The sequence below is a fragment of the Streptomyces sp. CNS606 genome (genome assembly GCF_000426325.1).
Genome location: NZ_KE384521.1, coordinates 663263 through 720933, shown reverse-complemented (window position 1 = coordinate 720933; position 57671 = coordinate 663263). Strand labels below are relative to the sequence as shown.

The 57671-nt window shown below is 74.7% G+C and carries 47 protein-coding genes (1 of these 47 cut by a window edge); 19 read left to right on the top strand and 28 right to left on the bottom strand.

What is annotated here, in order from left to right:
- Both afsK and K304_RS0124000 read right to left on the bottom strand, forming a co-directional pair.
- On the bottom strand, positions 1–2411 hold the 5' portion of the coding sequence (afsK, locus tag K304_RS0124005; protein WP_027765790.1) for a protein serine/threonine kinase AfsK. The gene continues 175 nt to the left of window position 1, outside the view; 2411 of the gene's 2586 nt are visible here — the first part of the coding sequence; it begins with the start codon at positions 2409–2411; the stop codon falls past the left edge of the window.
- Positions 2412–2580: 169 nt separating this feature from the next.
- The gene (locus K304_RS0124000; RefSeq protein WP_027765789.1) at positions 2581–3372 is read right to left on the bottom strand and encodes a VOC family protein; all 792 of its coding nucleotides are present in this window, start codon (positions 3370–3372) and stop codon (positions 2581–2583) included.
- A 197-nt stretch (positions 3373–3569) separates the two neighbouring features.
- On the opposite strand from K304_RS0124000, the gene K304_RS0123995 reads away from it, so the two are divergent.
- Positions 3570–4217 carry a TetR/AcrR family transcriptional regulator gene (locus tag K304_RS0123995; protein ID WP_027765788.1) on the top strand — a complete coding sequence of 216 codons (648 nt, stop codon included), beginning with the start codon at positions 3570–3572 and terminating at the stop codon, positions 4215–4217.
- A 285-nt stretch (positions 4218–4502) separates the two neighbouring features.
- Here K304_RS0123995 and K304_RS0123990 read toward each other — a convergent pair whose 3' ends face one another.
- Positions 4503–5708, bottom strand: a complete 1206-nt coding sequence (locus K304_RS0123990) for a S8 family peptidase (protein ID WP_486591788.1) — start codon at positions 5706–5708, stop codon at positions 4503–4505.
- A gap of 355 nt (positions 5709–6063) precedes the next feature.
- Here K304_RS0123990 and K304_RS0123985 point away from each other — a divergent pair, with 355 nt between their 5' ends.
- Positions 6064–7239 (top strand): flavin-containing monooxygenase, encoded by a 1176-nt coding sequence (locus tag K304_RS0123985; protein WP_027765786.1) that lies wholly within the window; start codon positions 6064–6066, stop codon positions 7237–7239.
- 308 nt (positions 7240–7547) lie between these two features.
- Here the strand turns inward: K304_RS0123985 and K304_RS0123980 are convergent, their stop codons facing one another.
- Positions 7548–8822 carry an amino acid permease gene (locus K304_RS0123980; protein ID WP_037791545.1) on the bottom strand — a complete coding sequence of 425 codons (1275 nt, stop codon included), beginning with the start codon at positions 8820–8822 and terminating at the stop codon, positions 7548–7550.
- A gap of 304 nt (positions 8823–9126) precedes the next feature.
- On the opposite strand from K304_RS0123980, the gene K304_RS0123975 reads away from it, so the two are divergent.
- Positions 9127–9876 carry a MerR family transcriptional regulator gene (locus tag K304_RS0123975; protein ID WP_027765784.1) on the top strand — a complete coding sequence of 250 codons (750 nt, stop codon included), beginning with the start codon at positions 9127–9129 and terminating at the stop codon, positions 9874–9876.
- Between the two features lie 22 nt (positions 9877–9898).
- Here the strand turns inward: K304_RS0123975 and K304_RS0123970 are convergent, their stop codons facing one another.
- On the bottom strand, positions 9899–10675 hold the full coding sequence (locus K304_RS0123970; protein WP_027765783.1) for an NAD(P)H-dependent oxidoreductase: 777 nt from the start codon (positions 10673–10675) through the stop codon (positions 9899–9901).
- A 125-nt stretch (positions 10676–10800) separates the two neighbouring features.
- Here K304_RS0123970 and K304_RS30995 point away from each other — a divergent pair, with 125 nt between their 5' ends.
- Positions 10801–11868: a helix-turn-helix domain-containing protein gene (locus K304_RS30995; RefSeq protein ID WP_051308763.1), complete on the top strand. Its 1068-nt coding sequence runs from the start codon at positions 10801–10803 to the stop codon at positions 11866–11868.
- Between the two features lie 157 nt (positions 11869–12025).
- Here K304_RS30995 and K304_RS30990 read toward each other — a convergent pair whose 3' ends face one another.
- Positions 12026–13426 (bottom strand): MFS transporter, encoded by a 1401-nt coding sequence (locus K304_RS30990; RefSeq protein ID WP_051308762.1) that lies wholly within the window; start codon positions 13424–13426, stop codon positions 12026–12028.
- 44 nt (positions 13427–13470) lie between these two features.
- Between K304_RS30990 and K304_RS0123955 the strand changes: the two genes are divergently transcribed.
- Positions 13471–14493: a helix-turn-helix domain-containing protein gene (locus K304_RS0123955; RefSeq protein ID WP_037791544.1), complete on the top strand. Its 1023-nt coding sequence runs from the start codon at positions 13471–13473 to the stop codon at positions 14491–14493.
- Here K304_RS0123955 and K304_RS30985 read toward each other — a convergent pair.
- Both K304_RS30985 and K304_RS0123945 read right to left on the bottom strand, forming a co-directional pair.
- Positions 14446–15066: an ATP-binding protein gene (locus tag K304_RS30985; protein ID WP_199779664.1), complete on the bottom strand. Its 621-nt coding sequence runs from the start codon at positions 15064–15066 to the stop codon at positions 14446–14448. The two genes, K304_RS0123955 and K304_RS30985, sit on opposite strands and share 48 nt — an antisense overlap.
- 296 nt (positions 15067–15362) lie before the next feature.
- Positions 15363–15746, bottom strand: a complete 384-nt coding sequence (locus K304_RS0123945) for an STAS domain-containing protein (RefSeq protein ID WP_027765781.1) — start codon at positions 15744–15746, stop codon at positions 15363–15365.
- A 373-nt stretch (positions 15747–16119) separates the two neighbouring features.
- On the opposite strand from K304_RS0123945, the gene K304_RS0123940 reads away from it, so the two are divergent.
- Both K304_RS0123940 and K304_RS0123935 read left to right on the top strand, forming a co-directional pair.
- Positions 16120–16698 carry a sigma-70 family RNA polymerase sigma factor gene (locus K304_RS0123940; RefSeq protein ID WP_027765780.1) on the top strand — a complete coding sequence of 193 codons (579 nt, stop codon included), beginning with the start codon at positions 16120–16122 and terminating at the stop codon, positions 16696–16698.
- Complete coding sequence (locus K304_RS0123935; protein WP_027765779.1) at positions 16695–18056, top strand: zf-HC2 domain-containing protein; 1362 nt, start codon at positions 16695–16697, stop codon at positions 18054–18056. Before K304_RS0123940 ends, K304_RS0123935 begins: the two co-directional genes overlap by 4 nt.
- Positions 18057–18101: 45 nt before the next feature.
- Here K304_RS0123935 and purU read toward each other — a convergent pair whose 3' ends face one another.
- Together purU and K304_RS0123925 are read right to left on the bottom strand one after the other, a co-directional pair.
- Positions 18102–18965: a formyltetrahydrofolate deformylase gene (gene purU, locus K304_RS0123930; RefSeq protein ID WP_027765778.1), complete on the bottom strand. Its 864-nt coding sequence runs from the start codon at positions 18963–18965 to the stop codon at positions 18102–18104.
- A gap of 118 nt (positions 18966–19083) precedes the next feature.
- On the bottom strand, positions 19084–19590 hold the full coding sequence (locus K304_RS0123925) for an SCO4402 family protein (protein WP_078529610.1): 507 nt from the start codon (positions 19588–19590) through the stop codon (positions 19084–19086).
- A 123-nt stretch (positions 19591–19713) separates the two neighbouring features.
- Between K304_RS0123925 and K304_RS30980 the strand changes: the two genes are divergently transcribed.
- Complete coding sequence (locus K304_RS30980; protein ID WP_078529608.1) at positions 19714–21072, top strand: ABC transporter substrate-binding protein; 1359 nt, start codon at positions 19714–19716, stop codon at positions 21070–21072.
- Between the two features lie 54 nt (positions 21073–21126).
- On the opposite strand, the gene K304_RS0123915 is transcribed toward K304_RS30980, so the two are convergent.
- Positions 21127–22797, bottom strand: coding sequence for a hypothetical protein (locus tag K304_RS0123915; RefSeq protein ID WP_051308761.1), 1671 nt, complete (start codon positions 22795–22797; stop codon positions 21127–21129).
- A 159-nt stretch (positions 22798–22956) separates the two neighbouring features.
- Complete coding sequence (locus tag K304_RS0123910) at positions 22957–24351, bottom strand: NsdA family TPR-like regulatory protein (RefSeq protein ID WP_027765775.1); 1395 nt, start codon at positions 24349–24351, stop codon at positions 22957–22959.
- A 454-nt stretch (positions 24352–24805) separates the two neighbouring features.
- On the opposite strand from K304_RS0123910, the gene K304_RS30975 reads away from it, so the two are divergent.
- From K304_RS30975 to K304_RS0123895, 3 genes are all read left to right on the top strand, one after another.
- A complete protein-coding gene (locus tag K304_RS30975) occupies positions 24806–25423 on the top strand; it encodes a bifunctional DNA primase/polymerase (RefSeq protein WP_051308817.1) in 618 nt (205 codons plus the stop codon).
- A gap of 580 nt (positions 25424–26003) precedes the next feature.
- Positions 26004–26867 carry an ABC transporter ATP-binding protein gene (locus K304_RS30970; protein WP_051308816.1) on the top strand — a complete coding sequence of 288 codons (864 nt, stop codon included), beginning with the start codon at positions 26004–26006 and terminating at the stop codon, positions 26865–26867.
- Positions 26864–28504 carry a hypothetical protein gene (locus tag K304_RS0123895; RefSeq protein ID WP_027765774.1) on the top strand — a complete coding sequence of 547 codons (1641 nt, stop codon included), beginning with the start codon at positions 26864–26866 and terminating at the stop codon, positions 28502–28504. Before K304_RS30970 ends, K304_RS0123895 begins: the two co-directional genes overlap by 4 nt.
- Before the next feature lie 272 nt (positions 28505–28776).
- On the opposite strand, the gene K304_RS0123890 is transcribed toward K304_RS0123895, so the two are convergent.
- Together K304_RS0123890 and K304_RS0123885 are read right to left on the bottom strand one after the other, a co-directional pair.
- Entirely contained in the window at positions 28777–29673 is an 897-nt protein-coding gene (locus tag K304_RS0123890; protein ID WP_037791857.1) for an alpha/beta fold hydrolase, read from the bottom strand.
- A 529-nt stretch (positions 29674–30202) separates the two neighbouring features.
- A complete protein-coding gene (locus K304_RS0123885; protein ID WP_027765772.1) occupies positions 30203–30898 on the bottom strand; it encodes an iron-dependent transcriptional repressor DtxR in 696 nt (231 codons plus the stop codon).
- Between the two features lie 184 nt (positions 30899–31082).
- Here K304_RS0123885 and K304_RS0123880 point away from each other — a divergent pair, with 184 nt between their 5' ends.
- On the top strand, positions 31083–31841 hold the full coding sequence (locus tag K304_RS0123880; RefSeq protein WP_027765771.1) for an SIS domain-containing protein: 759 nt from the start codon (positions 31083–31085) through the stop codon (positions 31839–31841).
- A gap of 111 nt (positions 31842–31952) precedes the next feature.
- On the opposite strand, the gene K304_RS30965 is transcribed toward K304_RS0123880, so the two are convergent.
- Entirely contained in the window at positions 31953–33491 is a 1539-nt protein-coding gene (locus K304_RS30965; RefSeq protein ID WP_078529606.1) for a PAS domain-containing protein, read from the bottom strand.
- Between the two features lie 441 nt (positions 33492–33932).
- The gene (gene pdxH / locus K304_RS0123870; protein ID WP_027765770.1) at positions 33933–34556 is read right to left on the bottom strand and encodes a pyridoxamine 5'-phosphate oxidase; all 624 of its coding nucleotides are present in this window, start codon (positions 34554–34556) and stop codon (positions 33933–33935) included.
- 636 nt (positions 34557–35192) lie between these two features.
- Between pdxH and K304_RS0123865 the strand changes: the two genes are divergently transcribed.
- On the top strand, positions 35193–36293 hold the full coding sequence (locus tag K304_RS0123865; protein ID WP_027765769.1) for a citrate synthase 2: 1101 nt from the start codon (positions 35193–35195) through the stop codon (positions 36291–36293).
- Positions 36294–36368: 75 nt separating this feature from the next.
- On the opposite strand, the gene K304_RS0123860 is transcribed toward K304_RS0123865, so the two are convergent.
- The 8 genes from K304_RS0123860 to K304_RS0123825 form a co-directional block, all read right to left on the bottom strand.
- Positions 36369–36965, bottom strand: coding sequence for a TetR/AcrR family transcriptional regulator (locus K304_RS0123860; protein WP_027765768.1), 597 nt, complete (start codon positions 36963–36965; stop codon positions 36369–36371).
- Positions 36953–37735 carry an enoyl-CoA hydratase family protein gene (locus tag K304_RS0123855; protein WP_027765767.1) on the bottom strand — a complete coding sequence of 261 codons (783 nt, stop codon included), beginning with the start codon at positions 37733–37735 and terminating at the stop codon, positions 36953–36955. Before K304_RS0123855 ends, K304_RS0123860 begins: the two co-directional genes overlap by 13 nt.
- Positions 37736–37790: 55 nt before the next feature.
- Positions 37791–38972 (bottom strand): acyl-CoA dehydrogenase family protein, encoded by a 1182-nt coding sequence (locus K304_RS0123850; RefSeq protein WP_027765766.1) that lies wholly within the window; start codon positions 38970–38972, stop codon positions 37791–37793.
- 25 nt (positions 38973–38997) lie between these two features.
- On the bottom strand, positions 38998–41109 hold the full coding sequence (locus K304_RS0123845; RefSeq protein WP_027765765.1) for an ATP-binding protein: 2112 nt from the start codon (positions 41107–41109) through the stop codon (positions 38998–39000).
- 6 nt (positions 41110–41115) lie between these two features.
- Positions 41116–42720 carry a carboxyl transferase domain-containing protein gene (locus K304_RS0123840; RefSeq protein ID WP_027765764.1) on the bottom strand — a complete coding sequence of 535 codons (1605 nt, stop codon included), beginning with the start codon at positions 42718–42720 and terminating at the stop codon, positions 41116–41118.
- The gene (locus K304_RS0123835; RefSeq protein ID WP_027765763.1) at positions 42717–44426 is read right to left on the bottom strand and encodes an acyclic terpene utilization AtuA family protein; all 1710 of its coding nucleotides are present in this window, start codon (positions 44424–44426) and stop codon (positions 42717–42719) included. The genes K304_RS0123840 and K304_RS0123835 overlap by 4 nt, the downstream gene beginning before the upstream one ends.
- Positions 44427–44488: 62 nt before the next feature.
- Complete coding sequence (locus K304_RS0123830; protein WP_027765762.1) at positions 44489–45298, bottom strand: TIGR03084 family metal-binding protein; 810 nt, start codon at positions 45296–45298, stop codon at positions 44489–44491.
- Positions 45299–45590: 292 nt separating this feature from the next.
- Positions 45591–48479 carry an FAD-binding and (Fe-S)-binding domain-containing protein gene (locus K304_RS0123825; protein ID WP_078529602.1) on the bottom strand — a complete coding sequence of 963 codons (2889 nt, stop codon included), beginning with the start codon at positions 48477–48479 and terminating at the stop codon, positions 45591–45593.
- Between the two features lie 139 nt (positions 48480–48618).
- On the opposite strand from K304_RS0123825, the gene K304_RS30960 reads away from it, so the two are divergent.
- Positions 48619–49176: a GNAT family N-acetyltransferase gene (locus tag K304_RS30960; RefSeq protein ID WP_078529600.1), complete on the top strand. Its 558-nt coding sequence runs from the start codon at positions 48619–48621 to the stop codon at positions 49174–49176.
- A gap of 299 nt (positions 49177–49475) precedes the next feature.
- Here the strand turns inward: K304_RS30960 and K304_RS0123815 are convergent, their stop codons facing one another.
- On the bottom strand, positions 49476–49982 hold the full coding sequence (locus tag K304_RS0123815) for a tetratricopeptide repeat protein (RefSeq protein WP_027765760.1): 507 nt from the start codon (positions 49980–49982) through the stop codon (positions 49476–49478).
- 92 nt (positions 49983–50074) lie between these two features.
- Between K304_RS0123815 and K304_RS0123810 the strand changes: the two genes are divergently transcribed.
- Positions 50075–50590 carry a GNAT family N-acetyltransferase gene (locus K304_RS0123810; protein WP_027765759.1) on the top strand — a complete coding sequence of 172 codons (516 nt, stop codon included), beginning with the start codon at positions 50075–50077 and terminating at the stop codon, positions 50588–50590.
- Between the two features lie 86 nt (positions 50591–50676).
- The gene (gene serC / locus K304_RS0123805) at positions 50677–51795 is read left to right on the top strand and encodes a phosphoserine transaminase (RefSeq protein ID WP_027765758.1); all 1119 of its coding nucleotides are present in this window, start codon (positions 50677–50679) and stop codon (positions 51793–51795) included.
- 91 nt (positions 51796–51886) lie between these two features.
- On the opposite strand, the gene K304_RS0123800 is transcribed toward serC, so the two are convergent.
- Positions 51887–52747 carry an ABC transporter permease gene (locus tag K304_RS0123800; RefSeq protein WP_027765757.1) on the bottom strand — a complete coding sequence of 287 codons (861 nt, stop codon included), beginning with the start codon at positions 52745–52747 and terminating at the stop codon, positions 51887–51889.
- Positions 52744–53799 carry a daunorubicin resistance protein DrrA family ABC transporter ATP-binding protein gene (locus K304_RS30955; protein ID WP_037791533.1) on the bottom strand — a complete coding sequence of 352 codons (1056 nt, stop codon included), beginning with the start codon at positions 53797–53799 and terminating at the stop codon, positions 52744–52746. Before K304_RS30955 ends, K304_RS0123800 begins: the two co-directional genes overlap by 4 nt.
- A gap of 94 nt (positions 53800–53893) precedes the next feature.
- Between K304_RS30955 and K304_RS30950 the strand changes: the two genes are divergently transcribed.
- Positions 53894–54667: a TetR/AcrR family transcriptional regulator gene (locus K304_RS30950; protein WP_486591787.1), complete on the top strand. Its 774-nt coding sequence runs from the start codon at positions 53894–53896 to the stop codon at positions 54665–54667.
- A gap of 13 nt (positions 54668–54680) precedes the next feature.
- Here K304_RS30950 and K304_RS0123785 read toward each other — a convergent pair whose 3' ends face one another.
- Positions 54681–55709 carry a hypothetical protein gene (locus tag K304_RS0123785; protein ID WP_486591786.1) on the bottom strand — a complete coding sequence of 343 codons (1029 nt, stop codon included), beginning with the start codon at positions 55707–55709 and terminating at the stop codon, positions 54681–54683.
- Between the two features lie 140 nt (positions 55710–55849).
- Here K304_RS0123785 and K304_RS30945 point away from each other — a divergent pair, with 140 nt between their 5' ends.
- Positions 55850–56557, top strand: coding sequence for a GDSL-type esterase/lipase family protein (locus tag K304_RS30945; RefSeq protein WP_051308814.1), 708 nt, complete (start codon positions 55850–55852; stop codon positions 56555–56557).
- Between the two features lie 42 nt (positions 56558–56599).
- The gene (locus K304_RS0123775) at positions 56600–57595 is read left to right on the top strand and encodes an aldo/keto reductase (RefSeq protein ID WP_027765755.1); all 996 of its coding nucleotides are present in this window, start codon (positions 56600–56602) and stop codon (positions 57593–57595) included.
- Positions 57596–57671: the final 76 nt, after the last annotated feature.

Here is a 57671-nt window from a genome sequence, read left to right as displayed (position 1 = left end):
CAGCAGTCCGCCGAGCCGAAGTGCACGCGTCCCGCCGCGACGACCGGCGCCCCGACGACGTCGCCCCCGGCGGCGAACCGCCAGCGGGGCGTGCCGCTGACCGCGTCGAGCGTGTAGAGCGCGCCCCCGCTGCCGAGGTGGACCAGGCCGTCGGCGACCACCACCGGTTCCGTGGAGTGCCGGGCCTCGGTGGCGATGCGCCAGCGGTCGTGCCCGTTCGCGGCGTCGATCGCGTACACCGTGCCGAGGTAGTCGACGAGGTAGACGCCCCCGCCGGTGACGGCGGGTCCGGGCACGAACGCGGGCGGGCAGAGGAACGCCGCCGGCGCGTCGAACCGCCACCGCTCCCGCCCCGACGCGGCGTCGAGCGCGAAGACGCGGGAACCGGCGCAGACGTAGACCGTGCCGTCCTCGGCCGGGGTGAGCCGCACCGGCACGCCCCCGGTCGCCGAGGCGTCGCCGACCGGGTACGACCAGCGTTCCCCGCCGCTGCGCGCGTCCAGTGCGTAGAGCCGGCCGTCGCCCGAGGTGAAGACGGTGCCGCCGTGTACGAGGGGCCCGGCCTCGCGTGTCTCGAAGTCGGCCTGGGCGCCGGTGAGGTCCCAGAGCTTCTCGCCGGTGGCGGCCTCCCATGCCTGCACGCCGCCGCCACGGGTGCCGGTCACCACCGTGCCGCGGTCGACGGACAGGGAGTACACCCAGCCGTCGGTCGCCAGCCGCCACCGCTCGGAGCCGTCCCGGGCGTCGAGCGCGTAGAGGCTGGGGCCGTCCGAGGCGTGCACGCGACCGGCGGAGACCGCCATGGACCAGGCGACCTCGCGGGTCTTGAACTGGCGGCGCCCGGTGGCGACGTCCAGGGCGTGCACCTCGAAGGAGGTGACGTACAGCAGGTCGTCGGCGACCGCGGGAGAGCCCCACAGGTCGTTGGACATGCGGAAGCGCCAGGGACGCCAGCCCGGCTGGCCGGGGGCGGCACCGTCCGGCGAACCCTGCGGAACGGGCGGCGCCTGCGGCGGCGGGGGCGGGGCCCCCGGTCCGGCCGCGGCCGAGGCCGTCCCGCCGGGCGGGCGCACCCAGCCGGTGCCGGGCATGCCGGAGTCCGCGACCTGCGGCTGGTCGTCGCGCCGAGGACCGGGGCCGATGGGGACCTGGGCCCCGGGGAGCCGTACGGGTGAGCCTTCGCCGGGTGGCGAGGCGACGACGGGGGGCGAGGCGACGGACGCCGCGTACGCGGCGTCGGGGCCGGCCGCGGAGGGCCCGCCGGGGCCCGCGGGCACCGCCCCGGTGCCGTAGGCGCCGGCGTGCGGCCGGTATCCGCCCTCGGCCTGCGGGTAGGCGCCGGGCGCCGCGTGCGAGGGCATCGGCGGCATGGCGGCCAGGTCGGGACCGCCGGCCGGTGCGGCACCGGGGCCGTGCACCCCGTTCGGGCCGTGCCCGCCCGCTCCGTGCCCACCGCCGGGTCCGCCGGGCCTGCCGGGGCCGCCGCCGAGGGCCTGCGCGGCGACCCGGGCGGCCCGGGCGCCCCGCTTGCGTTCGATGAGGGCGACGGCGCCGGCGGGCAGCCAGGCCGAGGCGGTACCGCTGTCGTCGCTGCCCGAGGAGAAGAGGTGCGGCGCGAGCTGGGCCTGGAGGTCGGCGGGGCTGGGCCGCTCCTCGGCCGCCATCCGCATGCAGGCGTCGATCAGCGGACGCAGTTCGTCCGGCATGCCTTCCAGGTCGGGGCCCTCACGCAGCAGCATGAAGACGGTCTCCACCGGGTTCGCGCCGTGGAAGGGGGCGTGCCCGGTGGCGGCGAAGACCAGGGTGGAGGCGAGGGAGAAGATGTCGCTGGCGCCGGTGACGCTGCGAGAGTCGCGGGCCTGTTCGGGTGACATGTACGCCGGGGTGCCGACGGCGACGTTGGTCATCGTCAGCCGCGTGTTGGACACCCCGGAGGCGATACCGAAGTCGATCACCCTCGGGCCGTCCTCGACCACCAGCACATTGGAGGGCTTCAGGTCGCGGTGGACCAGCCCGGCGCCGTGGATGGACTGCAGCGCCTCGGCGATGCCCGCGGCCAGCCAGCGCACGGCCTGAGCGGGCAGCGGGCCGCACTCGTTGACGATCTCCTCGAGCGAGGGCGCGGGCACGAAGGCCGTGGCCAGCCACGGCACGGCGGCGCGCGGGTCGGCGTCCACGACCGCCGCGGTGTAGAAGCCGCTGACGGCACGGGCCGCCTCCACCTCACGGGTGAACCGCACCCGGAAGAGCTGGTCCTCGGCGAGCTCCGTGCGCACCGTCTTGATCGCCACCCGGCGGCCGGAGGCGGAGCGGGCGAGATACACCAGCCCCATCCCCCCTGAGCCGAGACGGCCGAGCACCTCGAACGGCCCGATCCGTCGCGGATCGTGCTGCGTCAGCTGCTCCACCACGTGCCTGCCACCTCCCCGTTGGGGCGTTCGCTTCGTCACCGCCCCCGTGCAGCATCTCACCGCCCCGCAGGACGAAAGTGTCCGTCGGGACCGATTGTTCCTGGCGCGGCCTGCGGTTGCGAACCCGGGGGCGGCCCGGCCGTGTCGTTACTCCCCGGTCAGCTCTCTCTCAATGCCCCTCTTCCGGGGCGATCACGGCGAAATAGGCACCCTGGTCGTCCACGAGCACCGCGTACCGGCCGAAGGGCGTGGTGGCCGGCTCCCGCACCGTGCGCCCGCCGAGGCGGTTGGTCGTCCGGACCGCCTCGTCGCAGTCGCCCACCGCGAAGTAGAGGAGGAAGTGCGCCGGCAGGTGCTCCGGGGCGTCGGCGGCGATCAGGGCGCGGCCACCCACCGCGTGCTCCGGGTCGGCCGGCTCGCCGCGCGGCGCCCACATGACGAAGTCCTCCCCCAGCGTCTCGCTGAGGTCGCCGGTCCCGAAGCCGAAGACGGCCGCGTAGAAGGCGTCGACGGCCTCCTTGTCGGCGGCTCTGGTGTACACCTCCGCCCAGGCGTACGCACCAGGCTCCCCGGGGGCCTCGAAGCCGGTCATCGTGCCCGGCTGCCAGAGCTGGAAGACGGCGCCGCCCGGGTCTGCCGCCACCGCCGTGTACCCCGCCCCGCCCAGCGGGAACGGCTCCATGATGACCTGCCCGCCCGCCTCCCGGACCCTCCCGGCGGCAGCCGCGATGTCCGGGGTACTCAGATGCACGTTCCAGTCGGTGGGCATCCGGCCGTCGGGCTTCGCGACCAGACCGGCGACGGCCTTCCCGCCCAGCGTCGCCGTCGTGTACGCCTCCCGCTCGCGGTCCGGCTCCCCGAAGGACCAGCCCAGCAGCTCACCGTAGAACCTTCTGCCCGCCGCGACGTCGGGCAGCATGGCGACCGCCCAGCAGGGCGCGCCCTCCGCGAATCCGGCCATCGTCGCTCCACCTCCCAGCTGCCCGCGCCACCGTGCGTGCGCGGCCGTGCACCTCGTGTGTACGACAGAAACGCTAGCGGGCGGCACCGACACTCGCAGTTCGTGCGGGCCCGCCACGGCACGGCGCTGAAAACGGGTCCCAGACCCGTTTGCACCGCCCGAATCGCGCGCCCTTCACCCGTCGGTAAGCTGACGGCATGACAGGACAGGTACGAACCGTCGACGGCAGGGTCGCCGGCCGGAGGGGCCAGGCGACGCGGCAGAAGCTGCTCGACCGCCTCGGCGAGATGCTGAACTCGTCGCCGTACCGCGACGTCAAGGTGATCGACGTCGCGCGGAAGGCGGGTACGTCCCCCGCGACCTTCTACCAGTACTTCCCGGACGTCGAGGGCGCCGTTCTGGAACTCGCGGACGCGGTGGCCAAGGAGGGAGCGAACCTCGGCGAGATCGTCGAGGGCCGTTCCTGGGCCGGGAAGTCCGGGCGCGGAACGGCGGAGGAGCTGGTCGACGGCTTCCTCGCCTTCTGGCGCCGCAACGACGCGCTGCTGCGTGTCGTCGATCTCGGCGCAGCCGAGGGGGACAAACGTTTCTCCCGCATCCGCACACGGCTTCTCAACGGCGTGACCGCGTCCCTGACGGACGCCGTCAAGGATCTCCAGGCGCGCGGCCGGGTCGACGAGGAAGTGGTGCCGGCGGCCATGGCCGGCGCGCTGGTCACCCTCCTCGCCTCGGTGGCGGGTCACCAGAAGGTGTTCCAGACCTGGAGTGTGAAGCAGGCCGACGTCCGGCCCACGCTCGTGGAGCTGGTGCACCTCGGTGTGACCGGACGCAAGCCCGCCAGGTAGCCGCCGACGCCGTCGGCCCCACGGCCGCGCCCGGCCCGGCCCGGGGCGGCGAGCCCGGGCGGCCGGGTGCCGGACGCGTGCGGCGGCTCCTGTCCCCGCCGCATCCTCACGCGGCATCCGCGACGGCGCCTCCCCGCAGGCCGCCGTCGCGCCCGCACCCGTGACGGCGCAGCGCCCCGCCACGGCATGGACACGGCCCGGGCCCCCTCGATCTCCGAGGGGACCCGGGCCGTGTCCATGCGTGTCCTCGGCGGGGCGGGCGTGCCCACCGCGCCGCGCCGGTCGTCAGAACCGGGTGTACAGCAGACGGTTCGGCGAGCCGCTGCCCGCGTCCGTGACGCGGCCCTTCGTCGAACCGTCCAGCAGCGCCTCGGTGACCTCGTCGGGCGTGGCCGACGGGTGCTCGGCGAGGTAGAGCGCGGCGGCGCCGGTCACGTGCGGGGCTGCCATCGAGGTGCCGCTCCACACCGCCGTACCGTCCGGGTCGTCGTGATCGGCGGACTCGATGAGGTGGCCGGGGGCGAAGAGGTCCACGCAGTCGCCGTAGTTCGAGTTCCCCCACCGCGCGTCGGTGGCGGTCGTCGCCGCCACGGTGAGCACGTCCGGCTCCCGCGCCGGGGACTGCAGGCAGGCTTCGCGGTCGTCGTTGCCGGCCGAGACCGCGACGGTCACACCCGCCTCGACCATGCCGCGGACCGCGTCGTCCTTGGTGTCGCTGGCGCTGCCGCCGATGCTCACGTTGGCGACCGCGGGGAGCTGCGCGTTGGCGGCGACCCAGTCGTAGCCGGCCAGCACGTCGGCGGTGGTGCCGCGGTTCTCGCAGTTCAGCACCCGCACCGCGACGATCTTCACTTCCTTGGCCACTCCGTACACCGCGCCGCCGACGGTGCCCGCGACGTGCGTCCCGTGGCCGTGGCAGTCCTGCGCGACGGCGTCGTCCTCGACGAAGTCCCAGCCGTTCGAGGCCCGTCCGGTGAAGGCCGGGTAGCCCACGCTGACGCCCGAGTCGACGACGTACGCGCGCACGTTCCCGCCACCGGTGATGTGAGCGTACTGGTCGTTCAGCGGCAGGTCCCGCTGGTCGACGCGGTCCAGACCCCAGGTCGCGTTGATCTGCGTCATGTCGTCGCCGCGCTCGACGCCGTTCTGCTCGACGTAGGCGACGGACGGGAGGGCCGCGAGACGACGCGCCTCGGCCTCGTCCGCCCGCACCGAGAAGCCCTTGAACGCGGTGCTGTAGGTGCGCTCGACCGCGGCACCCAGCGCCTCGGTCTCCTCCAGCAGGTTCTCCGCGAGGCCGCGCACCGACTCGGTGGACCTCAGCAGCGAGGCGTCCGGAGCAGCCTTGCCGGACTCCTTCATCACCACGATGTACTCGCCCTCGATGGCGCCGGGGGCGTCGGCCCCGCGCACCTGGCCGAGCCCGCCGCCGGGCGGCCCGTCCGTCGGCTCCAGCGCGCCCGCGAGGGCGCCCGTGCCGCCGAGCAGCATCAGCGCGGCTGCTCCGACGAGGACTATCCGAGACTTCCTGTTGGTTCTCTTCTTGTGCTGCAACGGAGCGAGCCCTTTCGGTCGGGCGTGCGGTGACTGCTCCGTTCTAGCCGTACACATGTGGGACTAACGGTACATGTCCGCTATGGAACGCGGACGGCGACCCGAAGTTACGCGATCGTTACCATTGTCCGAGCTTCACGCCCTCCCCACGTCAGACCCGAACTCTCCCCTCCTGTGACGGCGCTGATCACCCGTCACATCTCCCTGACCAGCAGCTTTCGCCAGGCTGCAAGGGAGGACGGGAGGCCGTCCGGGGTGGCCTCGGCGGCACACTACGCTCATCGGCATGCACATGTCCGGACAAGCCCACCCCGTCCACGTCGTCGGCGCAGGACCCGGCGGCCTGGCGACCGCCGCGGCGCTCCAGCGGCGCGGCATACGCACCGTCGTGCTGGAGAAGTCCCCCTCGGTGGGCGCCTCCTGGCGCTCCCACTACGACCGGCTGCGCCTCCACACCACGCGGCGCTGGTCCGCGCTGCCCGGACTGCCCATCCCCCGCTCGTACGGCCGCTGGGTCGCCCGCGACGACCTCGTGCGGTACCTCGAGGCGTACGCCGACCATCACCGGATCGAACTCGCGGCCGGCGTCGAGGTCGACCGCATCGACCGCGACGGCGACGGGGACGGGGACGGCGCGAACGGCGGCGGGGACGGCGCCACCTGGACGCTGCACGCCAACGGCGGGCGCAAGCTCTCCGCCGCCGCCGTCGTCGTGGCCACCGGCTACAACCACACGGCCCGGCTCCCCGAGTGGCCCGGCCGCCAGTCCTTCACCGGCGAACTCCTGCACGCCTCCCGCTACCGCAACGCCGCGCCGTACGCGGGGCAGGACGTGCTGGTCGTGGGCGTCGGCAACACCGGCGCCGAGATAGCCGTCGACCTCGTCGAGGGCGGCGCGGCCCGGGTACGCCTCGCCGTGCGCACCCCGCCGCACATCGTCCGGCGTTCCACACTCGGCTGGCCGGCGCAGGCGAACGGCGTCCTCTGCCGCCGCCTCCCGACCGGCATGGTCGACGCGATGGCCGCCCGCATGGCGCGCCTCGCCCTCCCCGACCTCGAGCCGTACGGTCTGCCCCGCCCCGAAGCCGGCCTCTACACGCGGGCCCGGGAGGGCGCGATCCCCGTCCAGGACGTCGGCCTCATCAAGGCGATACGCAAGCGGCGCGTCGAAGTCGTCGCCGCCGTGGAGTCGTTCGACGCCGGCAAGGTCACCCTGACCGACGGCGCCTCGCTCACGCCCGACGTCGTCGTCGCCGCCACCGGCTACACCCGCGGCCTCACCCCGCTGGTCGGCCACCTCGGCGTACTCGACGCCACCGGCCGCCCCCTCGCCCACGGCGCCCACACCCACCCCGACGCCCCCGGCCTCTTCTTCACCGGCTACACCAACCCGCTCAGCGGCATGCTCCGCGAACTCTCCCGCGACGCCGACCGCATCGCCCGCGCCATCGCCCGCCGAGCGGCCTGACCCCCGGTCGGCCCTGACCCCGGCCGCCGACCCCCTCAGGCCCCGCGGCGGCCGCCACCTCCGTGCCCCGGAAGCACGGGTCGAGGAGCAGGGCCTCCACGTCGCGGCCGAGGGCGGACCTCGCCGGTTCAGGGGGCGGCTTGTGTCCCGGTGCAGTTCGAGGCTGGACATGTCGGTGGTGTGACCCGGCTGGGTGAGGAATCGGCCCGCACTGCTCGCGGCGCGTGTGTGCGGACCTGCTCTTGCCTCTTCGGAGAGCCAGCCGTTGGTCGCTTTCGCGGTACAGCGGATGGGCGAGGAGGGAGACGTCAGTGGCGGGAGTTCTTGGTCCCGGCTGTTCGCAGGCCGTAGATGACGGCTCCGAGGATGAGGACTGCGGCGCCGGAGATGACGGCACTCAGGGGCAGGGCGAAAGCAAGGATTGCGCAGCCGGTGAGGCCGATGAGGGGAATGAGGCGGCGGGGGCTGCCTTCCTCGGGGGTCAGGGTCCAGGCGGAGGCGTTGGCCACGGCGTAGTAGGCCAGGACTCCGAAGGAGGAGAAGCCGATGGCGCCGCGTACGTCGGTCGTCGCGACGAGCAGGGCGACGAGGGCACCGACGGCGATTTCGGCGTGGTGCGGAATGCCGAAGCGGGGGTGGACGGCGGACAACGTGTGGGGCAGGTGCCCGTCACGGGACATGGCCAGCGTGGTCCGGGAGACGCCGAGGATCAGCGCGAGCAGGGAGCCGAGCGCGGCGACAGCGGCACCGGCCCGGACGACGGGCACGAGCCAGTCGGCGCCGGCGGCCTGGGCGGCGTCGGACAGCGGGGCGGTGGCGCCTGCCAGCCCGGCCGGGCCGAGCACCGCGAGGGTGGCGGTGGCGACGAGGGCATAGACGGCGAGGGTGATGCCGAGCGCGAGCGGAATGGCGCGCGGGACGGTGTGGGCGGGGTCGCGGACTTCTTCGCCGAGGGTGGCGATACGCGCGTATCCGGCGAAGGCGAAGAACAGCAGTCCAGCGGCCTGGAGCACCCCGCCGACGCCGGCGTGGGCGCCGACCTCCAGCCGCGTGGTGTCCGCGGGGTTGGAGGTCAGGGCGGTGACGACTGCGGTGAGGAGCACGGCCAGGACGAGCGAGACGGTGATGCGGGCAAGGAGGGCGGACTTCTGCACGCCGACGTAGTTCACCGCGGTCAGTGCCACCACGGCGACCACGCCCACGGCATGAGCATGGTCGGGCCAGAGGTAGGCGCCGATGGTGAGGGCCATCGCCGCGCAGGAGGCGGTCTTGCCGACGATGAACGCCCAGCCGGCCAGGTAGCCCCAGAATTCACCCAGGCGCATCCGGCCGTAGACGTAGGTGCCACCGGACTGCGGGTAGAGGGCGGCCAGCCGTGCGGAGGAGAGCGCGTTGCAGTACGCCACGAGCGCGGCGAGGGCCAGGGCGAGCAGGAGCCCGGAGCCGGCGGCGTCGGCCGCCGGGCCGAGGGCGGCGAAGATCCCGGCCCCGATCATGGAGCCCAAGCCGATCACCACGGCGTCGAGAACCCCCAGGCGGCGCTTCAGCCCGCCCCCACCAGCAGCGGCCCCCGCCATGTTCATCACTCGCTCTCTCCCACAGGTCTTCGGCCCGGCGCACGGTAGCCGAGGAAGATGACGGGCCGGGTGCCCCGGCATGCCGACGTCGGCCCATCGGCCACTGGGGGCGGGGCAGGTCGGGCTCGGCTGTGTCAGCGCCCTTGCCGTTCGGCGGACGCCCTCACCACGCGATGTTCCACGGCAGTGCGGCGCGCCTTCACGGCTTGCGCTTGACGTTGCGGAAAGCCATAGCGTCGATGACGTCGGACGCAACGGCGCAAGCCGGAACGAACCGGCGCGTACACACCTGGACGGACGGAGGCAGGGCATGGAGTGGCCCATTCAGGAGGTGGCGCGGTCGGCGGGGATCACCAGCCGGGCGCTGCGCCACTACGACGACATCGGCCTGCTCAAGCCCACCCGCGTCGGGCACGGCGGTCAGCGCCACTACGACGGCGAGGCGCTCGTACGGCTTCAGCGCATCCTGCTCCTGCGAGAGCTGGGGCTGAGCCTGACGGCGATCGCCGACGTGCTGGCGGGGCAGCGCGACACGGAGGGCGCGCTGCGCACGCACCTGCGCCTGCTGGAGCAGGAACGGGAGCGGCTGGACCGCCAGATCCGGTCCGTCCGCACGACGCTCACCAAGACACAGGGAGGCGAATCACTCATGCCGGACGAGGTTCTGGACGGGTTCGACCACACGCAGTACAAGGACGAGGTCACCGAGCGCTGGGGCAAGGAGGCGTACGAGCAGGGCGACCGCTGGTGGCGCGGACTCCCGGACGAGGAGAAGCGCGACTTCAAGCAGCGGCAGCTCGACATCTCTCGCGACTACGCCCGTGCGTACGCCGAGGGCCTCGCGCCCGACGGGGAGGAGGCCCAGGCCATCACCCGGCGCCACTACGACTGGGTGGCGGGGGGCTGGCAGGGTCGGTGGCCGACAGCCGAGCAGTTCACCGGTCTCGGCCGGATGTACGTCGCCGACCCGCGCTTCACCGCGAACTACGACGTGCATGGCGAGGGCACCGCGCAGTTCGTCTGCGAGGCGATGGAGGTCTTCGCCGAGCGGAACCTGTAATCCCCGGCCCGGCCGCCCCCGCTCATGCGGGCGGCGGCACGACATGCGCTCCGAGCCCGACGCGGCCCGGGGCGCGGTCGGCGTGCAGGACCAGGTCGGCGTCGTAGTCCGCGCCCGCCTCGTGCCGGTAGGCGAGGGGCTGCTCGCGGGGCAGGCCGCGGAGGCGGTCCGCCAGTGCCGCGGCGTGGGCGTCCGCCTCGGCGGGCGTCGCACGGTCCGCGCCGTGCACCACGTACGGGCGCAGCGGGGCCATGCCGGTGTACCAGAGGGTGCCGTGCAGCACCGGCCACAGCACCTCGTCGAGCGCGCCGTGGATGCCGCGCGGACCGAAGCTCGACGCGCGGGCGCCGACGGAGGTGACGACCAGCGCCCGCCGGCCCGCCAGACCGCCGTCGCCGTAGCGGCGGGTACGGCCTTCCGCGTCCCGGACGCCGAACGCGAAGCCCTGCACCAGCACCCGGTCGAACCAGCCCTTCAGGATCGCCGGCGGCCCGAACCACCACAGCGGGAACTGGAGGACCAGCGTGTCCGCCCAGGCGAGCTTCTCCTGTTCCGCCCGGATGTCGTCGGCGAGCTTGCCGGCGCGGTACGCACGCTCCTGCTCGGCGCCGACGAACAACCGCTCGCACGACGCGCGGTGGAAGTCGGCCGCCTCGACGACCGGCTTGAAGTCCATCGCGTACAGGTCGGACTCCCGTACCGCGTGGCCGTCGGCCGCCAGGGCGCGGAGCCCTTCGGCGCGCAGGGTGCCGTTCAGCGAGCGCTGCTCGGGATGGGCGTAGACCCACAGCACGTTCATGGGGGTCACGGCCGCGGGGGTGGTGTGCGTCGGAGTCGTGTGCGTCGGGGTCATGCGTACGAGCCTGCTCGAGTCCCGGCGGCAGGACGAGTGGCCGGACTGCCATGGTGTGAAAGAATACGGCCATGACGGTCTTCGCGGACGACGGCAGGCACCGCGTCGCGGTGCTGGTGCGGCACGGGGTGCTGCCGCTGGAGCTGGGCCTGGTGCACCAGCTGTTCGGCGCCGCACGCGACCCGCGCTCCGGTGACCGCCTGTACGAGGTGCTGACCTGCGCCGTCGCACCCGGACTGGTGCGCACGGACGCCGACTTCCCGGTGCTGGTGGAGCACGGAACGCAGGCGCTGACCGAGGCGGACACCGTCGTCGTCCCCGCCTCGCACGAGGAGGACGGCGTCTCGGGGGTGCTGAGCGAGCCGCTGCGTGCGGCGCTGTCGCGGATCGGGCCGGGCGCTCGGCTGGCGTCGGTGTGCACGGGCGCCTTCGTCCTGGCCGCCGCGGGGCGGCTCGACGGCCGGCCCGCGGCGACGCACTGGAAGTCGGTGGACCGCTTCCGGGAGCTGCACCCGCGGGTGCGACTCGATCCCGACGTGCTCTACACCGACGACGGCGACGTGCTCACCTCCGCCGGGGAGGCGGCGGGCATCGACCTGTGCCTGCACATCATCCGCCGCGACCACGGCGCGGCGGTGGCCGCCGACGTCGCGCGGACCACGGTGGTGCCGCCGCACCGGGAGGGCGGGCAGGCGCAGTACGTGCCCCGTCCCGTGGCCGACCCCGGACGGCACGCCGCCACGGGCGCGGCCCGCGCCTGGGCGCTGGCCCGCCTGGACCGGCCGCTCGCGCTGCGCGAGCTGGCGGAGCAGGAGGGGATGAGCGTCCGGACGTTCAGCCGCCGCTTCCGAGAGGAGGTCGGCGTGACACCGGGACGGTGGCTCACGCAGCGCCGCGTGGAACGCGCACGGCAGCTCCTGGAGGAGACGGACCTGCCCGTCGACCGGGTCGCCGCCGACGCGGGTTTCGGCACGGGCGCGAACCTGCGGCAGCACTTCCAGGCCGCGGTCGGCGTGCCGCCGAGCGCGTACCGCGTCACGTACCGAGGCACGGCAGGCACGGTGCCGGCGGCCTCGGACACGGCCACGGTGTCCGAGGCCGGGGGACCGGCACCGTCCGGACCGAACGGCTCGGCCTGACGGGCCCCGGCCGGGAAGGCGGCAGGCGACGGGCGGGCGGCGCGGCCCGGCGGCGCGGGACGAGCCGGGCGGGCGCGGAAACGCGCGGTTCGCGCCGGCCCCGCCCCAGCCGGACCGAGTCCCGGGGCGTCCGGGCGGCGCAGCCGCGGCGGGCTCGTCACGCGGGCGGCGCGGGTCGTCCGGCCCGAGGATCCGCCTCGCGCGGGACGGACGTGCCCGGGACGGACGTGCCCGGCGCGGAAGGGCGCCGGATGACGAGGGCCGCGAGCGCCGCGACGGCGCACAGGGCACCGGACGCGACCCAGGCGAGGTCGTAGGAGCCGGTCAGGTCGCGGGTGAGGCCCGCGAGGAAGGCGACCAGGGAGGCCCCGGCCTGGTGGGAGGCGAGAACCCAGCCGAAGACGACCGCGCCGTCGTCACCGAAGTGCTCGCGGCACAACGCGATGGTCGGCGGCACCGTCGCCACCCAGTCCAGGCCGTAGAAGACGATGAAGAACAGCATCGGCGGCTGCACCGTCTCGGCGAACAGCAGCGGCAGGAACAGCAGGGAGACCCCGCGCAGCGCGTAGTAGACGGCGAGCAGGCGGCGCGCGTCGAAGCGGTCGGTGAACCAGCCGGACGCGACCGTGCCGACCAGGTCGAAGACGCCGATGACGGCGAGCAGGGAGGCGGCGGCCGGGACGGCCATCCCGTGGTCGTGCGCCGCCGGCACGAAGTGGGTGCCGACCAGGCCGTTCGTCGAGGCGCCGCAGACCGCGAAGGTGCCCGCGAGCAGCCAGAAGACCCGGGTGCGGGCGGCGGCGGCCAGTGCGCCGAGGGTGCGGCGCGCCGCACCGCCGCTCGGGCGGGGCGGGGTGACGTAGGCGTCGTCGGCGCCGTACGGACGCAGGCCGACGTCCTCGGGGCGGTCGCGCAGGAGCCACAGCACGAGCGGGACGACCGCCAGCGCCGCGCCCGACACCAGCAGGGACGCCGTGCGCCAGCCGGAGCCCTCGACGACCAGCGCGACGAGCGGCAGGAAGACGAGCTGGCCCGCGGCGCTGCCCGCCGTGAGGATGCCGGTGACCAGGCCGCGACGGTGGACGAACCAGCGGTTGGTGACGGTGGCCGCGAAGGCCAGCGCCATCGAGCCGGTGCCGAGGCCGACCAGCACGCCCCAGCAGAGCACCAGTTGCCAGGAGGCGGAGAGGAAGACGGTCAGCCCGCTGCCCGCGGCGATGACCAGCAGCGCGCCGGAGACGATCGGGCGGACGCCGTAGCGCTCCATCAGTGCGGAGGCGAAGGGCGCGGTGAGGCCGTAGAGCAGGATGTTGACGGAGACGGCGCCGGAGATGGTGGCGTGCGACCAGCCGAACTCCTCGTGCAGCGGCTCGATGAACACGCTGGGCGTCGCCCGGAAGGCGGCGGCGCCGACGAGGGCGACGAAGGCGACGACGGCCACCCACCAGGCGCGGTGCACGCTGCCCGTTCTGCGCGGGCCGGCGAGCGGGGAGCGGGAGGACGGGCGGCGGTCGCGGCGGCGGGGGAGCTTCCGTGCGGTGGTCGGAGTCTGCGTCACGCGGATCAGAGTCGCCCGGTGCGGCCGACCGGACGAGTGGCCCGATGGCCATGTTGTGCGAGGATCGGGCCATGACCGTTTTCGCGCACGACGGCAGGCACCGGGTCGCGGTGCTGGTCCGGCACGGGCTGCTGCCCATCGAACTCGGCATCGCGCACCGCATCATGGGCTGGGCCTGGGACGCCCGCGAAGAGCGCCTGTACGAGGTGGCGACCTGCGCCGTCTCCCCCGGAGCGGTGCGTACGGACGCCGATTTCACGCTGAACGTCCCGCACGGACCGGAGGGGCTGGAGGAGGCGGACACGGTGATCGTGCCGGCCTCGCACGAGGACGACCTGCCGTGGCGGGAGGGCCGTCTGGAACCCGCACTGGCCGGCGCGCTCGCGCGGATACGGCCGGAGGCGCGCATCGCCTCCATCTGCACCGGGTCGTTCGTGCTGGCGGCCGCCGGTCTGCTGAACGGCCGGCGGGCGACGACCCACTGGCGCGAGGCGGCCCGTTTCCGCGCGTTGTTCCCGGAGGTCCTGGTCGACCCGGACGTGCTCTACGTGGCGGAGGGCCGGGTGCTCACCTCGGCAGGCGTCGCCTCGGGCATCGACCTGTGCCTGCACATGGTGCGCGAGGACTTCGGCTCGGAGGTCGCGAACTCCGTGGCCCGGCGCACCGTCGTCCCGCCGCACCGGGACGGCGGGCAGGCGCAGTACATCGAACGGCCGCTACCGGAGCCGGAGCGGCGCGCGACGACCGCGACGGCACGGGCGTTCGCCCTGCAGCATCTGCACCGGCCGCTGTCCCTGCGCGAGTTGGCGGCGACGGAGGCGATGAGCGTGCGGACCTTCACCCGGCGGTTCCGGGAGGAGGCCGGCGTGAGCCCGCAGCAGTGGCTGACCGCGCAACGCGTGCAGCGGGCGCGACGGTTGCTGGAGAGCAGCGACCTGCCCGTGGACAGGGTCGCGGCCGATGCCGGCTTCGGCTCGGCGTCCGCGCTGCGGATGCATCTCCAGGCGTCGCTGGGCGTCTCACCCAGCGCCTACCGGCGCACCTTCCGTGCGGGGACGCCCGCCTGACGGACCGCGCGGCCGGGGCGGCACGGGCGCGTCCGCCGTCCGACCGCGGCCGTACGCACGGGCGTCGGCGCGTTCGGCGGGGGCGGGACCGGGGACGCGGTCGAACTCGCACCAGACGCGCTTCCCGCCCCCTTCGAGCCGCCAGCCCCAGCGGTCGGCGAGGCCGGAGACCAGCTCCAGGCCCCGGCCGCCGGTGTCCTCGCCCTCGGCGTGACGCGGCAGCGGGGCCGTGCGGCTGCCGTCGCAGACCTCGACCCGCAGCGCGCCCCCGGACGGGCCGCCGTGCGGGCCGCCCGCGGCGTCCGCGCCGGGCCGGCCGCTCGCGCCGCCCGGCTCGGGGCCGCCTTCCGTGAGGGACATGCTCAGCTCGGCCGGGCGGCCGGTGTGCACCACGGCGTTGGTGACCAGCTCGGAGACCAGCAGCACGACCGTCTCCGCGAGCTGCTCGTCGTCTCCCGCGAGCCCGCAGCCCGCGAGCCCGCAGCCGGCCAGCCGCTCACGGGCCCATCTGCGGGCACGCCCGACCTCGGCCGGATCCGCCCCGATCTCCAATCGGACCTGCATCACACGCACGCTCACACCACCCGAACCGGCGGACGAATCACTCTGTGTTCCGCCCCCGCCACGTTATGTGACGCGGACGTTCGACAGCTTGCTTCCCCGACCGCGGGCGGAACAAGCACTTCAGGCATATTCCGTCGCAAAGGAGTAGGCACGACGCATACCGCGCCTGTCGTCACGGGATGCGTGGTAGGCGGTGAGAGCGGCTGTTCCGCCGCCTGGTCGCTGCGGCACGCCGGACGCCCCGGGCACCAGGGGCCCGCCGGCGCGCCGGACGGGAGCGCGCCGCGTCGGCGCCGCGCGGGAGGTCAGGCGGACAGCGGGCGATCCGCGGACGCCGTACGGCCGGTGGCGGCGGCGAGGTCGGGGTAGCAGTCGAAGAGACGGCGCACGCCCAGCGCGGCCAGCACACGGTTGACGTGCGAGCCGTCCTCGGCGCCCTGCGCCGGCAGGATCAGCCGCAGCCGGCCCGCGCAGGAGCGCATCAGCCGGCGCGAGGCGATGAGCACACCCACGCCGCTGGAGTCGCAGAAGAGGACGTCGGAGAGGTCGAGGACCAGACTGTGCCGGCCGTCGGCCACCGCGTCGTGGACGTGCTGCCGCACGGCGGGTGAGGTCACCAGGTCCATCTCGCCGGAGACGCGCAGGACGGTCCACTCACCTCGCTTCTCCTCCACCACCTTCAACGACACGTGTCCGCTTCCCTTTCGTCGCCGAGCGTTCTCCCCCGCGCCTTCCCGCTGGATACTCCTCAGCTTCCGGCTGCCCGGGGGACGGCCGTCAAAACCGTCTGCCTGCTGCGACCCTAAGCCCTGCCCCGCTCCGCGCTCTGCCGACTTCCGGTCAGAACCGCAAGACTCACGGGCATATGCGGGCGCTCCAGACCGACTTCGATCACAAAATCCTGCGGTATGTGAGGTTATCGGCACCTTCCGCAGTCCCGTCCCGGCGCACATTGCCGCAAAGGGGCGTACGTTGTCAGCGCCTCCCACTACATTCGTCACAGCGAGCGGGGATCTTTCGAGCGGGGGCAGGGGACGGGCGGCGCCACGGGAGCGGAACCACATGGCACAGGACACACCACCGCGCTGGGACCGGAAGATGCAGCAACGGCTGGCGCGGGGCGAGGCGGCGGCCCTCGGCGAGCTGTACGACCGTTTCGCCGCCATGGTGCACGGGCTGGCGCACCGCGTGCTGGACGACGAGCCGGCCGCCGACCGCACCACCCGCGACGTGTTCCTGTACCTGTGGGAACACCCCGGCGAGTGGAACCCGCAGGACGGTTCGCTGCGCTCCTGGATCGCCGCCGTCACCCAGCGGCTGGCCGCGGACGGGCTCCGCGAGCGGCAGCGGGACGGCACACCCGAACAGATCGAGGAGAAGGTGCGGACCGCCTCCGCGGCCGCCCGTGCCGACTACATCGTGAACTCCATGCCCGCCTCGCTGCGCGCCGCACTCGAACTCGCCTACTTCCAGCGGCGGGACTACCGGCAGACCGCCGAGCGCCTCGGCGTCACGGAGGACGAGGCACGCCGCCGGCTCCGGCTCGGTCTCCAACTGCTCTCGTCGGCCGCCGCACGGTCCCTCCCGGCCGGGTCCGGCGGGCCACCGGGCGCCGCACCGGGCCTCGGGCGGGCCGGATGAGCGGCCCCGACGCGCCGAACGGCCAGGATCCGCACGAGCCGGACGGCTCCTCCGGCCTGCCGCGGGTGCCCCCGCCGCGCACCGCCGCCGAGGACGGCGCCTGGCCCCCGGACCCCGCGCCCCTGCCGCCACCCCCTCCGGAGCATCCGGGACCTCCGCCGCCTCGGAGCGGAAGGCCGGTGCCCCCCGGCGCCGCACCGCCCCGCTTCGCACCGCTCAACGCGGGCCCGGTGCCGCACGGTTACAGCCACGGTCTGCTCAAATCGCTTCTCGGCGCGTGGGCGCTCGCCGCCTGCTCGGCCGAGGAGACCGCCGCCGTCGAGGCACACCTGACCGACTGCACGGGCTGCGCGGACGAGGCGCTGCGGCTGCGCGAGGCCGTGGGCCTGCTGCACCCCGAGGACGGGCTGGACCTCGACCCGATGCTGCGCTCCGAGGTGCTGGAGGGCTGCCTGAGCCGCCGTCCCGCCCGGATACCCGTGCCCGAGTGGGCCACCCCGTACGACGCGGAGACCGCTCGGCTGGACGCGCTGCTGCACGACCTGGCCGAGGCGGAATGGCGGACCCCGGTGCGGCTGCGCTGGTTCGACGGCCTCCGGCACGCCGAACGCACCACGACCGTCGGCGGCGTGCTCGGACACCTGAGCGTGGTCGACGGCACGGTGGCGGCCACGCTCGGGCTGCCCGACCCGCTGCGCCCGGACGCGGTGCGCGCCGGCGCCGGGCCGTCCGCGCGTACCGACCCCACCGCACGCACGGAGGCGACCTGGCGCACGGAACCGGTGGACCGGCGGGCCCGCGAGCAGTGGCGCCACCAGCGCCACGCACTGATCCGCACCGTGTCCTTCGGCGGCGACCGCACCCCCGGACTGCCGGTGCCCTACGGGGACTTCTCGCTGCCGATGCGGGACGCCTTCCTCGACCGCGCCTTCGAGTGCTGGGTGCACGCGGGCGACATCGCCGACGCCATCGACTATCCGTACGGCCCTCCGGCCGCGCCGCACCTGTGGCAGATGCTCGATCTCGCCGCGCGGCTGCTTCCCGTCTCGCTGGCCGCCCGCCGCCGGGCCGGCCTCGCCTCCCCCGCCCGCACGCTCGGCGCGGCCGGCGCGCCCGGCCGCTCCCTGCACCTGGAGGTGGAGGGCCCGGGCGGCGGCGACTGGTACGTGCCGCTGGACTCGCCGGGAGCCGCCGGCTCGCCGGAGCACGCGGTGGCCCACGTGGCGCTGGACGGGCTGGAGTTCTGCCAGCTCGCGGCGGGCCACGTGGCGCCGGAGGAGGCCGCCGCGGGCCACGACGGCGACCGTGAGGCCGTCCGCGACGTCCTGTTCGCCGCGGCCGGCCTGTCCCGCATGTGACGGCCTCGGGCGCCCGGGGCGTTCACCGGGCGGGAGGGGCGTGCGCTAGGGGAAGACGACCGTGCGGTGGCCGTTGAGCAGGACCCGGTGCTCGCTGTGCCACTTCACGGCGCGGGCGAGCGCCTGGCACTCCACGTCCCGGCCGACGGCGACCAGTTGGTCCGGGGAGACCTCGTGGCCCACCCGTTCCACCTCCTGCTCGATGATCGGCCCCTCGTCGAGGTCGGCGGTCACGTAGTGCGCGGTCGCGCCGATCAGCTTGACCCCGCGCGCGTGCGCCTGGTGGTACGGCTTCGCGCCCTTGAAGCTCGGCAGGAAGGAGTGGTGGATGTTGATGATCCGGCCCGACAGCGCCTTGCAGAGGTCGTCGGACAGCACCTGCATGTAGCGGGCCAGCACGACGAGCTCGACGCCCTCCTGCTCGACCAGCCGCAGCAGCTCCGCCTCGGCCTGCTGCTTCGTCTCCGGCGTGACGGGGAGGTGGTGGAAGGGCACGTCGTGCGAGGCGACCAGCTCGGCGAAGTCGGTGTGGTTGGAGACGACCGCCGCGATCTCGACCGGCAGCGCACCGATGCGGGCCCGGAACAGCAGGTCGTTGAGGCAGTGGCCGAAGCGGCTGACCATCAGCACCACCCGCATCCGCTGCTCGGCCAGGTGCAGTTGCCAGTCCATGCGGAAAGAGTCGCCGACGGCGGCGAAGCTGGCCCGCAGCTTCTCCAGCGTCACCGGCGGCTCGGCGGAGAAGTGCACGCGCATGAAGAAGAGCCCGGTGTCGTGGTCCCCGAACTGCTGGCTGTCCTCGATGTTGCAGCCGGTCATGAAGAGGTAGCTGGACACCGCGTGCACGATGCCCATCCTGTCCGGACACGACAGGGTCAGGACGAACTGTTCGGGTGCGGGCTCGCTCATGAGCACAGCGTGGCACACCGGCCACGCTCCGGGCGGGGGTGTCCGCCCCTCGGGCGGGCCACGCCGGGGGCCCGGCCCCGGCGGTCCGGCCGGTCGTGCCGGCCCCGCGGTCGCCCGGTCAGACCACGCGCAGCGACAGCGCCAGGGCGTCCAGCGACTGCGGCGGCACCTCCGGGTCCTCCCCGTCGTTCACCGCGAGCCGCTGGTGCGCGTCGCGCGCGGCCCGTACGGCCTCGGACCAGGCGTGGTGCTCCAGGTACGCGGCGACGGGCGCGTCCGCGCCGACCTGGTGCATGATCCGCAGCACCCGCAGGACCGCGGTGTCCACGAGCGCGGCCTCCTGCGAGTCGCGGAATATCGTCCCGACGTACTTCTCGGCCGACCAGTTGTCCAGCCAGGTGTCCTCGACGAGGCGGTACACCGCGTCGGTGACGTCGCCGTAGCCGGGGCGCCCCGTCGCCCAGCACTCCTGCTGGAAGGCGGGGTCGGAGAGCATGTGCAGCGCGGAGCGGACGTTGCTGCGCCAGCGCCACCAGGGCATGTCGTGTACGGGCATGCCGCCCATGGTGGGGGAACGACGTCCGCGGCGGGAAGACTTCTCCGGAGCTTGGTGCGCGTGCTGCATGGCACCCGAGCCTATGTCCGCCCGTCACCGCCACCGCTTTGCCCCCCGGAATTCACCAGCCGGTCACCGTCCGTCGACCGAGGGCCATCGTCGCGTTACGGGCCCGGGGCATCGTGACCCGACATGACCGCTCGGAGCCGTTTCCGCCGCTTCCACCCCCGACGTCCGTGCGCCGCCCCCCGCTCTCCGCGCCACCCGCTCCGCGTCCGCCTCCGCCGGCACACCGCCCTCGCCGCCACGGCCGCCCTGAGCGGACCGCTGCTCACCGGCTGCGGGCTCCTTCCCGCCGAGGCCCGCGCCGACGACGAGACGGTGAAGGTGATGACCTGGGCCCCGCAGGACACCCACGCCGCCGACATGGCCGGCATGACGGCCATGGCCCAGGCGTACGCCCGCTGGATCAACGCCTCCGGCGGTGTCGCCGGGCGCCGCCTGGAGGTGCTGACCTGCGACGAGCGCAACGACCGCCTGGCGGCCGCGCGGTGCGCCGACCGGGCGGCCGACGAGGACGTGGTCGCCGTCGTCGGCTCGTACAGCAGGCACGGGCACACCTTCATGCCGCCGCTGGAGGGCGCCGGCATCCCCTACCTCGGCGGATTCGGGGTCGCCGACGACGAGTTCGAGAGCCCGCTCTCCTACCCCGTCAACGGCGGCCTGCCGGTCCTCGCCGCCGGCAACGGGCGGCAGCTCGCCGCGGGCGGCTGCACCGACGTCACCCTGGTCCGCCCCGACACCGTCGGCGGGGACCAGCTCGTCCCGCTGCTCGACGCCGGCCTGCGCGACGGCGGCGCCGCCGCGCCGGTCCGGGACGTCGCCGCGCCGGAGGACGCGACGTCCTACCTGCCCTCCGCCCGGCGCGCCCTGGACGGCGCGGAGGCGGCCGCCGCCTCCGGCACCGGAACGCCGTGCGTCACAGCCGTCCTGGGCGGCCGTACGGACACGTTCTTCGACTCCTTCCGACGGCTCGCGCCCGAGGACGCGGGCGTCGCCACCGCCTCGGTGCTGGGAAGCATCCGGCAGAACCTCGTGGACAGCACGGGCGGCGCCGCCAGTTCGCTGGAGGGGACGTACGCCACCGGTTGGTACCCGACCGCCGACGACCCCCGCTGGGACCCGATGCGGCGGGTGGTGCGCGAGCACGCCTTCGGAGACGACCGGATCGACCCCGACGACCCCGGCGTCCGTACGACGTGGATCGCCTACACCGTGCTGCGCGCCGCGCTGGCGGAGATCGGCCCGGACACCCCGGTCACCGCGCGCTCGCTGCGCACCGTCCTCGACGAGGGCCCGGCCTTCTCCACCGGCGGACTGACGCCGAAGCTGCGCTGGCAGTACGACGACCTGCTGTCGGCCGCCGAGTTCCCGCGGATCGTCAACACCTCGGTGACCTACCAGCGCGTGCGGGGCGGAAGGCTGGTCTCCGTGCACGACGGATTCGTGGACGTGGAGAAGTCCCTCCAGGCCGACGACGACCTGGACTGACGCCCGCCGCTCCGTCCCGTCCCGCCCGGGACGGGACAGGACGGGACGCACCGTCTAGAGCTGCGTGTACTGCCGTTCCGGGAGGCCGTACTCCTGGGCGGTCGGGTTCCACAGCCCCGCCGCCTTCTTCTTCGCCGCCGTGGCCTCGCCGCTGGCCCGGTTGCCGAGGGCCGTCTTCTGGGTGGTGCGGGCCTTGCCCTTCTTGCAGCCCTTGCGGCCCGCGACCTGGTCGGCCCACGCGGCGTAGGCGTCGTCGGCCTTCGCAGAGGCCTTCCACGCCTCGGTGAGCGCCGCGTTGAGCTGCTCGCTCTCCGGGAGTGCGCCGGTCTCGATCTCGGAGAGGCGGGTCACCAGGCCGTTGCGCTGGTCGGCGGCGGCCCGCAGGTCCGCCGCGGCCGGCCCGAGCTTCTGGCACGTCTTGATGTTCTGCACCGCCCGGATGACGGAGTTGCGGCTGTTGTTGCTCTTCTCCAGCAGCTTGTCCAGCGTCTCCGCCTGCTTCTCGGCGGAGTCGCCCGGTTCCTGGGACGGGTCGCCCGCGGGCTCCGTGGGTCCGCCCGGCCCGGCCTTCGGGTCCTCCTCGCCACCGCCGCCGGTGAGCGCGCCGACGCCGAGCCCGAGTGCCAGCACCACCACCAGGCCGATACCCGCCAGCACCGGAGGCGACAGTCTGCGGCGGCCGGGCTCCCGGTCCTCCGCGGCGGCGGTCCGCCGTCCCGGAGGACCGCCGTACGCGCCACCCGGTGCGGTGTCCGGTCCGGCCGCGCCGGCGGGCGGGTAGGGCCCGGGTACGGACGGTGTGGTCGAGGCGCTGCGAAAGAGGCTGTCGAACTCGGACGGCGGCTGCCGTTCGCCGGGCGCGCCGGAATGCACGCCGTACGGCGCACCGCCCGGCGGCGGCCCCGGGTCCACGGGAGCGTGCTGTCCTCCGTACGCCCCCTCGGGCGGCAGCGCGCCCGGATGCCCCTGCGGCGGCAGCATCTGCGTGGCGTCGGCATCGCCGTGACCGCCCTGGGGCGGGAGCATCTGCGTCGCGTCCGCGTCACCCGGGGCGGGCGGCGGCCAGGGCGCGCCCGGACCGCCGGGAGCGGGCGGTTCCGCGGCCTGCTGGGGCGGGAGCATCTGCGTGGCGTCCGCGTCCCCGTGGCCCGGCCGGGGCGGCCAGGGCGCGCCGATGTCACCGTACGGGCCCTGCTGCCCGGTCTGCGCCGGCTGGTACTGGGGCGGCTGCTGCTGGGGCGGGAGCATCTGCGTGGCGTCCGCGTCCCCGTGGCCGCCGTAGCCGCCGTGGCCGCCGTAGCCGCCCGAATCTCCGTAGCCGCCGGGGCCCGCGTGACCCTGGCCGTAGGGGTCGGCCGGCGGGGCGGCGGGCGGCGGTGGCGCCCAGGGCGCCCCGGGCTGCCCGTGGCCGCCGGCGGTGTAGTCCGCGTTCTCCGGGTACGGCGAGGCGGCGGGGTACGGGCCGTCCGCGGGCGGGAGCGCTGCGGCACCGGTCTGGTGGGGCAGCGCCTCCCGGTACTCGAGGGCCGGCGGGGCCGCGGGCGGCGACGGGACGTCGGGCCCCCAGGGCTCGCCCCAGGGACGCCCCTCGGCGGGCTGCGGCGAACGGCCCGTCGCGTCTGCCTCGCGCTGTTGTTCGGGCGTCCACGGCTCGCCGTTCGCCGGCAGCACGACGCCCTCGTAAGGGAGGTCGCCGCCCTGTCCGCGTCCGCTGTGCGCTGTCACCGGAACTCCTCGTACGCCGTCTGACTGCCGAAGTCGACGACTCACGCTACCGGTTCGCTCGAACCTTCGACCACGCCCGCGAAACGGTGCGGTGCCGGACCCCCTTCTCCGCCCGGCCACAACGGGAGAAAAAGGTATCTGTCATGACGAATTGCCGTGTCAGTTCCTCGCCGCGCACTCCGCATGCGCCACGAACTCCCGTGCGACCGGCTCGTTCGCGAACGGCTCCAGCCGCTGGCGGAAGCTCTCCAGGTATTCCGCCCCGCGCTCCGACCGCAGACCGCCGAGCATTTCCACCGCTTTCGTCCCGTTGTGGCAGGCGTGTTCGACCTCACGCGACTGGAGGTGGCCCTCCGCGAGCAGGAGCAGTCCGATCGCCCGCCGCCGCGTCCGCCGCTCCGGGTGACCGGCCAGCGACTCCTCGGCATACCGGACGGTCTCGCGCGGGCGCCCCAGGTCCCGGTGGCAGTGCGCCAGCTCGTCCGCGAGGTAGGCGCCGTCGAAGTGCCGGATCCACCGGGGGTCGTCCCCCCGGTCGCGCTCCGCCTCGGCACGCTCCATCGCCTCCACGGCACGGCCGGCGACGGCCTCGCAGGTGCGGGAGTCGCCGAGCTGGGCGTGCCCGCGCGCCTCGGCGGCGAGGAACAGGGCCTGCGCCCGCGGCGTGGCCCGGCCGCGCGCGCCCTCCTGCGCCGCGCGGGCCAGCTGGGCGATCTCGCGGGCGTTCCCGAGGGAGGCCGCGAGATGGCTCATCCCCGCGGCGAGCACGTAGCCGCCATACGCCCGGTCCCCGGCCGCCTGCGCGAGCCGCAGCGCCTGGATGTAGTAGCGCTGCGCCAGGCCGGACTGGCCGGTGTCGACGGCCATGTACCCGGCGAGTTCGGTCAACCGTGCGGCGGCGGCGAACAGTTCCCGGCCCACCTCCTCGCGGTAGGAGCCGCCGAGCAGGCCGGAGACCACGCTGTTGAGGTAGTGGACGACGACCGCGCGCACGTGTCCGCTGCCGTAGCGGTGGTCCAGGTCGGACAGTGCGGCCGTGGTGGCCCGCACCACCTCGACGTCCGCCGGGCCGACGCGCGCCCCGTTGCCCCGGGCCACCTGGGCGTCGGGCGGCGTGATCAGCCAGTCGCGGCTGGGCTCCACGAGCGCGGCGGCGGCGACCGTCGATCCGCCCGCCAGCAGGTCGCGCCGGCCGACGTCGCTGCGCCACAGTTCGCCCGCCTGCTCGACCGCGCTCGTGACCGTGGGCGCGAACTGGAGGCCCACACCGGCGGCCAGATGCCTTCCGTTCGCCATGCCGATCTCGTCGAGCGTCACCGTGCGGCCCAGCTTGCGGCCCAACGCCTGCGCGATGACCGCCGGCGCCCTCCCCCGCGGCTGCTGACCACGCAGCCAGCGCGCGACGGACGTCTTGTCGTACCGGAAGTCGCAACCCTGCTCGCCACCGCACACGTTGACGCGGCGGGCGAGACCGGCGTGGGAACAACCGGCTTCCTGGATGAGTGCCTGCAGCCTGTCGTTGGGCTGCCGTGCGACCAGTGGCCTGGCGGCCATCGTGCCCCCTCAGCGGAAACGGATCCACGGGCCCGCCCGGGCGGCGGGTTCCGGATGATCACGATCACTGCCCAGCGCATATGCCGGAAAATCGACTGTTCCGGACGTAATCGCCGTGAACACCCTTACCCACGCACAACCCTTCACCCCGTCGCGCGCCCCCGGTCGTGCACCCGTGCGCCCCGCGCCGCCGGACGTGCTCCGGCGGACTCCGGACGGACTCCGGACGGACTCGCAGCGGAGGAACGTTGCGGCGGGGCAGGCGCCGCGCGGCCCGTAACCGTTGCCCACCGGGGAAGTTGTGACAGGCGTGGAAAAGACCATCGCAGTCACCTCAGCCGCCGCCCGCCCGGCCACCGCACCGTCTGCGCCGTCCGCGCCCCGCGAGGGCGCCGGGCGCGGCGTTCCGGACCCGCGGGTACCGCACCGGCCCGGCGCACCGCAGCCGGCGCCGATGGCCGAGTACGCGGCGCGGTACGCGGAGGAACGCCACTGGGACGTCTTCCCCGGCACCTGGCTGGAACGGGTCGACGGCACCCCCGTGCCGCGGTGCAGCTGTGGCGACGCGCACTGCGAGGCGCCCGGCGCCCACCCGCTGGACGGGCGCTGGTCCGGCGACGCGACGGGCAGCGCCACGGCCGCCCGCCGGATGTGGGCCAAGGTGCCGCACGCGTCCGTGCTGCTGCCGACCGGCCGCACCTTCGACGCCGTCGACGTCCCGGAGACGGCGGGTTGCCTGGCGCTGGCCCGCATGGAACGGCTCGCGCTCCCCCTGGGCCCGGTCACCTCCACCCCGGACGGGCGGATGCTGTTCCTCGTGCTGCCGGGGGCGGCGAAGAAGGTCCCCGCCCTGGTGCGCGGCCTGGGCTGGTCGCCGGGCGCGCTGGACCTCGCGACGCGCGGCGAGGGCGGCTGGATCGCGGCTCCGCCGACCCGCATGGGCACGAAGGGGTCGGTGCAGTGGGCGTGCGCGCCGACGGCGGCGAACCGCTGGCTGCCCGACGTCGAGGAGATCGTCGCGCCCCTCGCCTACGCCGCCGGCCGCGAGGCGGCCACCGCCCGCGCCTCCTGACCCGGCCGGGGCACGCGTCGGGACACCCGCCGCCTCTCGCCCCGGCGGGGCCGGCCGTCGCACCCCGCGGCCGGCCGTCGACAGCCGCGGGTCACCACCAGGGTGGAAGGCGCGCCCCGGCACGGGTGGAGGAGGCCCACCCTCCAGGGCGCGACGCGGGGCAGGGCGCGGCGCGCGGGGCCACGGAGAGTACGGCGAACGCTCCTGCTGCGCGGCGGCGCCCGCGGCGGGCAGGCAGGGCCGGGCGGGACCTCCCGCCTGAGGAAGCCGGGACGTATCGTGGGCGCCGCGAAGGGCGCACGAACAGCCGTTCGGCGTGCGCCCGGTACGCGGCGCACGCACGGGGACGAAGGGTGACCAGAACATGGCCGGCGACCACCAGAACCGAGACGGCGGCCCCGCCGCCCGCCCGCCCCAGGGCGTACAGGGCAAGGACGGCGCCGTGCCGACCTTCGGCGGACCGGGGCAGGGACCACGGCGGGATCAGCCGCGCGGCACCGGCCCCGACCCGATGGCTCCGCAGCCCGGCACCCGGCTGGAGGACCGCCCGGGGAATCGTTCCGCCGGCGCCGTCGCCGCCATGGCCCCCGACGCGCCTGCGGCGGCCGTCCGCGTCCGCGCGCTGCGCAAGACCTTCGGCGACCAGGCGGCCGTCGACGGCATCGACCTCGACGTGCCCGCGGGCCGGTTCGTGGGGCTGGTCGGCCCGAACGGCGCCGGCAAGACGACCACCCTGTCCATGATCACCGGGCTGCTGCGGCCGGACTCCGGGTCGGTCGAGATCGTCGGGCACGACGTGTGGCGCGACCCCGTCGCCGTGAAGGCCCGGATCGGCGTGCTGCCCGAAGGGCTCCGCCTCTTCGAACGGCTCTCCGGTCGCGAACTCCTCTGCTACCTCGGCGCGCTGCGCGGCATCCCCGCTGCGGAGGCCGAACGCCGCGCCGCCCAGCTCCTCGACGTACTCGACCTGGCCGGCGCGCAGAACAAGCTCATCGTGGACTACTCCACGGGCATGCGGAAGAAGATCGGCCTCGCCGCCGCGCTGCTGCACAACCCCGAAGTGCTCTTCCTCGACGAGCCCTTCGAAGGCGTCGACCCGGTGTCCGCCCAGACCATCCGCGGCGTGCTGGAGCGCTACACCGATTCCGGCGCCACCGTGGTCTTCTCCAGCCACGTGATGGAGCTGGTGGAGTCGCTGTGCGACTGGGTCGCGGTCATGGCCACCGGCCGCATCCGTGCGCACGGGCCGCTGGCCGAGGTCCGCGGCGACGCCCCGACACTGCACGAGGCGTTCCTCGAACTGGTGGGCGCCGGCGAACGGGCGGCCGCCGGTGACAGCCTGGACTGGCTCGGCGGCGGCGCGGCCACGAGCACAGGCACCGGAACGGGCACGGGCGCCGCAAGCGGCGCGGACTCCACCCCGCGGAAGGACGGCGGCCGGTGACCGCCACGACGCCGACGTCCGCCGCGCCCGCCACGACGGCGCCCGCCCCCTCCGTCACCCCGACGTTCCTGCGCCTGAAGCTGTCCCTGCTGCGGAACGGCCTGCGCCAGTCGACGGGCCGCACGGCCGCGTTCGTCACCTCGATCGTCCTGGCGCTGCTCCTCTCCGCCTTCCAGCTGCTCGGCCTGATCGTGCTGCGTGGCACCCCCCACGCCGACGCGGTCGTCGTGCCGCTCACCGCGCTGGTCGCCCTGGGCTGGGCGGTGATGCCGCTGTTCTTCCCCAGCGGCGACGAGACGCTGGACCCCAGCAGGCTCGTCATGCTCCCGCTGCGGCCCGAGCGGCTGGTGACCGCGCTGCTCGGCGCCTCGCTGATCGGCATCGGCCCGGTGTTCACCCTCACCCTGGTGCTCGGCGCGGCGCTCGCGGTGACGCACGGCGGCCCCGCGACGGTCGCGGCCGTTCTCGCCGTTCCGCTGACGCTGCTGACCTGCGTCGCGCTGGCCCGCGCCGTGGCGGCCGCGAACGTGCGGCTGCTGACCAGCCGCAAGGGCCGCGACCTCGCGCTGCTGAGCGGCATCGTGCTGGCGATCGGCGCGCAGTTCCTCAATCTCGGCGTGCAGAAGCTGTCCCAGCCGGGCGGACTGTCCGCACTGGAGCCGGCCGCAGCCGTCCTGGGCTGGCTTCCGCCGGCTTCCGCCGTCGCGGCGGTCCAGTCCGCGTCGGACGGTGCCTACGCGGCCGCCGCCGTGCAGCTGGCGCTCACGGCCGCCGGCCTGGTCGTGCTGCTCCGCTGGTGGCGTCGCAGCCTGACCCATCTGATGACCTCCCCCGACTCCTCCACCCTCCAGGCCGCCGCCACGGACTCCGCCGACCGCAGCGGCGGCCGTTCGGCAGGGCTCGCCGCCCGGCTCCCCGAAGGCCGCACGGGCGCGGTGATGCTCCGCACCCTGCGGTACGCCTGGCGGGACCCCAAGGCCAAGGTCGCCTGGGCCTCTTCGCTGGGCATCGGCATCCTGCTGCCGATCGTGTTCCTCGTGCAGGGCAACGGGACCGTGTACAACGCCTGCTTCGCGGCCGGCCTGCTGGGCCTGCAGATGTACAACCAGTTCGGCCAGGACTACTCCGCCTTCTGGCTGGTCGCCGCCACCACCGCGTCCGCGCACGACGCGCGCGTCGAGCTGCGGGCGCGGATGTCGGCCATCGCGCTCGTCGGCGTGCCGTACGTCGCCCTGGTGTGCATCGGCTCGGCCGCCCTCCTGGACGACTGGGCCGCGCTCGCCGAAGTGCTGGGGCTGGCCCTGGCCCTGCTGGGCGCGCTCCTGGCGACGGGCGTGTGGTCCTCGACGTACTTCCCCTACTCGATCCCGCAGGACAGCGCCAAGAACGTCGCACCCGGCCAGGGGTCGCTGGCCTACCTGAGCATCCTCGGCGGCCTGCTGGTCGGCGCGGTGCTCTGCATGCCGCTGCTCGCCCTCACGGTCTGGCTGCACCTCGCCGCCTGGCACGGCTTCCTCTGGCTGCTCCTCCCACTCGGGGTCGCCTACGGTCTGGCCCTCTGCGCCCTCTCCCTCCGCCTGACGGCTCCCCGGGCCGCCGCCCGCCTGCCGGAGATCCTCGGCGCCGTGTCCCGCTGACGCCGCCGCGGTGAGCCCGCCCGGGCGGGCTCAGGGCCTGTCCGGCGGATCTCCTCGGGCCCGCGACGACGGCTACGGGCCCCTCTCCTCCGTGGCCCTTCGGGCACGGGGGGTGCCCCCACCGTTGTCGCCTCGCGCGAGTACGAGGAGTACGGCCGAGTACGAGCTGCGGTCCTCCGCCTTGCGATGCGTCCCCTCGATCCTGGCGGACCTGGGGAGACCCCGTGCACCAGACGCCGCGGGCCGAACCTCAAAGATCCGCCGGACAGGCCCTAGGAGTGGTCGGCGAGTGCGGCCTGGAGGAAGGGCTCGACGACGCGGCGCCAGCCGGCGGGCTGGTCGTAGTGGACGAGGTGACCGGCGTCGGGCACCTCGGCGTAGATGCCGCGCGGCAGCACCCGCACCATCTCCTGCGCCTCGGCCCGCCCGAGTTCGCCGTCCAGCCCGCGCACCACCAGCGTGGGGCACTGCACCTGGGCCAGCTCCTCCCAGTGCGCGTCGTGCACCCAGGTCTCGCGGACGCGGAGCATCTGCTCGCGGCAGAACACCGGGCGCCAGCCGTCCGGGCTCTCCGCCATCACCTCGGCGAAGAAGTCCCCGCGGGAGGCCCGCGGGCGCTCCAGCGTCGGGTCGTCCTCCCCGAACCACTTCCTCACGTCCGCCAGGGTCGCGAACGGCACCGGCCAGGACGCGTACCACTCCTCCCACTCGCGCTGCGAGCGCTCGCCGAGGGCGGAGGCCCGCATGTCGCAGATGACCAGGGCGCGCACCAGGTCGGGGCGGCGCGCGGCCAGCTGCCAGGCCGTCAGGGCACCCATCGCGTGGCCCACCAGGGCCACGGGCGCCAGGCCCAGCTGCTCGATGGCCGCCTCGGCGTCCGCGACGAACTCCTCCCGGCCGAAGGCGTCCTCCTGCGGCCCGTCGCTCCGCCCGTGACCGCGCTGGTCGAGTCCGACCGCGCGGTACCGCGCGGACAGCCAGCGGGCGGTGTCCGCCCAGTGGCCCGCGCGACCCATCAGGCCGTGCAGCAGCAGCACGCCGTACGGAGGGGGAGCCGGATCGGGACCCTCCGGCCCGCCGGAGCGCTGCGCCTCCTTCAGCGGATCCGCGAACTCCCAGGCCGCGAGCCGGACCCCCTCCGCTCCCGTCACGTCGATACGTCTCACCATGCGCTTCGGCACCCCCACTCCGTCTGAACGCGCTGACGACTCGGACGACTCCCACACGCTATCGAACTTCTATTCGAACACGGGACTCTGCGCGACAAGACCCCTCGTTCGAGTGACATCCGGCCGCGGTTGATCGCCACGGACCGGGGGAGACAGTGAGCGGGAGGGAGAACGACCTTGGGGGCTCGGGGCTCCGGGTCGTGGTCGGGGGGACATTGGGGAGGACGGGCCCCGGCCGCCTTCATCGGCGCCGGGGCCCGCCTTGCCCACATCGGCTTTCGGCTCCTCACATCCCGGAAGGACGCACCGAACGCCGGATCGGTGCATCGCCCGGCCTCCCTCCGCCCGCCCGTCTCCGCCACGTGGCGGAATCCGCGTAGCGACAGGGTGACACGCCGCGACCGGGTACGGGCGGTTTCCGCCAACTTGCGCACGAAAAGCAGCCGCGGGGTGGGGCGCGCGGCAGCTCTGCCGCGCGCCCCACCCCGCCGGAAGGACCGACGTCCGGCGCGGCCCGCGCCGGAGCGGGTCAGCGCTTCGCGACGAACACGTGCGAGGCGATGCTGCTCTCCAGCTCCGCCGACTCGCCGCTGCTGGCGACGTGCACCCCGCCACCCGGCCCCGCGGTCACGCTGACCACGGCGCCCGGCTGGACACCGGCACGGCGCAGGGTGTGCATCAGCTGCGCGTCCATCTGGATCGGCTCCCCGATGCGCCGCACGACCACCGTCTTCGCGTCCGTGCCCGGCCGCAGGTCGGAGAGGCTGACCATGCCGTCGTCCAGGAAGGACTCCGCCTCGGCGTCCTCGCCCAGCTCCTCCAGGCCCGGGATCGGATTGCCGTAGGGCGACTCGGTGGGGTGCCGCAGCAGCTCCAGCACCCGGCGCTCCACCGCCTCGCTCATCACGTGCTCCCAGCGGCACGCCTCCGCGTGCACCTGCTCCCACTCCAGGCCGATCACGTCGACCAGCAGGCACTCGGCGAGCCGGTGCTTGCGCATCACGCGGGTGGCGAGCCGCCGGCCTTCCTCGGTCAGCTCCAGATGCCGGTCGCCCGCGACCTGGACCAAGCCGTCCCGCTCCATGCGCGCCACCGTCTGGCTGACCGTGGGGCCGCTCTGGTCGAGCCGCTCCGCGATCCGGGCACGCATGGGGACGACGCCTTCTTCTTCAAGCTCCAGGATCGTGCGGAGATACATCTCCGTGGTGTCGATCAGTCCGGACATCCGTGCCCCTCGTCAACTCGTGCGGTGGCCCTGGCCTCAATTCTGACGCATCCGCGGGCCGACCGTGTCCGCGCGGGGGGTCGCGCTCCGTCCGCCGTGGTGCGGCGGTGTTGACAGGGCAGTGGTCCAGACCTCACCGTGATCTTCCCGCCGAGACGGGCGGCACTCGAGGACGGAGCGGGCTGTGGGGACCGGCGAGGGTACGGCGGCCGCGGACTTCTTCGCGGCGGCGATCGGACTGCTGCGCGAGGTGGCGGAGACCGAGGCGGGGAACGTCGCGGCGGCGGGCGAACTGCTGGCGGACACCGTCGCGGAAGGCGGACGGCTCTTCGCCTTCGGCGCCGGCCACTCGTCGCTGGCCGCACAGGACGTGGTCTACCGGGCGGGCGGGCTCGCCGTCGTGAACCTGCTGGCCGTCCCCGGGGTCGTCGGCGTCGACGTGCACCCGGCGACACTCGGCAGCGCGTTGGAACGCGTGTCCGGGCTGGCCGGCACGGTCCTCGACGCCTCGCCGCTGCGCGAGGGGGACACGCTGATCGTGGTCTCCCTCAGCGGGCGCAACGCGCTGCCGGTGGAGATGGCGCGGGACGCGCGCTCCCGCGGCGTGCGGGTCGTCGGGGTGACCTCCGTGGAGTACGCGACGCGGACGACGTCGCGCCACGCGTCCGGCACCTTCCTCAAGGACCACTGCGACGTGATCGTCGACAGCCGGGTGCCGGTCGGCGATGCGACGCTCACCGCGCCGGGGGTGCCCGCGCCGTTCGCGCCCGCCTCGACGGTGGTGACCAGCGCGCTGATGCAGGCCGTCGTCGCCACGGCGGCACGGTCGCTGGCGGCGCGCGGCATCGAGCCGCCGCTCCTGCGGTCCGGCAACGTCGACGGCGGGCACGAGTGGAACGCCCGCGTGCTCGCCGAGTACGGCGACCGCATCTTCCACTCCTGAGGGCCATGCCGGAACGCCGTGCGCGTTGCGTACGCGTACGCAAGGCTGCACCTCGCCGCACCGCCGGCCGGTGCCGGGACCGGCCCGGACCCGGCAGGAGCCCCGCCGCGGTCAGCCGCGGGTGGTGCGGGCGAGGTCGACCGCGGAGGCGAGGCGGACGGCGATGTCCTCGGCGTAGGAGGCGTCCGCGCGGTCGAAGCCGCGGCGGCTGGAGCCGCGCAGGAAGGTGACGACGCCCAGGGTGCGGCCGCGGCTGCGGAGCACCGCGCAGAGACCGTGCACCGTGCCGTCGGGCCATTTGCGCCCCTGCGCCCAGCCGGGCACGGCCGCACCTCCGACGCTGGTGCGCACGGTCGTGCCCCGGTCGTACGCCTGGACCGCCGGGTGGGTGGGCCCGTAGCCGACGGGGATGCCGCTGGCCAGGCCCGCCTCCACGACGGGTCCGTGCCCGTGGGACGAGGCCGGGGTGGCCGCCCCCCGCACCAGCGGCACCGGCGCGCCGCCGTCACCCTCCGGGGACGCCGGGCCGCCCACCGGGAGCAGGTCCAGCAGCGCGTGGTCGGCGAAGCCCGCGAGGGAGAAGTCGAGGTGGACGGCGGCCGCCTCCATCGGGTTCTCGCACTCTGCGGCGGCCCGCGCCGCGCGGTGCAGCTGGTTGTCCCGGAAGCGGAGCCGGGAGACGTCCTGCGCCGCCCGCTTCTCGTCGGTCACGTCGCGGAACAGCCAGGCCACGCCGAGCGGGACGGGCTCCTCCGCGAGCGGGGAGGCGAGGCGGAGGAAGCCGCTGCGCCAGCAGCGACCCCGGCGCCCGTCGCCGGATGCTCCCGCAGCGGGTGCCTGGGCGCCGGTCTGGCCGTCCTCCTCGCCGCGCTCGGCCTCGCGCCGCAGCGACACCCAGATCTCGGCCGGGGCGGGCGGCGCACCCTGCGCGAGCACGTGCTGCAGGGCGCTCTCCAGTTCGTCCAGGCCGTGGTCGAGGAGTTCGCCGAGCGGCCGTCCGAGGACGGCGGTGCGGGAGGTCAGGCGCAGGGCCCGCGCGGCGTGCGTGTTGACGACGGCGGGCCGCAGGTCGGCGTCGACCAGGACGACGCCCCAGGCGGCGTCCTCGAAGAGCGCCTCGCTCAGCGCGATGGACCGCTCCAGGTCGATCTGGGCGTGCACCTCGCTGAAGGCGCAGTAGACGCCGGTCGGTCTGCCGTCGGCACCCGCGACGCCGGAGGACTGCGTGCGCACGAGCACGCGCCCGCCGTCCTTGGTGACGAGGGCGAACTCGTGGACCTGGCGTCCGGGGGTGTCCATGGCGCCCAGCAGCCGGGGCTCGACGTGGGCGGCGTCGGCGCTGCGGACGGCCCAGCCGGCCAGCCCGCGGCGGCCGACGGCCTCTTCGGCGGTCCAGCCGAGGATGCGTTCGGCCTCGCGGTTCCAGTGGGTGACGACGCCGTCCGCGTCGAAGGCACAGAGCGCGGCGTCCATGCCGTCGAGGAGCGCGGCGAGCAGCAGCTCGTCGTCCGGGGAGCCGGCGGTGCCGCCCCCGCCCGCGGCACCGCCGGGATCGGCGCCGACGTGCTCGGCGCGGCTCTTCCCCGCGGCGCCACTCCCTCCGCCACCTGCGGCGGAGTGGTCGGAGTGGGTCTCTGACTGAGCAGTCACCTGGCACCCCCAGCTGGACGCTGCCTGCGCTGCGCGACCTGCGGCACGCACCGATCATTCAACTCGAAACGTGACCGGGGGCACACCGCCTCCGCGCAAATCGTTGCCGCCCCGAAATTCGTCGCCGCCGGGAAAACGGCTTGCCCGTGCCGGGAACCGCCTCCTACCGTGTGGGGCACACGAGAAGGGAGGTGGTTCGGTAGTGAGTGAGATCCGGACGCGTGAGGTGGCTGCGGCCTAGGGGCCGTACGTCACAGCGTGACGCCGGCACCGCCGGCCAATCCCGAGCAGTCACCCGGCCCGCGGGCTCGTCGGACTCGTCCGACCGACGCCCTTCCGCCCTCGCGGCGGAGGGAGTCGCCCGCGGGCCGTTCCCTTGCCCGGAGACGCCCGGAGCCTCCCGGAGACGCCCGGACCCGGCCCGAGCGGACGGCCCCCCCCCTACGGGCAGAGGCGCTCCACATCCCAGCCCGCTGCGGTGCGCACGTACCGCAGCCGGTCGTGCAGCCGGTTCTCCCGGCCCTGCCAGAACTCCACGGTCTCCGCGGCGACCCGGTAGCCGCCCCAGTGCGGCGGCGCCGGCACGTCCTCGCCCTCCGGGTAGCGGGCGGCCAGCTCGGCGTACGTGCGGTCCAGTTCGGCCCGCGAGGCGACGCGCGCAGACTGCTCACTGGCCCAGGCCCCCAGCTGCGAGCCGTGGGGCCGGGTGCGGAAGTAGGCGGCCGTCTCGTCGCGGCCGATGCGCCGCGCCGTGCCGCCGACGATCACCTGGCGGGCGATCCCGTGCCACGGGAAGAGCAGCGACACGTGCGGGTTCTCCGCGATCTCCCGGCCCTTGCGGGACCCGTGGTGGGTGAAGAAGACGAAGCCGCGGGCGTCGTACCGCTTCAGCAGCACCGTGCGCGAGCTGGGGCGGCCGTCCGCGTCGGCGGTGGAGACGACCATCGCGTTCGGCTCGTGCAGCCCGCTCTCCGCCGCCTGCGCGAACCAGAGCGCGAACTGCTCGTACGGATCCGCCTCGAGATCGTCCTCGCCGAGTCCTTCCGCCCGGTACAGGGCGCGCATCGCGGCCGGGTCGAGCGTGGGGCGCCCGGCGTGGGCCCGGGCCTGGGCGGAAGCGTCGTCGGCGTGTGGCACGCCCCCATCTTGGCCCATCGCCTCCGCGGCCGGAACGGCCCGCCCGCCGGTCCGTACGCGGCGGAGATCCGGTTCCGGCAAGGCGGAGGTCCGGCCGGGACGGGCCGTCAGGGGCCGGGGCGGCGCGTGTTCCCTCGCGTTGCCGCGGATACACCTGTGATCGATGATCGAGCAGTGTGCCGCTTCTCACCCTTCCCTCACCGCTGTCGGGTCCCTCAAAATCGCTCCGCGGGACACTGTGGCCTTTCGACAGACGGGGCTATCGTGTGCCGTCCGGCAGAGCTGGGTGACCTCCAGCCGCACGGGGCACGACCGGGGAGCCTCCGGGACGTGGTCCGCCGGGAACCCGCAGCGGGCGGGCGACCGCCCGGCACCCGACCGGGCGAACGGCAGGGACCGCGGTCCGTACGGCGCGCACGAGGCACGCGGTCCGGCAGGGCTCGCGTACCGACGCGGTACATCCGGCACGCGCGGACTCCCGGTCCGCCGGCACCACCCGCCTGGTCACCAGTCGCCGTCGACCTGCCGGCCACACCCGCCGGCACGACCACGAGGAGCCGCCTGATGTCCGACTTCGTACCCGGACTCGAGGGAGTCGTCGCGTTCGAGACGGAGATCGCCGAACCCGACAAGGAAGGCGGAGCCCTCCGCTACCGAGGCGTGGACATCGAGGACCTGGTCGGCCACGTCTCCTTCGGCAACGTGTGGGGACTGCTCGTGGACGGGGACTTCAGCCCCGGCCTGCCGCCCGCCGAGCCGTTCCCCATCCCGGTGCACTCGGGGGACATCCGGGTCGACGTGCAGTCGGCGCTCGCCATGCTCGCCCCCGTGTGGGGCCTGAGGCCGCTGCTCGACATCGACGAACGGCAGGCCCGCGACGACCTGGCCCGCGCGGCCGTCATGGCCCTCTCCTACGTGGCCCAGTCCGCGCGCGGACAGGGCCTGCCGATGGTGCCGCAGAAGGAGATCGACAAGGCCGACACCGTCGTCGAGCGCTTCATGAAGCGCTGGCGCGGCGAGCCGGACCCGAAGCACGTGGCCGCGGTCGACGCGTACTGGACGTCGGCGGCGGAGCACGGCATGAACGCCTCCACCTTCACGGCGCGCGTCATCGCCTCCACCGGCGCGGACGTCGCGGCCTCGCTCTCGGGCGCCGTCGGCGCCATGTCCGGGCCGCTGCACGGCGGTGCGCCGTCCCGCGTGCTGGGCATGATCGAGGAGATCGAGCGCGAGGGCGACGCCACGGCGTACGTGAAGAGGCAGCTGGACCGCGGCGAGCGGCTGATGGGCTTCGGCCACCGCGTCTACCGCGCGGAGGACCCGCGGGCGCGGGTGCTGCGCCGCACCGCGAAGGAGCTGGCCGCGCCCCGCTTCGAGGTCGCGGAGGCGCTGGAGAAGGCCGCCCTCGCGGAGCTGCGCGCCCGGCGCCCGGACCGGGTGCTGGAGACCAACGTGGAGTTCTGGGCGGCGATCGTCCTGGACTTCGCGGAGGTGCCGGCGCACATGTTCACCTCCATGTTCACCTGCGCCCGGACGGCCGGCTGGTCGGCGCACGTCCTGGAGCAGAAGCGGACGGGCCGCCTGGTGCGGCCTTCGGCGCGGTACGTCGGGCCCGAGGCCCGCAGCCCGCACGACGTGCCGGGATACGGCGCCGCCGCACACTGACCGGCGCCCCGCACCGGACCCCGGCCCGCCCGTCCGTCCGTCCGGGCCGGGGTGGGCCGGGGTCCGGACGGACGGTCAGCTCACCGGGCGGGACAGCGCGGTGTCGAGCAGGGCGGCCCATTGGGCGACGACACGGGCGCGGCGGGCGCTGTCGTCGGTGAGCAGGTTCGCGAGACCCAGTCCGCGCGCCATGTCGAGCAGCCCCTGCACCGTCTCCCGTACGCCCGGCACGCTCTCGTCCGCGCCGAGCAGTTCCACCGCCATGCGGTGCGTCTCCCGCCCGATCCGCGTTTCCAGCGCGGTGACCCTGGGGCCGAGCTGCGGCTCGTTGGAGGCCGCGACCCACAGCTGCAGGGCCGCCCGGAACAGCGGCCCGGTGTAGAGGCCGACGACCGTCTCCACGGCCGCCCGCGTGGTGGCCGGGGACGGGAGGTCCCGCAGGAGCGCCGAGCGTTCCTCCGCGACGTACTCGACGGCGGCGGTGAACAGGTCCTCACGGGTGGGGAAATGGTGCTGGGCGGCGCCGCGCGAGACGCCGGCGTGCTCGGCGACGACCGTGACCGTGCTGCCCGACCAGCCGTGCTCGGCGAGGCAGGTCACGGCGGACTCCAGCAGCCGGCGGCGGGTGACGCGGCTGCGGTCCTGCTTGGGGCCGTCGGTCAGTGCACCCATCCCGGGTCCCGTCGTTCGAGGAAGGCCGTCATGCCCTCCCGCGCCTCGTCGGAGGCGAAGAGCCGCGCGGAGAGCTCTGCGAGGCTATCGGTGTCGCGGTCGAAGGCCCGCAGCACCTCGGCCGTGGCCAGCCGTTTCGACTCCGCGAGCCCTTGGGGGGAGCCGCGGCGCAACCCGTCCAGTACGGGTTCCAGCGCCTCGTCCACGTCCTGCGCGGCGACCGTCACCAGCCCGATGCGTGCGGCTTCGGCCGCGTCGAAGCGTTCGCCGGTGAGGAAGTAGCGCCCCACGGCGCGTGGGTCGACGCGCGGCAGCAGGGGCAGGGAGATGACGGCCGGGGCCAGGCCGAGCCGCGCCTCGGTGAAGGCGAAGCTCGCGCCCGGCCCCGCCACGGCGATGTCGCAGGCGGCGACCAGGCCGGTGCCGCCGGCGCGGACGTGGCCGACGACCCGGGCGACGACCGGCTTGGGGAAGGCGACGAGGGTCCGCAGCAGCCGGGCCAGGCTCAGCGGGGCGTCCGTCGGCCCCTCCGCACGGCCCGCCTCGGCGAGGTCGGCGCCCGCGCAGAACGTACCGCCGGTGTGCGTGAGGACGACGGCGCGGACCGCGTCGTCCTTCTCCGCGGCGGCCAGCGTCTCGTACAGCTCGGCGACCAGGCGCCGGGACAGCGCGTTGCGGTTGTGCGGCGAGTCGAGGGTGAGGGTGGCGATGCCGTCGGTGCGCGTGGTGCGGACGAGGGGTTCGTCCGGGTTCGGGGTGGCGTTCACGATGTCCTCTCCGGGGGACGCGGCGGACGGGATCAGGGGGCCGGCGCGGCGGACGGGCTCAGTAGGACTTGGGCAGGCCGAGGCTCTGGTGCGACACGTAGTTGAGGATCATCTCCCGGCTCACCGGGGCGATCCGGGCCACCCGGGCGGCCGTGACCAGGGAGGCGAGGCCGTACTCGCGGGTGAGGCCGTTGCCGCCGAGGGTGTGCACGGCCTGGTCGACGGCCTTCACGCAGGCCTCGGCCGCCGCGTACTTCGCCATGTTGGCCGCCTCGCCCGCGCCCGTGTCGTCCCCGGCGTCGTAGAGGACGGCAGCCTTCCGCATCATCAGGCGGGCCAGCTCGATCTCGATGTGCGCCTGCGCGAGCGGGTGGGCGATGGCCTGGTGGGCGCCGATCGGTTCCTTCCACACCTGGCGGGTGCGCGCGTAGTCCAGCGCCCGGTCGAGCGCGAAGCGAGCCATGCCGAGTGCGAACGCGGCCGTCATGATGCGCTCCGGGTTGAGCCCGGCGAAGAGCTGGAGGAGCCCCGCGTCCTCGTCGCCGACCAGCGCGTCGGCGGGCAGCCGCACGTCGTCCAGCACCAGCTCGAACTGCTTCTCCGGCGCCGCGAGTTCCATGTCGATGAGGTGGCGGGAGAAGCCGGGGGTGTCGCGGGGCACGACGAACAGGCAGGGCTTGAGCCTGCCGGTGCGTGCGTCCTCGGTGCGGCTGACGATGAGCGTGGCGTCACTGATGTCGACTCCGGAGACGAACACCTTGCGGCCGTTGAGCACCCAGTCCGTCCCGTCCCGGCGGGCGGTGGTGGTGATGCGGTGCGCGTTGGAGCCGGCGTCCGGCTCGGTGATGCCGAACGCCATCTTCCGCGTGCCGTCGCCGAGACCGGGCAGCCAGGCGCGCTTCTGCGCGTCCGTGCCGAAGCGGGCTATCACCGTGCCGGTGATGGCCGGGGTGACGATCAGCATCAGCAGCGGCGAGCCCGCCGCGCCCAGTTCCTCCAGGACGACGGACAGCTCCGTGATGCCCTGGCCCCCGCCGCCGTACGCCTCGGGAAGGCTGACGGAGAGGTAGCCGAGCTTGCCGGCCTCCTGCCACAGCTCGTGGGTGTGCCGGCCGGCGCGGAGCGCCTCCTCGAAGTACGGGCGCCCGTACCGCCTGCCCAGCGCGGCGACGGCGTCGCGCAGGGCGCGCTGCTCCTCGGTCTCCAGCAGGCCGCCTGCGACGGCGTGTTGCGTGGTCATGAGCGGGTCCTCTCCTCGGAGTGGCTCACTGCGCGGCTTCCGGTGGGGTGACGACGGCGAGCGTGGTGCCCGGCTGGACCTGGTCGCCGGGGGCGACGGGGAGGGAGCGGAGGATGCCGGTGACGGGAGCGGCGACGCGGTGCTCCATCTTCATCGCCTCCAGCCACAACAGCGCCTGCCCGGCGGCCACTTCGGCGCCCACCTCGATCCCCTCGGCCAGCCGCACCACCGTGCCCGGGGTCTCGGCGAGGAGCGAGCCCGGCTCCGTACGGTCCTCGAGGTCGGGGAACGCCGGCCGGGCGGTGAACGTCCAGGCGCCCGGGGACGCGTCGACGCAGACCCGGCCGTCGTCGTACCGCGCGACGTCGAACGCCCGCTCCACACCGTCGGCTTCGAGTACGACGCGGCCCGGGGCGGGCGGCCGGGTCACCCTTACGCCGGGGAAGTCCTCGGCCGGCGGGGTCGGCCGGCCGTCCGACCAGTGGTAGCGGATCTCCAGGTCGCCGCCGTCCGGATCGCCGCCGTCACCGTCGCCGCCGTCACCGCCTCCCGGCGCGGGAACGGCGCGGTACGCCTTCCGGTGCGGCCTGGAGGGCACGTTGCGCCAGCCGCCCATCCGCGCCGCCGTTCCGGCGCCGGGCGCGGCGGTCCGCGCGGCCGCGTCGGCCAGGGCGGCGGCCAGTGCGGCGAGCCGTGCCGCGCGCGGGTCCTCCCCGGCGGCGACCAGGTCCGGGAGGTGCCGGTCGTAGAAGCCGGTGTCGACGCGGCCGGCGGCGAAGTCCGGGTGCCGCAGCGAGCGGACGAGCAGGTCGCGGTTGGTCACCGGCCCGTGCACGCGCGCCCGTTCCAGCGCGCCCGCCAGACGCCGTACGGCCTCCCGCCGCGTCGGCGCCCAGGCGATGGCCTTCGCGAGCATCGGGTCGTAGTGGACGGTGACCAGGTCGCCGTCGGCGAAGCCCGCGTCCAGCCGCAGCCCGGTGCCGGTGCCGGTGCCGGTGGAGGTGGAGGGTCCGCCCGCGCCCGCGCCGTCGCGCCCGTCGCCGTTCCGGCCCCGGCCGCCGAACGGCAGCGCGCCCGGCAGGCGCAGGCGGTGCAGCCGCCCGGTCTGCGGCTGCCAGCCGCGCGCCGGGTCCTCCGCGTACAGGCGGACCTCGACGGCGTGTCCGCGCGGCGTCGGCGGACCCTCCTGCGGCAGCGGGGCTCCCTCCGCGACGTGGAGTTGCAGCGCCACCAGGTCCAGCCCGTACACGCACTCGGTGACGGGGTGCTCGACCTGGAGGCGGGTGTTCATCTCCAGGAAGTACGCCCGCCCGTCGTCCGCGACGAGGAACTCCACGGTCCCCGCGCCCTCGTAGGCCACCGCGCGCGCCGCGGCCTCGGCGGCGCGGTGCAGCGCGTCCCGGGTCTCCTCGCTCAGCCCGGGCGCCGGCGCCTCCTCGATCACCTTCTGGTGCCGGCGCTGGAGCGAGCAGTCCCGCGTGCCGAGCACCCACACGCCGCCGTGCGCGTCGGCGAGCACCTGCACCTCGACGTGCCGGCCGCGCTCGACGTACGGCTCGACGAACACCTCGCCGTCGCCGAAGGCCGACGCCGCCTCCGCCGAGGCGGCACGGATCTCGCCGTCCAGGGCGCCGAGTTCGCGCACCACCCGCATCCCGCGCCCGCCGCCGCCCGCCGCGGCCTTGACCAGCAGCGGAAGGTCGTCCGGCGTCGCGTCCTCCGCGTGCAGCGCGGCCAGCAGCGGCACCCCGGCCTCCGCCATGACCCGCTTGGCCCGCGTCTTGGAGGCCATCGCCTCGATCGCCTCCGGGGGCGGCCCGATCCACACCAGCCCGGCGTCCCGCACGGCCCGCGCGAAGCCGGCGTTCTCGGAGAGGAACCCGTACCCCGGGTGGACGGCGTCCGCGCCCGCGGCCAGCGCCGCCTTCACCAGCAGGTCGCCGCGAAGGTAGGTGTCGGCGGGGGCGTCGCCCGGCAGCCGTACGGCGGCGTCGGCCTCCCGTACGTGGGGCGCGTCGGCGTCCGGGTCCGCGTACACGGCGACGGTGGCCAGGCCCCGTTCGCGGCAGGTGCAAAAGACCCGCCGGGCGATCTCACCCCGGTTGGCGACCAGCACACTGGTGATCTCTGCAGTCATCCCGCCTCACATCCGGAAGACGCCGAAGCCGCCGCGCGCGCCCGCCACCGGGGCGTTGTGCACGGCCGACAGGCACAGGCCGAGGACCGTCCGCGTGTCGCGGGGGTCGATGACGCCGTCGTCGTAGAGCCGCCCGGAGAGGAACATCGGCAGCGACTCGGACTCGATCTGCTCCTCCACCATGGCGCGCAGCGCCGCGTCGTTCTCCTCGTCGTACGGCTTGCCCTTCGCCGCCGCGGACTCGCGCATCACGATGGACAGCACCCCGGCGAGCTGCTGCGGCCCCATCACCGCGGACTTGGCGCTGGGCCAGGCGAAGAGGAAACGCGGCTCGTAGGCCCGGCCGCACATGCCGTAGTGGCCGGCGCCGTAGCTGGCGCCCATCAGCACCGACAGGTGCGGCACCTTCGAGTTGGAGACCGCGTTGATCATCATCGCGCCGTGCTTGATGATGCCGCCCTGCTCGTACTCCCGGCCCACCATGTAGCCGGTGGTGTTGTGGAGGAAGACCAGCGGCACGTCCCGCTGGTTGGCGAGCTGGATGAACTGGGTGGCCTTCTGCGACTCCTCGCTGAAGAGCACGCCGCGCGCGTTCGCGAGGATGCCGACCGGGTAGCCGTGCAGCCGGGCCCAGCCGGTCGTCAGGCTCGTCCCGTACAGCGGTTTGAACGCGTCGAAGTCCGAGTCGTCGACGAGGCGGGCGATCACCTCCCGCGGGTCGAACGGCACTTTCAGGTCGCCGGGCACCACGCCGAGCAGTTCGTCCGCGTCGTACCGCGGCGGACGTACGGCGTCCGGCGGCGGGTCGGGCTGCGCCTTGCGGTGGTGGAGGCGGGCGACGACGCGGCGCGCCTGCCGCAGCGCGTCCGGCTCGTCGACGGCGAAGTGGTCGGCGAGTCCGGAGACGCGGGCGTGCATGTCGGCGCCGCCCAGCTCCTCGTCGCCGGACTCCTCCCCGGTGGCCATCTTCACCAGCGGCGGACCGCCGAGGAAGACCTTCGCCCGCTCCTTGACCATGATCACGTGGTCCGACATGCCCGGCACGTACGCGCCGCCGGCGGTGGAGTTGCCGAACACCACGGCCACGGTGGGGATACCGGCCTCGCTCAGCCGGGTCAGATCGCGGAACAGCGCGCCGCCGGGGATGAAGATCTCCTTCTGGCTGGGCAGGTCCGCGCCGCCGCTCTCCACGAGGCTGATCACCGGCAGCCGGTTGACGCGCGCGATCTCGTGCGCCCGCAGCGCCTTCCGCAGCGTCCACGGATTGCTGGCCCCGCCGCGCACCGTGGGGTCGTTGGCGCTGATCAGGCACTCGACGCCCTCGACCACGCCGACGCCCGTCACCAGCGAGGCGCCCACGGTGTAGTCGCTGCCCCAGCCGGCCAGCGGCGACAGCTCCAGGAACGGGGTGTCCGGGTCGAGCAGCAGCTCGATGCGCTCCCGGGCGAGCAGCTTGCCGCGCTCCCGGTGCCGTGCGACGTACTTCTCGCCCCCGCCTGCGACCGCGCCCGCGTGCTCGGTCTCCAGCGCGGCCAGCTTCTCCAGCATGGCCTCCCGGTTCGCGGCGTAGTCCGCCCCGGTGACGTCCAGCGTGGAACGCAGCGCGGTCACAGCAACTCCTCCGGTACCTCGACGTGCCGGGCGCGCAGCCACTCCCCCAGCGCCTTGCCCTGCGGGTCGAAGCGGGCCTGTGCGGCGACGCCCTCGCCGAGGACGCCGTCGAGGCGGAAGTTCAGCGCCCGCAGGTTCGGCAGCACGTACCGCGTCACCGGCAGGTCGGCGACCTCGGGGAGCAGGGCACGCAGCCGGTCGGCGGTCAGCTCGTGCACCAGCAGGCGCCACACCTCCTCCGCCCGTGCGCCGTCCGGGACCCACACCCCGACGTTCGCGCTGCCGCCCTTGTCGCCGCTGCGCGCTCCGACCAGTGCGCCGAGCGGCGCCCTCCGGGTCCGCCCGCGGGGCACGTACGGCTCCGGCAGCGGCGGCTCCGGCAGCTCGGCCGGCTCCCCGGTCCGCCGCGGGGGCGGGACCTCCTCTCGGCGGCCGTCCGGCAGCACCGCGGTGTGCGGCACGTCGCCCGCCGGCACGTACGCGGCCTCGAACACGCCGTACGGCGCGCCCTTCCCGGGTGGTGCGGTGACGTGGAAGCCGGGGTAGCTCGCCAGCGCCAGCTCGACGGCGGCGCCGCTCACCGCACGTCCGACCCGCGCCTCGTCGGGGTCGCGGACGACGAGCCGCAGCAGCGCGCTCGCCTCCTCCTGCACGTCGGCGTCCACCCGGTCCGTGCGGGCGAGCGTCCACCGCACCTCGCGCGGGCGGCCCTCGGGTACGGCGGCGAAGTGCGCCTCCATCTGCTCCCGCACCAGCGCCGCCTTCGCCTCCACGTCGAGGCCGGTGAGGACGAACACCACCTCGTTGCGGTGTCCGCCCAGCCGGGTCAGCCCGACCTTCAGCGTGGGCGGCGGCGCCTCGCCCCGCACCCCCTCGATCCGCACCCGGTCCGGCCCGTCGGGCGCCAGCCGTACGCGGTCCAGCCGCGCGGTGACGTCCGGCCCGGCGTAGCGGGGGCGGTCGGTCTCGTAGAGGAGCTGCGCGGTGACCGTGCCGACGGTGACGGCGCCGCCCGTGCCGGGGTGCTTGGTGACGACGGACGACCCGTCGCGCCGTATCTCCGCCAGCGGGAAGCCCGGCCGACGCACGTCGACGCCCTCGCGGGCGAACAGCGCGTAGTTGCCGCCGGTGGCCTGCGCCCCGCACTCCAGCACGTGCCCGGCGACGACCGCCCCGGCGAGGGCGTCCAGGTCGTCCTCCGCCCAGCCGAAGTGGGCGGCGGCCGCGCCGCCGACCAGCGCCGCGTCCGTGACCCGGCCCGTCACCACGACGTCCGCGCCCGCGCGCAGGCAGGCGGCGATGCCGCCGCCGCCCAGGTAGGCGTTGGCGGTGAGCACCCCCTCGCCCCAGCCTCCCCGCGCCCGCAGGTCGTCGCCCTCCACGTGCGCCACCCGCGCCGGCACCCCGACGCGCTCGGCCAACTCCCGTACGGCGTCCGCCAGTCCGGCGGGATTGAGGCCGCCCGCGTTCGCGACCAGGGCGACACCCCGCTCACGGGCCAGCCCGAGCCCTTCCTCCAACTGCCGCAGAAAGGTGCGGGCGTAGCCCCGCGAGGGGTCCTTCATCCGGTCGCGCCCGAGGATGAGCATGGTCAGCTCGGCCAGGTAGTCGCCGGTCAGTACGTCCAGCGGGCCGCCGGTGAGCATCTCGCGCAGCGCGTCGAACCGGTCCCCGTAGAAGCCGGAGGCGTTGCCGACACGCAGCACCTCCGGATCGCGTGCGTGGGGATCGCGTGGGCGGGGATCACGTGTGTGGGGATCACGTGCGTTCACCGGGCACCTCCGGTCGTCGGCCTGCGTCCTGCTCCGGGCGGCCCGGCGAACGCCTGGGCGATGTCAAGCCAGCGCTCCGCGTCCGCGCCTTCGGCGCGAAGGGCGGTGTCGCCACGGTGGACGCGTTGGGTGACGAGCAGGCAGAAGTCCGGCGCCGGACCGGTCACTCGCTGCGCCGCGTCCTCCGGGCCGTACGCCCAGGCCGCCTCGTCCCCGCCGGGCCCGGGGAAGCTCAGCTCGACGCGGAACGACTCCCCCGGCGGCTCCAGCCCGCGCACCGCGTACGCGAAGTCGCGGGTGCGCACGCCCAGCCAGGCGACGTGCCGCAGCCGCACGGTCGGCTCCCGGCGCACCCCGAGGGCGGCGGCCACGTCCTCGCCGTGCGCCCAGGTCTCCATCAGCCGCGCGGTGGCCATGCCGGCGGCGCCCATCGGCGGGCCGTACCACGGGATGCGGTGCGACCCGGGCAGCTCGGCCAGTGCGCGAGCCAGCTCCAGACGCCCCACGCGCCAGCGCGCCAGCAGGGCGTGCGGCGCATCGGCGGCGCCCTGCGCGGCGCCCTCGTCGACGAAGTCGGTCAGCGAGCCGCCGTCCGCCAGCGCGGCGAGCGCATCCTCCACCTCCCGCCGGAACGCGGCCTCGTCCCGCACGGCGAGCAGCGCGCGCCGGTCCGTCCAGGCCAGGTGGGCGATCTGGTGGGCGACCGTCCAGCCGGACGCGGGCGTCGGGGCGGACCACTGTGCGGCGGAGGCGTCCGCGACCAGGGCGTCCAGCTCCTCGCCCTCGGCCCGCAGGTCCGCAAGCACCTGATCGGCTGCTCCTGCCACCACACACCTCTCCGGGAAGGGGTCGGAGCTTCAGCGTGGCAGGCAACCCGGAAAGAATCAAGCATGCTTGCATGTTTTTTCACGGGCTTCGCTGAGTGGTGGTGTGAGTGTCGTGCCGGATGGCACTGAGAACCACCAACCGCCCCCGACCACGCACCGGTTCACGGGCCCGGACGCGCGCCCACACCCGCGCCCGCACCCGCGCCGCCGCAGGCGCGCACCCGCGCCCACGCACCCACACGAACCCCCAGGCCCTACCCCGGGCACCGCTCTACCCCTTCTCCCCCAGGGCCTCGGCCAGGACTTCCGCCAGGTGGCGGCTGGGGCGGCCGTCGTCGAGCTGTTCCAGCTGGGTGCGGCAGGAGTAGCCGTCCGCCAGGACCTCCGTCGCCGGGTCGGCGGCCACGGCCGCCCGTACGGAGGGCAGCAGCTGGTCCTCCGCGCAGGCTGCGGACACCTCGTAGTGCCCCTCCTCGAAGCCGAAGTTGCCGGCCAGGCCGCAGCAGCCGCCGCTCAACTCGCCGACCAGTCCGGCCCGTTCACGCAGCCGCCGCTCTGCGGCGTCGCCCAGCACGGCGTGCTGGTGGCAGTGGGTCTGTCCGGCGACCGGCCGGTCCACGCGCGGCGGGTCCCAGTCCGGGGCGTACTCCTCCAGGGTCTCGGCGAAGGTGCGCACCGCCGACGCCAGCCGCTTCGCGCGCGGGTCGTCGCCCAGCAGCTCGGGCAGGTCGGTCTTCAGCGCCGCCGCGCAGGGCGGCTCCAGCACGGCGACCGGCAGGCCGGCGTCCAGGGCGGGTTCGATCCGGTCCAGGGTCCGCCGCATCACCTTCCGGGCCTGGTCGAGCTGGCCCGTGGACACGTACGTCAGCCCGCAGCACACCTGCTGCGGGGGGACGGCCAGCCGCAGCCCGGCGTCCTGAAGGACCCGCACGGCCGCCGAACCGGCCTCCGGGGAGAGGTAGTTGGTGAAGGTGTCAGGCCACAGCACCACCCGCTGCCCCGCGCCGCCGCCCTGTTCCGCCATGCCGCGCCGGCTCTGCCTGCGCCACCAGCGGGTGAACGACCCGTGCGGAAGCCGCGGGATGTCCCGCTCCGGGGCGATCCCGCCCAGCCGCTTGCCGACCGCGGCCAGCGGTCCGACGGCCGCGCCGACGTTGAGCAGCGGCGCGCTGCGCGTGGCGTCGACGAGGCGCAGCCACTGCGGCAGCCGGCCCATCGAGTAGTGCGCCATGGGCCGGCGCCGCCCCTCGTAGTGGTGGTGCAGGAACTCCGCCTTGTACGTGGCCATGTCGACGCCGACCGGGCAGTCGCTGCGGCAGCCCTTGCACGACAGGCACAGGTCGAGCGCGTCGTGCACCTCCTGCGAGCGCCAGCCGTCCGTCACGACCTCCCCGGCCAGCATCTCGTGCAGCAGCCGCGCCCGGCCGCGTGTCGAGTGCTGCTCCTCGCCGGTGGCACGGAACGACGGGCACATCACGTTCGCCCCTGCCGTGGTGTTGCGGCACTTGGCGACGCCGACGCAGCGGCGCACGGCGGCGGAGAAGTCGCCGTCGTCGTGCGGGTAGCCGAACTCCACATCCACGGGCCGGCGCGGCAGCGACGCGAAGCGCAGGTTGTCGTCGATGCGGTCGGGGCGGGCGAGGATGCCGGGGTTGAGGCCGTTCACGGGGTCCCAGAGGTCCTTGAAGCGGTGGAACAGCTCCACCATCTCCGGGCCGTACATCCGCGGGAGCAGTTCGGCCCGCGCCTGCCCGTCGCCGTGCTCGCCGGACAGCGATCCGCCGTGCGCGACGACGAGGCCGGCCAGGTCGTGGGAGAAGGCGCGGAAGTGCCGGATGCCCTCCGGGCGGATCAGGTCGAAGTCGATGCGGACGTGGATGCAGCCGTCCCCGAAGTGCCCGTACGGCAGGCCGCGCAGGTCGTACTCGCGCAGCAGCTTGCGGAAGTCGCGCAGGTACGCGCCCAGGCGCTCCGGCGGCACCGCGCAGTCCTCCCAGCCCGGCCACGCCTCGCCGCCGCCCGGTACGCGGGTGGCGGTGCCCGACGCGTCCTCGCGCACCCGCCACAGCGCGCGCTGCCCGGCCGGGTCGGCGACCACGCTGTGGTCGGTGGTGCCCTCGGCCGCGGCCCGGCACAGCTGCTCGGCGCGGGCCCGCGCCTCGGCGCCGTCCGCGCCGCCGGTCTCGACGAAGAGCCAGGCCCCGCCGCGCGGCAGGGAGGCCCGTGCGGCGTCGGAGACCAGGTCGTTGGCCATGCCCTCCACGGTCAGCGGGCCGTGCGGCAGCAGGGCGGCGGCGGCCTCCGCGGCGGCCGACTCGTCGGCGTAGGCGAGGACGGCGAGCGCGCGGGCGGCGGGCGCGGGCACGAGGCGTACGGTCGCCTCGGTGAGCACCCCGAGGGTGCCCTCGCTGCCGGTGAAGGCGCGCGCCCAGTCCTCGTCCTTCTCGGGCAGCAACTCGTCCAGGGCGTATCCGGAGATGCGGCGCGGCAGTTCGGGGAAGCCGGTGCGCAGCCGGGAGAGGTCGCCGTTCACCAGGGCGCGCACCGGGTTCCGCAGGTTCGCCGGCACGCCGCCCCCGCCGGGGCCGAGCACGGCGCGTTCGCCCGCGTAGGTCAGGACGTCGAGTTCGTGCACGTTGTCGGCGGTGGTGCCCCAGGCGACGGAGTGGGAGCCGCACGAGTTGTTGCCGATCATGCCGCCGAGCGTGCAGCGGCTGTGGGTGGAGGGGTCCGGGCCGAAGGTGAGTCCGTACTGCGCGACGGCGTTCCGCAGGTCGTCGAGGATCACGCCGGGCTGCACCAGGGCGGTGCGCGAGCCGGGGTCGACCGCGCGGATGGCGTTCATGTGCCGGGTGAAGTCCAGGACGACGCCGAGGCCGGTCGCCTGCCCCGCGATGGACGTGCCGCCGCCGCGCGCGACCACCGGCACGCCGCGCTCGCGGCACACGGCGAGGGTCGCCGCGACGTCGTCGGCGTCGCGCGGGGCGACGATGCCGAGCGGCACGCGGCGGTAGTTCGAGGCGTCCATGGTGAAGAGCGCGCGGTCGGCGGCGCCGAACTCCACCTCGCCGCGCACCGCCCCGCGGAGCGCCGCCTCGGTGTCCCGCGCCCCTGCCCCGGCCGCCGGCCCGGCCCCTGCTGCGTCCTTAGCTGCTGCCATGCCCCCAGCGTGCAGCCTCGCCCCCCGTTTCGGGGAGGGGCACACCCGGGCCGCCCCGGGGTTTTCCCACTCCCGCCCCGGGGGCCGTGCCGCCGGTATTGCACGTGAACCCTGGCGCGGAGGCGCATACGCTGCGGGGGTGATCGACCAAGGACACGTGGAGGAGGCCGGGCGGCGCATCACGCTGCGGGACGTCGAGGAGGAGAACTGGCGCGCCGTCGCGGACGTCGCGCCGTTCGACGAGCAGCGCGGCTTCGTCGCGGCGCTCGCCGCGCGCTACCTGCTGCTGTCGCTGTACGAGGGCCCGTGGCGTTCGCTGGGCGTGTACGCCGACGAGACGGTCGTCGGCCACGTGATGTGGGGCCGGGACGACGACGGCTCGCACTGGATCGGCGGCCTGCTCGTGGACCGCGCCGAGCAGGGCCGGGGCATCGGCCGCGCGCTGCTGCGCACCCTGCTCGGGTGGCTCGCCGCGCGGCCGGACTGCTGGGTGATCCGCATGACGTACCAGCGGTCCAACGTCGCGGCGCGCGGCCTGTACGAGTCGCTGGGCTTCGTGCCGGCCGGTTCGGTCGCGGCTGAGGGCGACGACGAGGAGGAGATCCTCGTCGAGATCAGCCCGGCGGCGGCCCGGCGCGCGGCCGCCGAGGGAGCCGCGGGCACTGCGGGCATGCCGGAGGCGCCGCCGGCCGGCTGACCGAGCGTGGCGCCCCTCACGGGCGCGCCGTGCGTCGCCGCGTCGCCGCGGGGACCCCGCAGGGGCACGGCGGGGGCAGGGGCGCGGCAGCGGAAGGCCCGTGCGGTGGCGCCACCCTCGAAGCGTGCACCACCTCCGCCGCTCCGGTTCCGGCCCGCTCGGCGACGACGTCGATGCTCGGGCGGAGTGTCGGGCGCGGGTAGTGCCGGGCCCCGGCGCGACGGCGGCACCCGCCTCGACGGACCGCGGGTCCTCCCGGTGCTCCCCGGGCACGCGCCAGGGGGTGCCGTACCCGCCTCTCACTGCTCGGGCGGCGGCTCCGCCAGCTCGCGGGCGTAACGGCCGACGGAGCGGGTGTAGGACGGGAGGTGGGGGGCGAGGGCGCCGAGCGCGACGCCGACGGCCTCGCGGGCGCGGCCCGCGTCGGCGAGGGCCAGGGCGAGGAAGGCGGCGACCGCGTCGTCCAGCGCGTCGGAGGCGGCGTCCCGTTCCGCGGTGAGGAGGGTGACGCTCTCGGCGGCGCGGCCGAGGTTCCGCAGCGTGCTGGCGTACTGGATGACCGCCTGCCGACGGCGGGGGCCGGCCAGGCCGCCGGCGAGGGCGTCCCGGTAGAGGCCGGCGGCCTCCGCCTCGTGGCCGAGGGCGTCGTGGACGGAGGCCCGTTCGTACTCCGCGACGGGGTGCCCGGCGGGCAGCTCCCGCACCAGCGCCGTCATGCGGGCGGAGAAGTCGCCGGGGGTGTGGGCGTCGAACGCGTCCCACAGCGCGGCGACGCGCCGTTCCCAGTCCGGGTCGGTGTCGTTCATGGCGGCAGCATGGCAGGGGCGGCCAGAGCCCGCCCCGCCGACCGGCGGAAAAGGCGTTGCCGCCGCCTGCGGGCCGCCCCCAGACTGTCCCGGTGCTGATCAGACGGGAGACGCCGGCCGACGTGCCGGCGGTGCGGGACGTGACCACGGCGGCGTTCGACCGCACGGACACGCCGGTGCCGGTCGAGGTGCCGCTGCTGGACGCGCTGCGCGGCTGCGAGGGCTGGCTGCCCGCGCTGTCCCTGGTGGCGACCGACCCGCAGGGCGCCGTGTCGGGGCACGTGGTGTGCACGCGCGGGCGGCTGGCGGAGGTGCCGGTGCTGGGGCTCGGCCCGCTGAGCGTGCATCCGAAGCACCAGCGGACGGGGGTCGGCTCCGCCCTGGTGCACGCCGTGCTGGGAGCGGCCGACGCGCTCGGCGAACCGCTGGTGGCGCTGTTGGGCGACCCGGCCTACTACGGCCGTTTCGGCTTCCGTCCCGCCACCGAGTACGGCATCGCCCCGCCCGATCCGGCCTGGACCACGGCCTTCCAGGTGAGGACGCTCAGCGCGTACGACCCGGCGATGCGCGGCACGTTCGCGTACGCGGAGCCCTTCTCGCAGGTGTGAACGCGCACCGGCCGCCGTCGCCGCGCCCGTCTCGCGGTGCGGACGAATCGGCCGGTGACCGGTGCGGAAGCACTACGCTCGCCACCGTGGCCGACATTCAGATTCCCGCTGACATCAAGCCCGCCGACGGTCGCTTCGGATCGGGTCCCTCCAAGGTGCGGACCGAGGCGCTGAGCGCGCTGGCCGACACCGGCACGTCCCTGCTCGGCACGTCCCACCGCAAGCCCCCGGTGAAGAACCTCGTGGGGCGCGTGCGCGAGGGCGTGCAGAGCCTGTTCCAGCTGCCCGAGGGCTACGAGGTCGTCCTCGGCAACGGCGGCTCCACCGCTTTCTGGGACATCGCCACCCACGGCCTGATCGAGCGCCGCTCGCAGCACCTGACCTTCGGCGAGTTCTCCTCGAAGTTCGCGAAGGCCGCCACGCTGGCGCCGTGGCTGGAGGAGCCCTCCGTGGTGTCCTCCGACCCGGGCACGCACCCGACGGCGCGCGCCGAGGCGGGCGTCGACGCGTACGCCCTCACGCACAACGAGACGTCGACCGGCGTGGCGATGCCGATCGAGCGGGTCGCGGGCGCCGACGAGGGCGCGCTGGTGCTGGTGGACGCCACCTCGGGTGCGGGCGGCCTGCCCGTGGACGTCGCCGAGACGGACGTCTACTACTTCGCGCCGCAGAAGTCGTTCGCCGCCGACGGCGGTCTGTGGATCGGCGTGTTCTCCCCCGCGGCGATCGAGCGGGCGGAGCGGATCGCCGCGTCCGACCGGCACGTCCCGGAGTTCTTCAACCTCGCGACGGCGATCGACAACAGCCGCAAGAACCAGACGTACAACACCCCGGCCGTCGCCACGCTGTTCCTGCTCGCCGACCAGCTGGAGTGGCTCAACGGGCACGGCGGCCTGGACTGGGCGGTGCGCCGCACCGCCGACTCGGCCCGCCGGCTGTACGGCTGGGCGGAGGAGCACAAGCACGCGTCGCCGTTCGTCGCCGACCCGGCGCAGCGCTCCGCCGTCGTCGGCACGATCGACTTCGACGAGGCCACGGACGCCGCCGCGGTCGCGAAGGTGCTGCGCGCCAACGGCGTCGTGGACACCGAGCCGTACCGGAAGCTGGGCCGGAACCAGCTGCGGGTGGCGATGTTCCCGGCGATCGAGCCAGCCGACGTGGAGGCGCTGACGGCCTGCGTGGACTACGTGATCGAGCGCCTCTGAGCGCGGATGCGGGACACGACCGGAGGGGCCCGGACGGCGCGCAGCCGTCCGGGCCCCTCCGTCTGCCGGCCCGCAGGGGACCGCGCCCGGCTCAGCGGCCGAGGCTCTGGTACTTGCGCACCGCGAGCGGCAGGAAGACGGCGGTGATGACGAGCGGCCACACGACGGCCATCAGCAGTGAGTGCTGCTCGATCCAGCTGTCGCCGAGCGGCATCGGGTTGCCGAACAGGTCGCGCACGGCGTTGGCCGTGGCGGAGACCGGGTTCCACATCGCGATCGCGCCGAGCCAGTCGGGCATGGCGGAGGGCGGGGTGAAGACGCTGGAGATCATTCCGAACGGGAAGGCCACGGCGAAGAGGTTGCCGGCCGCTTCCTGGTTGGGCGTGATCAGGCCGAGGTAGACGCCGATCCAGATGAGCGAGAAGCGCAGCAGCAACAGCAGCGCGAAGGCGGTCAGCGTGGCCGGCAGGCCGCCGTCCGAACGCCAGCCGACGACCAGTGCGATCACCGCGAGGACGAGCAGGTCGAGTCCGGCGTGCAGCACGTCGGAGACCCCGCGTCCGGTGACGACGGCGGACGGCGACATGGGCATCGACCGGAAGCGGTCGGTGACGCCGCGCTCCTTGTCGACGACGACGGCCATGGCGGTGTTCATGAAGCCGAACGCCATGGTCATCGCGAACATGCCGGGCATGGCGTACGTCGTGTACTCCACGCCCTCCCCGACGTCCATCGCGCTGCCGAAGACGTACACGAAGAGCAGCACGGACACGAGGGGGAAGCCGAGCTGCCAGGCGATCAGGGACGGTTGCTTGACCAGGTGGGTGAGGTCGCGGCGGACGATGGTCCAGCAGTCCGCGAACGCCCAGAAGAGGCGGCGTTCCGGGCCGTCCGGAGCGGAGGGGACGGGTGCGGCGGGTGCCGTGCCGGGTGTGGTCGTGGTGCCGCTCACGCCGCCACCGCCTTCGGGTCGGTCGGGCCGTTCGGGTCGGCGGTTTCGCCTGGGCCGGCGGGGTCGTCGGCCGGGCGGCCGGTGAGGGTGAGGAACACCTCGTCGAGCGTGGGTCGGCGCAGCCCGATGTCCTCGACGGCGATCCCGGCGTCCTGGAGGGCGCGGGCCACGTCGGTGAGTGCGGCGACCCGCTCCCGTACCGGTGCGTGGACGCGCAGGGTCTCGGTGTCGGTCTCGGGCTCGGCGCCGTCGGCGGCGACGCGGGCCACGGTCTTGGCGACGGCGGGGAGGTCGGCCGGTTCGGCGGCGACGACCTCGATGCGGTCGCCGCCGATGGCGCGCTTGAGCCCGGCCGGGGTGTCGTCGACGACGTTGGTGCCGCGGTCGATGACGGCGATCCGGTCGGAGAGCTTGTCGGCCTCGTCCAGGTAGTGGGTGGTGAGCAGGACGGTGGTGCCGCTCGCGGTGAGGGCCCGTACGGCCTCCCAGACCTCGCTGCGACCGCGCGGGTCGAGCCCGGTGGTCGGTTCGTCGAGGAACAGCACCTCGGGAGCCAGGATCATGCTGGCCGCGAGGTCGAGGCGGCGCCGCATGCCGCCGCTGAAGTCCTTGGGCTGCTTGTCGGCGGCGTCCGTGAGGCCGAACTGTGCCAGCAGTTCGGTCGCCCGGGTCCGGGCGCGGCGGTTGCCGAGGTGGAAGAGCCGGCCGAACATCTCCAGGTTCTGCCGGGCGGTGATGATCTCGTCGACCGCCGCGTTCTGTCCGGTGAGGCCGATGCGCCGGCGCACCCTGCGCGCCTCGCGCTGCACGTCGTACCCGCCGACGAGCGCGCGCCCGCCGTCGAGCCGGAGCAGTGTGCTGAGGATGCGCACGGCCGTGGTCTTGCCCGCGCCGTTGGGGCCGAGGAGGCCGTACACGCTGCCGCGCGGCACGGCGAGGTCGAAGCCGTCGAGGGCCTTGTGTCCGCCGGTTCCGCCCTTGCCGCCCTTGCCGCCGAACGACTTGTGCAGTCCTTCGGCGAGAACCGAGTAGTCGCTGCTGCTTCTGCCCACGGGGTCCCCCTTCCGAGAAACTGGGTACACCGTACCCACAGGAAAAGCGTACACCATACGCAGCGCGCGGCGCCTCCCTTACGATGGCCGGACGATGGGCGACGAGATGACGACGGCACACAGCGGAAGCGGCGACGTGCGGCGCGGCCTGGAACTCCTCTGGGGCGTGGGGGAGGCACCCACCCGGGGACCGAAACGCGGCCTCACGCTGGAGCGGATCGTCGAGACCGCCGTGTCCGTCGCCGACGCGGAAGGACTCGACGCCGTCTCGATGCGACGGGTCGCCACCGACCTGGGCGTCGGCACCATGTCCCTCTACCGGTACGTGCCCGGCAAGTCCGAACTGCTGGAGCTGATGCTCGATCACGTGCAGGCCGTCGACGAGGCGGAAGCGGCCGAACAGCGCGCGATGCCGCTGCGCGAACGCCTCCTCCGCCTCGGCAGCGGCATCTGGGACCTGTACGTCGGGCACCCCTGGCTGCTCCAGGTCAACCAGGCCCGTCCGCTCCTCGGGCCCAACGCCATGGCCGGTCTCGACCTGTCGATGTCCGGCCTGGAGGGGCTCGGCCTCACCGACCAGCAGCGGCTCTCCGTCATCGTCGCCGTCGAGAGCTACGTCAGCGGCTCCGCGCGCAACCACGTCAACGCGCTGGAGGCGGCGCGGCGCACCGGCGTGAGCGACGAGGAGTTCTGGGCCGCCCAGGCCCCCTTCCTCACCGAGGCCATGCAGAGCGGCGGCTTCCCCTCGCTGGCAGAGCTCGACGAGGACACCTTCGACGTGGCCGGCGACGCCCTCTTCGCGTTCGGCCTGGCCCGGCTCGTCGACGGCATCGCCGACTTCGTCGAGACCGCCGGCGCGGACGTGTGAGCGACCGGGCCCGTCAGTCGCGCCTGCGGCCGAACACCCGCCGCAGCGACAGCCAGATCACGGTCGCGGCGGCGAAGACGATCGCGCCCACCACCAGGTCGCGCTCCTCGCCCCCCTCGCCCTCCCGGGGCGGCGCGCCGTCGGAGCTCCGCTCCGCCTTCTCCCGCTGCGCGGCGGCGGACTCCGGCAGCGCCTCACCCTCCAACTCCTGCGGCGCGACACGGCTGTTGGAGCCCTCCGAGCCGAACATGAGCGTGTCGCCGTCCAGCGTGAACGTCACCGACTCGCCCTGCCCGAACGTCGACACCGGCACCGAGCCGACGGGCTCCGGACGCCCTTCGTCCGTCCACCGGTACATCTCGGAGCCGAAGTAGCTGCGCAGCACCAGCCGGGAACCGTCCGGGGAGAACGCCCCGTCCGTCGCCTCGATGTCCACGTCCGCGATGCGGGCGAACTCGTTCACGCCCGACGCCGTCAGTTCCTCCGGGCCGGCATAGACGCCGGCGCTCCGTTCGCTCTTGCTCGCCAGATAGACCCGGCCCGTCTCCGGATGCACCATCAGCGACTCGGCGTCACGCGGCCCGTCGGCGTACCTGACGGTGTAGCGGGTGGGCGTGACGGTCGTGTCGCGCAGCCGCTCCGGCTCGGCGAAGCGGTAGATCCACACCTCGCTCCAGCCGCCGCCCAGGTTGTCGCCGATGTCGCCGACGAACACGTCGCCGTCGGGCCCCACCGACACCGCCTCCACGTCACGCGGCTCGACGCCCTCGAGGGTGACGGTCGCGACGGTCCTGCCGGTGCCACCGTCCACGGCGTACACGTACGGGCCGTCGTCGGAGTCGTTGTGCGTCCAGTAGACGCCGGGGTGCGCCCGGCTGGCGGCGAGCCCGCTGGACTCGGTGATGCGGGGGTCCTCGAGGGTGAAGGCCGACGGCTCCTCCGCCGACGACGCGGCGCCGGCGGCCCCGGCACCGGCCCCGAGACCGAGGGCGCCCCCCACGACGACTGCACCGACCACCCGCGCGAACCCCTGAATCCCCATGCGCCAAGAGTGCCATCCCGCCAGGCCGCTCCGGCGCGCGACGGCGCCGCGCGGACGCGGACGCGCGCGCGGGCGGCGGCGGGCGCGGCGGGTGACAGGGGCCACGGCCGGCGGGCCGCCCCGTGCGGCAGAATGCGGCGATGCGCATCATGCCCGTCGGCGACTCCATGACCATCGGCAGCGCCGGCGAGCACCCCTGGCGGTGCCGGCTGTGGCAGCACCTCACCGCGACGGCCGCACCCGCCCCCGTACGGTTCGTCGGCCCGCACACCGCTCTCCACGACGGCTCCGAGGCGTACGCCGACCCCGCCCTCCCCGCGGCGGCCCGCGGCCACCTGGCCGTGTGGGGCACCGGCTGGCAGCACCACGCGCCCGCCGTCGCCGACGCCGTCCGCGCGCACCGGCCGGACACGCTGCTGGTGTCCCTGGGCCTGATAGACCTCGGCTTCTACACCGACCCCGACCAGACGGCGGCCCACGTGCACCGGTTCGTCGCCGGCGCACGCCGGGCCGACCCGCACGTCCGCGCCGCGCTGCTGCCCGTCCTGCCCAACATACGCGCGGCCACCGACACCGCCTTCGCCGCGCAGGTGCGGCGCTTCAACGAACTGCTGGCGAAGGCCGTCGCGGACCTCTCGACACCGGCCTCCCCGCTGCTGCTCGCCTCCGAGCCCGCGCACTGGGAACACGCCCGGGACACCCACGACGGCACCCACCCGTCGTCCCGCGGCGCACACCGCATCGCCGCCGCGTTCGCCGCCGCGCTGCACCAGGCGTGGGAGATCGGCGGCCCGTACCCGCACCCCCGCCCGGCGCCGGACGCCCCGGTCGCGACGCCGCTCCCGTAGACGCTTGCCTCGAGTCCCCTCCAAGGCGTTGGCTTGGGTCTCATGAAGTACACGCAGCTGGGACGCACCGGGCTCAAGGTCAGCCGACTCGTACTCGGCACGATGAACTTCGGCCCGCAGACCGACGAGGCCGACAGCCACGCCATCATGGACGCCGCGCTCGACGCGGGCGTCAACTTCTTCGACACCGCCAACGTCTACGGGTGGGGCGAGAACAAGGGCCGCACCGAGGAGATCCTCGGCAGCTGGCTCGCCCAGGGCGGCGGACGCCGCGACCGGACCGTGCTGGCCACCAAGGTCTACGGCAACATGGGCGCGGACGGCGCGGCCTGGCCCAACCACGACAAGCTGTCCGCGGTGAACATCCGCCGCGCGGTCGACGCCAGCCTCAAGCGGCTGCAGACCGACCACATCGACCTGTACCAGTTCCACCACGTCGACCGTGCGACGCCGTGGGAGGAGATCTGGCAGGCCGTCGACGTGCTGGTGCAGCAGGGCAAGATCCTCTACGCCGGCTCGTCCAACCACGCCGGCTGGCACCTCGCGCAGGCCAACGAGACCGCCGCCCGGCGCGGCAGCCTCGGACTGGTCAGCGAGCAGTGCCTGTACAACCTCGCCGAACGGCGCGCCGAGATGGAGGTCATCCCGGCCGCGCAGGGCTACGGCCTCGGCGTCATCCCCTGGTCGCCGCTGCACGGCGGCCTCCTGGGCGGCGCGATCCGGAAGGCGGAGGAGGGCGGCGGCGCGCGGACGGCGTCCGGCCGTGCGGCCGACGCGCTCGCCAACGCATCCTCCCGGGAGCAGATCCAGGCGTACGAGGACCTGCTCGACAAGCACGGCCTGGAGCCGGGCGAGGCGGCGCTCGCCTGGCTGCTGACCCGTCCCGGCGTCACGGGCCCGATCGTCGGCCCGCGTACGGCGGAACAGCTCGCCTCGGCCGTCCGCGCCGTGGACCTGGAGCTGAGCGACGAGGTGCTGGACGGCCTCGACGCGATCTTCCCCGGCCCGGGGCCCTCCCCGGAGGCCTTCGCCTGGTGACGCACCCGCCGGTGTGTGCCGCCCGTCGCCCCCGGCGGGCGGCACACGCAGGCGGCGTCCTGGACGGCCTCGTCGG

Excerpts from the sequence above, each read along its gene's own strand:
- K304_RS0124000 (WP_027765789.1), bottom strand. The coding sequence starts at position 3,372 with ATGGCCGGATTCGCGGAGGGCGCGCCCTGCTGGGCGGTCGCCATGCTG.
- K304_RS0123995 (WP_027765788.1), top strand. The coding sequence starts at position 3,570 with ATGACAGGACAGGTACGAACCGTCGACGGCAGGGTCGCCGGCCGGAGG.
- K304_RS0123990 (WP_486591788.1), bottom strand. The coding sequence starts at position 5,708 with ATGCTGCTCGGCGGCACGGGCGCCCTCGCGGGCGCGCTGGAGCCGACG.
- K304_RS0123985 (WP_027765786.1), top strand. The coding sequence starts at position 6,064 with ATGTCCGGACAAGCCCACCCCGTCCACGTCGTCGGCGCAGGACCCGGC.
- K304_RS0123980 (WP_037791545.1), bottom strand. The coding sequence starts at position 8,822 with ATGAACATGGCGGGGGCCGCTGCTGGTGGGGGCGGGCTGAAGCGCCGC.
- K304_RS0123975 (WP_027765784.1), top strand. The coding sequence starts at position 9,127 with ATGGAGTGGCCCATTCAGGAGGTGGCGCGGTCGGCGGGGATCACCAGC.
- K304_RS0123970 (WP_027765783.1), bottom strand. The coding sequence starts at position 10,675 with ATGAACGTGCTGTGGGTCTACGCCCATCCCGAGCAGCGCTCGCTGAAC.
- K304_RS30995 (WP_051308763.1), top strand. The coding sequence starts at position 10,801 with ATGACGGTCTTCGCGGACGACGGCAGGCACCGCGTCGCGGTGCTGGTG.
- K304_RS0123955 (WP_037791544.1), top strand. The coding sequence starts at position 13,471 with ATGGCCATGTTGTGCGAGGATCGGGCCATGACCGTTTTCGCGCACGAC.
- K304_RS0123940 (WP_027765780.1), top strand. The coding sequence starts at position 16,120 with ATGGCACAGGACACACCACCGCGCTGGGACCGGAAGATGCAGCAACGG.
- K304_RS0123935 (WP_027765779.1), top strand. The coding sequence starts at position 16,695 with ATGAGCGGCCCCGACGCGCCGAACGGCCAGGATCCGCACGAGCCGGAC.
- purU (WP_027765778.1), bottom strand. The coding sequence starts at position 18,965 with ATGAGCGAGCCCGCACCCGAACAGTTCGTCCTGACCCTGTCGTGTCCG.
- K304_RS0123925 (WP_078529610.1), bottom strand. The coding sequence starts at position 19,590 with ATGCAGCACGCGCACCAAGCTCCGGAGAAGTCTTCCCGCCGCGGACGT.
- K304_RS30980 (WP_078529608.1), top strand. The coding sequence starts at position 19,714 with ATGACCGCTCGGAGCCGTTTCCGCCGCTTCCACCCCCGACGTCCGTGC.
- K304_RS0123910 (WP_027765775.1), bottom strand. The coding sequence starts at position 24,351 with ATGGCCGCCAGGCCACTGGTCGCACGGCAGCCCAACGACAGGCTGCAG.
- K304_RS30975 (WP_051308817.1), top strand. The coding sequence starts at position 24,806 with ATGGCCGAGTACGCGGCGCGGTACGCGGAGGAACGCCACTGGGACGTC.
- K304_RS30970 (WP_051308816.1), top strand. The coding sequence starts at position 26,004 with ATGGCCCCCGACGCGCCTGCGGCGGCCGTCCGCGTCCGCGCGCTGCGC.
- K304_RS0123890 (WP_037791857.1), bottom strand. The coding sequence starts at position 29,673 with ATGGTGAGACGTATCGACGTGACGGGAGCGGAGGGGGTCCGGCTCGCG.
- K304_RS0123885 (WP_027765772.1), bottom strand. The coding sequence starts at position 30,898 with ATGTCCGGACTGATCGACACCACGGAGATGTATCTCCGCACGATCCTG.
- pdxH (WP_027765770.1), bottom strand. The coding sequence starts at position 34,556 with ATGCGCGCCCTGTACCGGGCGGAAGGACTCGGCGAGGACGATCTCGAG.
- K304_RS0123865 (WP_027765769.1), top strand. The coding sequence starts at position 35,193 with ATGTCCGACTTCGTACCCGGACTCGAGGGAGTCGTCGCGTTCGAGACG.
- K304_RS0123860 (WP_027765768.1), bottom strand. The coding sequence starts at position 36,965 with ATGGGTGCACTGACCGACGGCCCCAAGCAGGACCGCAGCCGCGTCACC.
- K304_RS0123850 (WP_027765766.1), bottom strand. The coding sequence starts at position 38,972 with ATGACCACGCAACACGCCGTCGCAGGCGGCCTGCTGGAGACCGAGGAG.
- K304_RS0123845 (WP_027765765.1), bottom strand. The coding sequence starts at position 41,109 with ATGACTGCAGAGATCACCAGTGTGCTGGTCGCCAACCGGGGTGAGATC.
- K304_RS0123825 (WP_078529602.1), bottom strand. The coding sequence starts at position 48,479 with ATGGCAGCAGCTAAGGACGCAGCAGGGGCCGGGCCGGCGGCCGGGGCA.
- K304_RS0123815 (WP_027765760.1), bottom strand. The coding sequence starts at position 49,982 with ATGAACGACACCGACCCGGACTGGGAACGGCGCGTCGCCGCGCTGTGG.
- K304_RS30950 (WP_486591787.1), top strand. The coding sequence starts at position 53,894 with ATGGGCGACGAGATGACGACGGCACACAGCGGAAGCGGCGACGTGCGG.
- K304_RS0123785 (WP_486591786.1), bottom strand. The coding sequence starts at position 55,709 with ATGGGGATTCAGGGGTTCGCGCGGGTGGTCGGTGCAGTCGTCGTGGGG.
- K304_RS30945 (WP_051308814.1), top strand. The coding sequence starts at position 55,850 with ATGCGCATCATGCCCGTCGGCGACTCCATGACCATCGGCAGCGCCGGC.
- K304_RS0123775 (WP_027765755.1), top strand. The coding sequence starts at position 56,600 with ATGAAGTACACGCAGCTGGGACGCACCGGGCTCAAGGTCAGCCGACTC.